This window comes from Pseudoalteromonas sp. S1650, assembly GCF_005887195.1.
In the GTDB taxonomy this organism is placed as follows: domain Bacteria; phylum Pseudomonadota; class Gammaproteobacteria; order Enterobacterales; family Alteromonadaceae; genus Pseudoalteromonas; species Pseudoalteromonas simplex.
The window spans coordinates 1-42,492 of sequence record NZ_PNDF01000009.1; the positions used below are offsets into that span (position 1 = coordinate 1).

The 42,492-nt window shown below is 38.0% G+C and carries 43 protein-coding genes and 3 pseudogenes; 31 read left to right on the forward strand and 15 right to left on the reverse strand.

Translation table 11 applies throughout. From position 1 onward, the window contains the following. From CWB80_RS22710 to CWB80_RS02120, 7 genes are all read left to right on the forward strand, one after another. Positions 1–241: hypothetical protein (locus tag CWB80_RS22710; RefSeq protein WP_212751490.1), on the forward strand; the 241-nt coding region annotated here is incomplete at its 5' end. 165 nt (positions 242–406) lie between these two features. Next, a complete protein-coding gene (locus CWB80_RS02095) occupies positions 407–781 on the forward strand; it encodes a hypothetical protein (protein WP_138602740.1) in 375 nt (124 codons plus the stop codon). A 1-nt stretch (position 782) separates the two neighbouring features. Then, positions 783–1,007 (forward strand): hypothetical protein, encoded by a 225-nt coding sequence (locus CWB80_RS02100; protein ID WP_138602738.1) that lies wholly within the window; start codon positions 783–785, stop codon positions 1,005–1,007. Then, entirely contained in the window at positions 1,004–1,189 is a 186-nt protein-coding gene (locus CWB80_RS02105) for a hypothetical protein (protein WP_138602736.1), read from the forward strand. The genes CWB80_RS02100 and CWB80_RS02105 overlap by 4 nt, the downstream gene beginning before the upstream one ends. A 154-nt stretch (positions 1,190–1,343) precedes the next feature. Next, the gene (locus tag CWB80_RS02110) at positions 1,344–1,826 is read left to right on the forward strand and encodes a hypothetical protein (protein WP_138602734.1); all 483 of its coding nucleotides are present in this window, start codon (positions 1,344–1,346) and stop codon (positions 1,824–1,826) included. A gap of 509 nt (positions 1,827–2,335) precedes the next feature. Next, positions 2,336–3,343: a tyrosine-type recombinase/integrase gene (locus CWB80_RS02115; protein ID WP_138602732.1), complete on the forward strand. Its 1,008-nt coding sequence runs from the start codon at positions 2,336–2,338 to the stop codon at positions 3,341–3,343. A 168-nt stretch (positions 3,344–3,511) separates the two neighbouring features. Continuing rightward, positions 3,512–3,964 carry a helix-turn-helix domain-containing protein gene (locus tag CWB80_RS02120; protein WP_138602730.1) on the forward strand — a complete coding sequence of 151 codons (453 nt, stop codon included), beginning with the start codon at positions 3,512–3,514 and terminating at the stop codon, positions 3,962–3,964. A gap of 47 nt (positions 3,965–4,011) precedes the next feature. Here the strand turns inward: CWB80_RS02120 and CWB80_RS02125 are convergent, their stop codons facing one another. Then, positions 4,012–4,599: a hypothetical protein gene (locus tag CWB80_RS02125; RefSeq protein ID WP_138602728.1), complete on the reverse strand. Its 588-nt coding sequence runs from the start codon at positions 4,597–4,599 to the stop codon at positions 4,012–4,014. A gap of 1 nt (position 4,600) precedes the next feature. After that, on the reverse strand, positions 4,601–4,939 hold the full coding sequence (locus CWB80_RS02130) for a hypothetical protein (RefSeq protein WP_063529888.1): 339 nt from the start codon (positions 4,937–4,939) through the stop codon (positions 4,601–4,603). A gap of 631 nt (positions 4,940–5,570) precedes the next feature. On the opposite strand from CWB80_RS02130, the gene CWB80_RS02135 reads away from it, so the two are divergent. Then, positions 5,571–5,885, forward strand: a complete 315-nt coding sequence (locus tag CWB80_RS02135; RefSeq protein ID WP_138558943.1) for a hypothetical protein — start codon at positions 5,571–5,573, stop codon at positions 5,883–5,885. 35 nt (positions 5,886–5,920) lie between these two features. Here the strand turns inward: CWB80_RS02135 and CWB80_RS02140 are convergent, their stop codons facing one another. Further along, a complete protein-coding gene (locus tag CWB80_RS02140) occupies positions 5,921–6,109 on the reverse strand; it encodes a hypothetical protein (RefSeq protein ID WP_138558944.1) in 189 nt (62 codons plus the stop codon). Between the two features lie 482 nt (positions 6,110–6,591). On the opposite strand from CWB80_RS02140, the gene CWB80_RS22860 reads away from it, so the two are divergent. From CWB80_RS22860 to CWB80_RS02160, 6 genes and pseudogenes are all read left to right on the forward strand, one after another. After that, positions 6,592–7,404: a response regulator gene (locus tag CWB80_RS22860; protein ID WP_249362492.1), complete on the forward strand. Its 813-nt coding sequence runs from the start codon at positions 6,592–6,594 to the stop codon at positions 7,402–7,404. 12 nt (positions 7,405–7,416) lie between these two features. Further along, a pseudogene (locus CWB80_RS23155) lies at positions 7,417–8,703 on the forward strand (putative bifunctional diguanylate cyclase/phosphodiesterase); the annotation flags it as partial. Further along, on the forward strand, positions 8,694–9,617 hold the full coding sequence (locus CWB80_RS02150; RefSeq protein ID WP_138602726.1) for a GGDEF domain-containing response regulator: 924 nt from the start codon (positions 8,694–8,696) through the stop codon (positions 9,615–9,617). The pseudogene CWB80_RS23155 and the gene CWB80_RS02150, both read left to right, overlap by 10 nt. An 83-nt stretch (positions 9,618–9,700) precedes the next feature. Next, positions 9,701–9,808 (forward strand): twin-arginine translocation signal domain-containing protein, encoded by a 108-nt coding sequence (locus CWB80_RS23210; protein WP_502704995.1) that lies wholly within the window; start codon positions 9,701–9,703, stop codon positions 9,806–9,808. 109 nt (positions 9,809–9,917) lie between these two features. Further along, positions 9,918–10,172, forward strand: a complete 255-nt coding sequence (locus tag CWB80_RS23215; protein ID WP_502704996.1) for a hypothetical protein — start codon at positions 9,918–9,920, stop codon at positions 10,170–10,172. Between the two features lie 595 nt (positions 10,173–10,767). Then, positions 10,768–11,631 carry a DNA replication terminus site-binding protein gene (locus CWB80_RS02160; RefSeq protein ID WP_138602724.1) on the forward strand — a complete coding sequence of 288 codons (864 nt, stop codon included), beginning with the start codon at positions 10,768–10,770 and terminating at the stop codon, positions 11,629–11,631. 210 nt (positions 11,632–11,841) lie between these two features. Here CWB80_RS02160 and CWB80_RS02165 read toward each other — a convergent pair whose 3' ends face one another. Continuing rightward, positions 11,842–12,831: an HD domain-containing phosphohydrolase gene (locus CWB80_RS02165; protein ID WP_138602722.1), complete on the reverse strand. Its 990-nt coding sequence runs from the start codon at positions 12,829–12,831 to the stop codon at positions 11,842–11,844. Between the two features lie 667 nt (positions 12,832–13,498). Here CWB80_RS02165 and CWB80_RS22455 point away from each other — a divergent pair. Beyond that, on the forward strand, positions 13,499–13,654 hold the full coding sequence (locus CWB80_RS22455; RefSeq protein WP_171041479.1) for a hypothetical protein: 156 nt from the start codon (positions 13,499–13,501) through the stop codon (positions 13,652–13,654). Between the two features lie 230 nt (positions 13,655–13,884). Here CWB80_RS22455 and CWB80_RS02175 read toward each other — a convergent pair whose 3' ends face one another. From CWB80_RS02175 to CWB80_RS02195, 5 genes are all read right to left on the reverse strand, one after another. Continuing rightward, a complete protein-coding gene (locus tag CWB80_RS02175; protein WP_055022328.1) occupies positions 13,885–14,187 on the reverse strand; it encodes a hypothetical protein in 303 nt (100 codons plus the stop codon). A 172-nt stretch (positions 14,188–14,359) separates the two neighbouring features. Beyond that, positions 14,360–15,718: a conjugal transfer protein TraH gene (locus CWB80_RS02180; RefSeq protein ID WP_138602720.1), complete on the reverse strand. Its 1,359-nt coding sequence runs from the start codon at positions 15,716–15,718 to the stop codon at positions 14,360–14,362. Then, positions 15,718–16,701, reverse strand: a complete 984-nt coding sequence (gene traF, locus CWB80_RS02185; protein ID WP_138602718.1) for a conjugal transfer protein TraF — start codon at positions 16,699–16,701, stop codon at positions 15,718–15,720. The genes CWB80_RS02180 and traF overlap by 1 nt, the downstream gene beginning before the upstream one ends. Positions 16,702–16,711: 10 nt before the next feature. Beyond that, positions 16,712–17,365 carry a hypothetical protein gene (locus tag CWB80_RS02190; protein WP_138602716.1) on the reverse strand — a complete coding sequence of 218 codons (654 nt, stop codon included), beginning with the start codon at positions 17,363–17,365 and terminating at the stop codon, positions 16,712–16,714. A gap of 2 nt (positions 17,366–17,367) precedes the next feature. Then, entirely contained in the window at positions 17,368–17,700 is a 333-nt protein-coding gene (locus CWB80_RS02195; RefSeq protein ID WP_036973899.1) for a hypothetical protein, read from the reverse strand. A 419-nt stretch (positions 17,701–18,119) separates the two neighbouring features. Here CWB80_RS02195 and CWB80_RS02200 point away from each other — a divergent pair, with 419 nt between their 5' ends. Both CWB80_RS02200 and CWB80_RS02205 read left to right on the forward strand, forming a co-directional pair. Beyond that, on the forward strand, positions 18,120–19,013 hold the full coding sequence (locus CWB80_RS02200) for a hypothetical protein (protein ID WP_138602714.1): 894 nt from the start codon (positions 18,120–18,122) through the stop codon (positions 19,011–19,013). A 57-nt stretch (positions 19,014–19,070) separates the two neighbouring features. Beyond that, positions 19,071–19,286, forward strand: a pseudogene (locus tag CWB80_RS02205) (tyrosine-type recombinase/integrase); the annotation flags it as partial. Positions 19,287–19,438: 152 nt separating this feature from the next. Here the strand turns inward: CWB80_RS02205 and CWB80_RS02210 are convergent. Beyond that, a complete protein-coding gene (locus tag CWB80_RS02210; RefSeq protein ID WP_212751227.1) occupies positions 19,439–20,746 on the reverse strand; it encodes a diguanylate cyclase in 1,308 nt (435 codons plus the stop codon). Between the two features lie 803 nt (positions 20,747–21,549). On the opposite strand from CWB80_RS02210, the gene CWB80_RS02220 reads away from it, so the two are divergent. From CWB80_RS02220 to CWB80_RS02230, 3 genes are read left to right on the forward strand one after another with little or no spacing between them, the layout of a single operon-like run. Next, a complete protein-coding gene (locus CWB80_RS02220; RefSeq protein ID WP_138602712.1) occupies positions 21,550–22,194 on the forward strand; it encodes a hypothetical protein in 645 nt (214 codons plus the stop codon). 33 nt (positions 22,195–22,227) lie between these two features. Then, positions 22,228–22,491 (forward strand): hypothetical protein, encoded by a 264-nt coding sequence (locus CWB80_RS02225; RefSeq protein ID WP_138602710.1) that lies wholly within the window; start codon positions 22,228–22,230, stop codon positions 22,489–22,491. Between the two features lie 30 nt (positions 22,492–22,521). After that, complete coding sequence (locus tag CWB80_RS02230; RefSeq protein WP_138602708.1) at positions 22,522–23,223, forward strand: DUF4011 domain-containing protein; 702 nt, start codon at positions 22,522–22,524, stop codon at positions 23,221–23,223. Between the two features lie 15 nt (positions 23,224–23,238). Here the strand turns inward: CWB80_RS02230 and CWB80_RS02235 are convergent, their stop codons facing one another. Next, entirely contained in the window at positions 23,239–24,270 is a 1,032-nt protein-coding gene (locus CWB80_RS02235; RefSeq protein WP_138602706.1) for an IS630 family transposase, read from the reverse strand. A 114-nt stretch (positions 24,271–24,384) separates the two neighbouring features. Here CWB80_RS02235 and CWB80_RS02240 point away from each other — a divergent pair, with 114 nt between their 5' ends. From CWB80_RS02240 to CWB80_RS02250, 3 genes are all read left to right on the forward strand, one after another. Beyond that, complete coding sequence (locus CWB80_RS02240; RefSeq protein WP_283235042.1) at positions 24,385–24,795, forward strand: tyrosine-type recombinase/integrase; 411 nt, start codon at positions 24,385–24,387, stop codon at positions 24,793–24,795. A gap of 96 nt (positions 24,796–24,891) precedes the next feature. Continuing rightward, the gene (locus tag CWB80_RS02245) at positions 24,892–26,442 is read left to right on the forward strand and encodes a methyl-accepting chemotaxis protein (protein WP_138602704.1); all 1,551 of its coding nucleotides are present in this window, start codon (positions 24,892–24,894) and stop codon (positions 26,440–26,442) included. Positions 26,443–26,534: 92 nt separating this feature from the next. Then, entirely contained in the window at positions 26,535–29,828 is a 3,294-nt protein-coding gene (locus tag CWB80_RS02250; RefSeq protein WP_138602702.1) for an EAL domain-containing protein, read from the forward strand. Between the two features lie 140 nt (positions 29,829–29,968). On the opposite strand, the pseudogene CWB80_RS02255 reads toward CWB80_RS02250, so the two are convergent. Then, a pseudogene (locus tag CWB80_RS02255) lies at positions 29,969–30,280 on the reverse strand (transposase); the annotation flags it as partial. Between the two features lie 6 nt (positions 30,281–30,286). On the opposite strand from CWB80_RS02255, the gene CWB80_RS22460 reads away from it, so the two are divergent. From CWB80_RS22460 to CWB80_RS02285, 7 genes are all read left to right on the forward strand, one after another. After that, positions 30,287–30,475 carry a hypothetical protein gene (locus CWB80_RS22460; protein ID WP_138601303.1) on the forward strand — a complete coding sequence of 63 codons (189 nt, stop codon included), beginning with the start codon at positions 30,287–30,289 and terminating at the stop codon, positions 30,473–30,475. Positions 30,476–31,160: 685 nt separating this feature from the next. Further along, positions 31,161–31,652, forward strand: a complete 492-nt coding sequence (mobI, locus tag CWB80_RS02260) for a conjugative transfer protein MobI(A/C) (protein WP_118845363.1) — start codon at positions 31,161–31,163, stop codon at positions 31,650–31,652. Then, positions 31,642–32,385: a hypothetical protein gene (locus CWB80_RS02265; RefSeq protein WP_138601300.1), complete on the forward strand. Its 744-nt coding sequence runs from the start codon at positions 31,642–31,644 to the stop codon at positions 32,383–32,385. The genes mobI and CWB80_RS02265 overlap by 11 nt, the downstream gene beginning before the upstream one ends. 42 nt (positions 32,386–32,427) lie before the next feature. Beyond that, the gene (mobH, locus tag CWB80_RS02270) at positions 32,428–34,671 is read left to right on the forward strand and encodes a MobH family relaxase (RefSeq protein ID WP_138601297.1); all 2,244 of its coding nucleotides are present in this window, start codon (positions 32,428–32,430) and stop codon (positions 34,669–34,671) included. Continuing rightward, the gene (locus tag CWB80_RS02275) at positions 34,655–36,676 is read left to right on the forward strand and encodes a type IV secretion system DNA-binding domain-containing protein (RefSeq protein WP_138601295.1); all 2,022 of its coding nucleotides are present in this window, start codon (positions 34,655–34,657) and stop codon (positions 36,674–36,676) included. The genes mobH and CWB80_RS02275 overlap by 17 nt, the downstream gene beginning before the upstream one ends. Beyond that, a complete protein-coding gene (locus CWB80_RS02280) occupies positions 36,673–37,260 on the forward strand; it encodes a hypothetical protein (protein ID WP_036973914.1) in 588 nt (195 codons plus the stop codon). The genes CWB80_RS02275 and CWB80_RS02280 overlap by 4 nt, the downstream gene beginning before the upstream one ends. Then, on the forward strand, positions 37,257–37,943 hold the full coding sequence (locus tag CWB80_RS02285) for an IncC plasmid conjugative DNA transfer DtrJ family protein (RefSeq protein WP_138601292.1): 687 nt from the start codon (positions 37,257–37,259) through the stop codon (positions 37,941–37,943). The genes CWB80_RS02280 and CWB80_RS02285 overlap by 4 nt, the downstream gene beginning before the upstream one ends. Before the next feature lie 204 nt (positions 37,944–38,147). Here the strand turns inward: CWB80_RS02285 and CWB80_RS02290 are convergent, their stop codons facing one another. The 3 genes from CWB80_RS02290 to CWB80_RS02300 form a co-directional block, all read right to left on the reverse strand. After that, a complete protein-coding gene (locus tag CWB80_RS02290; RefSeq protein WP_138558834.1) occupies positions 38,148–39,191 on the reverse strand; it encodes a GGDEF domain-containing protein in 1,044 nt (347 codons plus the stop codon). A 108-nt stretch (positions 39,192–39,299) separates the two neighbouring features. Then, positions 39,300–40,127 (reverse strand): mechanosensitive ion channel family protein, encoded by an 828-nt coding sequence (locus CWB80_RS02295; protein WP_055022483.1) that lies wholly within the window; start codon positions 40,125–40,127, stop codon positions 39,300–39,302. Positions 40,128–40,191: 64 nt separating this feature from the next. Further along, positions 40,192–41,163, reverse strand: a complete 972-nt coding sequence (locus CWB80_RS02300; protein ID WP_055022484.1) for a calcium/sodium antiporter — start codon at positions 41,161–41,163, stop codon at positions 40,192–40,194. A gap of 389 nt (positions 41,164–41,552) precedes the next feature. Here CWB80_RS02300 and CWB80_RS02305 point away from each other — a divergent pair, with 389 nt between their 5' ends. Next, positions 41,553–42,257 carry a hypothetical protein gene (locus tag CWB80_RS02305; RefSeq protein WP_055022485.1) on the forward strand — a complete coding sequence of 235 codons (705 nt, stop codon included), beginning with the start codon at positions 41,553–41,555 and terminating at the stop codon, positions 42,255–42,257. The last annotated feature ends 235 nt before the right edge of the window (positions 42,258–42,492 follow it).

A 42,492-nucleotide genomic window follows, 5' to 3' on the forward strand; every position in this document is an offset into this window, starting at 1 on the left:
AATATGTTATCAAAAGTATTCAGCGAGTTTAGTTTACTCATGTCCGGCTGGTGGCTCACTAAGTGGCACTAGCTGCGTTAGCTCCACATCTACCGCTGTAACTTACTCTTGCCCAACAGATTATATTTTATCAGGGGATCAGTGTAGTAAAACTGAAGAAGTTCCAAGTATCAATACTTGCCCTACAGGTTGGAACCTAGAAGGGGAGGAGTGCACCAAAACCGAATCAGTTTCACCATAACGCCTTTCGCCAAGTCCAATTTTAAAAATTGGACTTGGTTTAAAAACACTTCGACCAGAAACATTTTAAAAAATAGATTAAATTTAAAATTTGCTCTTTTTCCCGCCTTTTAATTAGAAACAAGCTGTAAATTATAAGTAGTTATTCGACCTTGGTATTTTACATATGTCATTGAAAGATATTAAAAATCAAATTCAAAAGGCTTTAAATGTATTTTTAATGCCTTATCCAGAGCTAATTAAAAATGGGGTTGGGACCAGTAAACAAGAAATGAATGACATTGGTTTTGCTATTTTCTCGGAGCTGAAATCGGCAATGGATATCATTTCTGAATTAGGAAAAACGCCAATCGTAGAGCCCATGAATTTAAACCAATTCACAATTCCTGCAGATGTATTTTTAAAAAATGAAGATGTAAGAAACGCAATTCTAAAAAACAATCCTGATTTCACTTTAGAATCTTTAGCTGAAATGAACGGCCTATTTATAAACCCAAAAACAGGTGATGTGTTTAAGAAACATGCTCAGCTAAGGATTTAATATGGAACTAAATTTGTCAAAAGGCTTTGCTGAAGCAGAGAAAAACTTAAAGTCTGCTCAATCATTATTGCTTGCTAAGTATGATGTCTCTTGGATATCCAACCCGGGAAAAATAGATTTAGATCGAATAACGTTAATAGATAAAGAAACTTTAACCGAAATTAATGACGCTCTTGAAATGATCGCTCAAGCCAAAGATGCTCATGAATTAGAGAGGGAATTATGAAAACTCAGTTCTTAATTTGGTTTTTAATTGGAGTAATTATATTTCTTTTGGACTTCATTAAATTTGATACAGAAAATATAAAATGGCTGTTCGCTGTAGTGGTTGGTGAATTTATAATTGCTTTTTTTTCTTATCAAGTAAAGTTGGCAGCTTTAAGTAATCCTTGTAAATCAGTTGCTTAAGTCCGATACTGGTTAGTATCGGACTAATCTTTCGATTCGAAAATTAATATGCTCTTACTAATACCCTCTTCTTATTTTCAATATTTTATTGCGAGAATACATAAAGCTAAGCAATACCAAATTCTCAAAAATATTGTTTTTGATTGGGATACCTTTGCATGAAGCTGCTCATTATTTTATAGACCGATTAACCCTAAGGAAAATTGTACACTGTAAGTTCATACCAAATTTTAATATGTCCCCACCTGCCTATGTTATATATAAGAACGGCTCTTCAATTGGTTCTAAAATTATTGATTTACTCATTGGCATGGCGCCTTTGTACTTGGGTGCAGTTGCAATATATTTTATAGGCCCTGAGCCAACTCAACCATACCCTTATGTTTCGTATTTTCTACGCTGGTTGGTGGTTTTAGCTATAGCTCAATGCATGCTTCCGTCATGGCAAGATATTAAGAATTCAATGCGTGGTATTTTAATATTTTCGATACCTTTTGCATTAACTTACGCCAATCTAAATCTTGAGCTAAGTATTTCAGATGACAACATAAGGGAATTTCAAATCGTATTGACGACTCTTGCAACCTACCAAATGATTGGAGTGGCATTTATGAAGTTTCGTATGATCAACGTATAAATTAAGGTTACAGAGTAAGCTGATATAAACTGACACATAAAAGGAAGTTCTATGGAATTTAATATTACTGAGATGAATCACATTGAGAAATTGGACACGGTAATTAGAAATAGCTATAGCCAAGAAATACAAAGTATCAAGTGCAGCAACACTTTGTGTTTTAACGACAACACGGCAATAGATTTGAAGTAAGTGGATTTCGTTGTAGTGGCAAGGAGCATTGTGGCGGAAATCAATATAGGGATTGCCCGCGCCATTTTGCCGTCGAACCATTAGATGAAGCTAAAAAGTAAAATGCAGTGTTTAATTTTATCTTTTGCCTGCTAAATTTAGGAAGCAAATCCCCCCTCTTCTACCAAGAATTTTTTAATTAATAGAGTACTAATTTCCCAAAAAATTATTTTATTCTCAATTTAACATAACTTATAAATTGCATAAATGGGCATTTACACAAGTTAAGTAAGGGTGTATAAATGTACAGTGCTTATGTTTTCGTATGAATTTAAATTATGAACAGCAGATTGGGAAAGATTGTCGATTTAAAACAGCCTCAATTACCGGCTACCAAGATTAAACAAAAATTAAATGAGATTTATGTAAATCCTAAATGTCCGATATTTAATTATGTTAACTCTTTGGCGGCGGATACATCCAAAGAGACCGTCACTCGATGTTTGCAAGCAATTGCAAAACATACCGGCTACACAGATTTTTATGAAATTAATTGGGCAGAAATTACTTCAACTGATTTGAATAGCCTTATCCATAACCTAAAGGACAAGGAACTATCACCAAAAACGATTTCATTATATGTATCCGTTGTAAAGGGTGTGTGTGAGCATGCCTATTTGTTAGGGCAGATTTCTAGATTGCAGCTAGATGGTATTCTAAAAGTGAAAGGAGAAACCGGCTCTAGAATTAAAAAACATCAGGTAATTTCTCGTTCTAGTTTCCAAGGGCTTTTGGAGAGAATAGCAAGCTCAAACCCAACTAATAGAAATAAAATGCTTAGAGATTTGGCGCTTTTTCATATTTTAATTGGTACCGGGTTAAGAAGAAGTGAGTTGGCCACAATAGATATTTCATCATTAGTCTTAGAGCTTAGTAACGAAGATAGAGTTACAGTAAATACTCAGTATTTGAAGATTATTGGTAAAGGTAATAAGGAAAGATATGTTGCGATCCACCCTGTTACAAAAATTGCTTTAGAAGACTGGTTGAACGTTCGAGGTATAAAGCCAGGTCCGTTATTTGTCAAAGTGCCACGTAGTGGAAACATTGATGTTGAAAATAGTAACCCTTTAACTGGCAGCGCTATTTATGAACTTTGTAAAAAATATAACACTGTTGCTCCCCATTCTCTAAGGCGATCATACGCGACTTGGCTCGATGAAAAAGGCGTTAAGATAAGCAGAATTAGTAAACTTCTTGGCCACTCTAAAGAAGTTACAACTGCCATGTATATTGTAGATGAAGATTCAAAGGCATTTGAGGATGTGTTGAATAATTTGTTTTAATCTCAAATATTTTGTTCTTGGTTGTCTGTATTGGCTGCAATTTACTGATATATAGGGTTTTATTACATAACAAGATGTGACAAGGAACAACATGATTTTATTTGTTCATTTTAAATTTATCTTTTTTTGTTAGAATATAAGTTAGTGATCTTATAAGAACAACCAAACATGGCTGATACATACTTTAAAAATCTAGATGATGACTCAAAGAAAAAATACGTCTCGCAAGTTTTAGAACGATGCAAACAGGTGTGGGGTGTTGATGAGCTACATGAAATTGAAGATGAGAATGGACGTCGAGCTTTAGGGCATAATGCGAGCACTATGAAAATGTGGTTGAGCCGCCCTTCTATGCCATGGGATTTTATTTTAACTACTGCGATTAAAAAAAATGTAAGCCTAGACTACCTTCTTCTGAACATAAATGAAAACTCAAGTCTAGAAGATGTTAGACCTGAAGAGCTTCTTGAAACAGTAAATAAAGTAGTTGCAAGTTCGTTAGAAGAAAGTGCTGATTACGGAATTATTGACCCTACTTTTGTTCCAACAATTATTAAGAAGATTAAAACGTCATTAGAAGGTGCTTTAACAATTAAAGCCAAACCCTCCAAATCAGCCTAGGCAAAATCAAATTAACAAGAAAATGGCCAGAAAGACCTTGGCCATTTTTAATCCGACTGGCGTAAAAGAAATTTTTCCGTAAAAAGAAGTTTTACTTTAGTAATAAAAGTTGGTGCTAGAAATGCACAAAGTAATATCAAGTCGTTTATATTTACAGTAATAGAGTAAAAAAAGCCTAAAAAAGGGTTAAGGGAATTTTGCGTAATATAATTTAACATCAAAATTAGGTGCAAGACTGAATTTATCAAAAAGATACACATTGTGATTACTGAACCATCTGAGTATCCTTTACCCTTTCTTATAAAAGGAAACAGTAAGGCAATGATAAGCGCTGTAATGCTATCAAAAAGAGAGAACATCAAATACATATTGACTATACCATCTATAAAACCACCCGCTTCTCTTAAGTACTCTAGAGCCATTAAGTAATCTGTTGATAAATAGGATATTGTAACGAATGTTACTAAACACATGTGTGAGAATGATGTTTTTTTGAAGTAGGCTTTAATGATAGTTAGGCAGAAAACCATAAAAAGTAAGCCTGAAAAGCTCATCAAGTATTTAAAAAAGAAGTCACTAGCTCCTGCAGTAAATAACTTGTTATAAGAAACTACAAATGCATTTATATGTTCCATATTAAGCTCTGCGTTTGTAGCTGGCTAAATTAACAACATTTTTGAGCTCTATCTTGGATGCATAGGCTGGGGTAATACTACTCTTTTGAGGAAAGCCTTCTATTCCAGCAAGTTCAGCTTTAATTTCTTGAATTCTACGGAAGACAGCAGAACGCTCATCATTAACTGGCAGTCCTTTCATGTAGACCTCCAGTTGAATCGACTCTTGAACCAACTTTCTGACGCGCTGCGCTATTGCAAGAGAACGAATAAATTCACGCTTTAAGAATACAGCTAAAGAAATCACCCAAAATATGAAGCAGAATAATAAGCTCATTAAGGCTATAGGCGAAGCTCCCATACAAACATCCAACTCTAACTACTACATCGAATTTAATAATAATGTACTGAGAGTTTACCAGCAATAGTCCTTTATTATTGCTTTTATATGACCAACTGTTATCTTTTGCCTGCGTATTTGAGGAGAAAAATTTACATCTGTTTAGATGAGAAGGAGTCATAGTGTGGCGAAAATAGTACTAAAAACGCCATTAGCTTCATTAAAGTTATAATTTCTGGCAGTCTTTTTTCAGCAAGCTTACACTTTCAAATCTATTTGGCTTAAAAAAGTGAAATTTTAATTAAAAATAAACTTAATATGTTCCATTGAAATTTATCATTGAGTGATGATAATTGGAGGTTCAAATGTTACTCATTAAAAAAAAGCAAAGCCCAGTACGGGGGTTATTTTACATTTCACTTTGTATTTCATTATCTATTGTAAGTTGCAGCTTGAATTCATACTTTCGATACGGTATGACTTTGCCGCTTGAATTTTACACTCCCTTAATTATTACTTTGATATTGATTCTATTGAGCTCAAAGCAAGGAACTGTCTGTTTCGGCCCAGTTAAATTATTTAATTCTGGAAAATAGCGCGATTTAAAGAGTGTGATAGCTTAGATTTAAATGCTCGATGCGGAAGACTTACAATGCAAAATAGTACAGCACTAATATCAATAATCTTAGCGTGCTTATCTAGCGAAGCTACAGCAATTATCCCTGGGGATAATACTGCATGTTATCCATTATCATATGATAGAACTGCAACCGAAAAACATATAAAAGTGGATCTGCTTACTACGTATGCGGCCTTAAACACTATAAGTGGAGAGGAAAAACTATTGAATGACACTTACTCAGCTGAACTTGAGAATATAAAAGTGGTATCTACTGAGTTTCAAAATTTTAAATTTTCTTACTCTGAGCGTGATGGCCAACTTTGTGGTTCAATAATAAAAAAGTGATTAAACTAAAATAAGACGGTAAAGATTAAAGAGTATTACGTTATAGAAATTGGTTTTAATGGTGCTGGAGGCCCAGAAGGTAATGTAGCTAAAAGCTTTAAATTAGATAAAGAATCTAGTTTTGTAAAAAATATTGGCTCAGATAAAACTCTTTCTTTAGCGCTTTTTAATACTACTCCCCCCTTTTTAAAAGTATCAAACTGTCTTTGCCACATTGTAGCCATTAATAATTCAATTACCCCATTTAAGGGCTTCGAGTCCACCCCTCGAAATCGACCTTCAGATGAAATGTCACCTATAAAATTATAACTGTATTACGAATTTAATAAAAAAGCAGATATGTGAGTAGAACAAAGTTTCATACTTAATTTTTAGCTTGAATCACACAGAGTACGCTGCCATTTATAAAACGTTATGCCCTAAAAGGAGTTAACCTAAATATTGTTTAGCTCTGTTTTGAGCGAAGACTTTGTGAAATCTGCTTCTTTCTTTAACTTCTTTAGCTCTAAGTTAGAAGTTGTTGAAGGTGAATGCGACTTTATTATTTTCTTATTCTCTGAATGTGCTGTTTTTCGGGCAAAGTAAATCAATCTCAAAAACTACTTAGAAAACAAAAAAAATATTTTAAGACTAATGAAAAAGTGTGTCGCAAACATACTGTTTTAGCGTTATTGTTAGTAGGTTCAAAGTATTGTAGGAAATCTAAATGGACAATTGCAGTGTTCTAATCATTGATGATGAAGAAATTAATACCTTACAGCTGGAGCATGCTTTAGAAGGAATTGGAGATATTTCAACTTCTAACAATAGCTCTGAAGCAATACTGCTTATTGAAAAAATTAAACCAGACATTTTGATTCTTGATTTAGAAATGCCTAAAGTCAGTGGTTTTGACATTTTAGAAGTGATACAGCAAAAGCCTACTTTGGCACAAACTAGAACTGTTGTTATTACGTCTCAAAGCGATCCTGCGATTGAAGAAAAAGCCTTATCTTTAGGCGCGATAGACTGTATTTCTAAACCGCTAAACCTCAGACTCTGTCGAATTCGTATTGAAAATCATATAAAAATCAGAACGCAAGAAAAGGTATTACAGCAAACACAAGAAGAACTATTTGCTGAAAAAGAGCAGTTGAGAATTACGATAGATTCGATTGCAGATGCAATTATTTCTACTGATAAAAACGCAAATATTGTGTACATGAACCCTGTAGCACAAAGGCTAACAGGGTGGTCACAAACTGCAGCAAAAGGTCGCCATATTGAAGAAGTCATGAAGTTATGCGACGCGACAACTAAAAAACCGTCCATTAATCCTTTATCTGTAGCTTTAAAAGAAAATAGACCTGTCGCCATGGCTTTAAATACGCAATTGATTAGTAAGCAAGGAATTGAACATCGAGTTGAAGATAGCGCAGCTCCAATTCTTGATAAAAACCATAATCAATGCGGCGCTGTTATGGTATTTCAAGATGTGAGCGAAGCCTTAGCTATGTCGATGCAGATGACATATCTATAACATCATGACCAATTAACATCATTACCAAATCGAGTATTACTTCACGATAGGCTCACGCAGGGGATTGCTAGGGCTGCTTTTAATGGCACTAAGTTAAGCTTGATGTTACTTGATCTAAATAAGTTTAAGTTTATTAATGATGCCTTAGGACATCATGTCGGTGATGAGATTATTGCACATATTGGTCACAGCTTGGACCGATTCGCATGTAACGATATTACAGTCGCACGTGTTGGGGGAGATGAATTTGCACTTGTTGTTTCTCACTCGGCTAATTATTTAAGTTTAGAGCCACTGGTTAATCAGGTTCTTAATGTTATTGGTAAGCCTTTCAGGTCAGGTGGTGAACAGCATGTTCTTTCAGCAAGTTTAGGTATAAGTGTGTACCCTGATGACGCTTCAAGTGTAGAAGAAATGCTTCGTCATGCATATTCTGCAATGTATAAAGCAAAAAACGAATCTGCAAACAGTTACTTCTATTTTAGTGATGATTTACAGGTTGAAATGAATAGGCGTCTTGAGGTTGGAAATAAACTTAGAAAAGCATTAGATGAAAATGATCTCGAAGTTCATTATCAACCTAAATATGATTTAAACACTGGCACACTAGTTGGTGTAGAAAGCTTAGTTCGTTTAAAAGATGGACAAGGTGGCTTTATTTCTCCTGTTCACTTTATTGAATATGCAGAAGAAACGGGGCTTATTTTTCGCTTAGGAGAACAAGTTCTTGAAAAGAGCTGTATTGCAGCGAAAACTTGGCTTGATAAAGGTCTACCTATTAAAGTAGCAGTAAATATATCTGCTAAACAATTCTCAGATACTAAACTTGTAAATACTGTCGCCGAAATTCTTGAAAGAACCCAATTACCAAGTCGTTATTTAGAGTTAGAAGTGACAGAGTCTGCGTTGATTGAAAACTTTGATTATACTGTAAGTCAATTAAAGCTTATCTCTGGCATGGGGGTCAGTATTTCTCTTGACGACTTTGGAACTGGATATTCCAGTCTTTCATACTTAAGATTGTTCCCAATAGATGTACTAAAAATAGATCAGTCTTTTGTACGCGATATGCTTAACGATGAGCAAGCTCTCAATATTGTAACGACTATAATTGAACTAGCTCATTCTTTAAAGTTCCAAATTGTGGCTGAAGGGATTGAAACTTTACAGCAAAAAGATCGATTGCAAGAGCTTGGCTGTCAAATAGGCCAAGGTTATTTATTTAGTAAGCCATTGAGCTTCGACAACGCTGATAAACTAATTCAAACCAGTAAAGCTGAAGGAATATTATGTCCTTAAATTTAAAACCATTATCACAATGTAAAGTATTCATTGTTGATGACGATGAGATGGTCAGGTTAAGTCTAGGTGTTATTTTAGAAGATCATTTTTCCGTGGATGCATACTCTTCTGGTCAGGCTGTTTTAGAAGCCTGTGAGGACTTACTTCCAGATTTGATTTTACTAGATATTAATTTACCGGATATAAGTGGTCTGGATATTTGTAGGCGACTTAAGGCTAAAGCTACATTCGAAAATATCCCAATAATTTTCATCACTTCGACTTACGATACAGAGTGTCAAAATGCATGCTGGGTAGCCGGAGCTACCGATTTTATTGGTAAACCCATCACAGCATCCACGTTGATACATCGTACAAAAAATCACTTAGAGAATAAGCTTCGATTAGAAAAACTAATAGAGCTTACCTATAAAGATCCATTGACCGGCTTATTTAATCGGCACTATTTAGACCTTGAAGTTGCTAATGTTTTTAAACAAACTTCAAGAGAGAAGAAACCGTTCAGTTTGCTAATGCTTGATCTAGATTTCTTTAAGTTATACAACGATCAATACGGGCACCCGCAAGGAGATGCTTGCCTGAAACTAATTGCTGATGTTATTGAGCGTTCTATTCAACGACCTCAAGATATAGCAATACGATATGGTGGCGAGGAGTTTCTTATCATACTGCCATACACTGACTTCGAAGGTGTTAAATTCATATGTGACCGTATATCAACTGAGCTTGAGACGATTAATATCCCGCATGTTAAGTCTATTTGGGGCCGCGCGACAGTCAGTATCGGTGGGGTTATCTATGAGCATCAAAATAAGGTGAGCTTTGATGAGCTAATTAATTGCGCAGATAAAGCGCTTTATGCGGCTAAAAGTGATGGGCGAAACTGTTTTAGGCTTAGTTTTTGTGATTGATTTAGGCTTTTCTTACTGCTTTTTGTAGAAACATCAGGAGCATAGCCTATACTTTGGAAATTGTTAACTTACCAAGAAATACAATGGAACATTCCCAAAAGCGTCGAGATTTTCTAAAAACACTCGGTGTTGGTGCTGCGGCATCAACACTTGCGTTTAAAGCCCCTTATGTTTTGCAAAAAACAAAGTAACCCTTCGTGTAATGGGAACACATGTTACGTTGCAAGAAGAGCTTAAACAAAGAGCAATGCGCGAACTAGGTATAAACATTGAGTTTTTACCTATGGTTAGTGCCGCAGTTTGCAAAAAGCAGCAGCAGACCCTAGTTCTTTTGATTTGTATGAGCAATGGTCTGACTCTGTTAATATTTTGTGGCACGCAGATGCCATTCAGAAAATCGAGGTTGATAGGCTCGTTTATTGGGATGAAATAAACCCACTTACCAAGACAGGCAAAATTGTACCGGATGCAAAGTTAGGTGCAGGCGATTCACCAAATAAGCTTCTTTATGTACAGCCGGATGGTTCGTTAGGAGCAACACAAACAAGGGAATAGTGAAGAAGTCCTTCAAATAGCGCATGCGTTAAAAGAGATGTGTGGTGAAATAAGCGCTAACAAATTAAGAGAGTTATTCTCTGATATTGAGGTGATAGCAGAGAAAGGTAATTTGGATATAGGCGCTCAACTAAACTCGAACAAATGGTTCCTAAGTTAGTAGAGGATGTTAAAAATAGTACAATTTCTAACAAGTAAACTCAGCTTAAGCCTTAGAGCGTCGAGTACTAATAAAAGCGTTACCACCTTATGAAATGATATAGAGCCGTCCTTCGCCTCTAACTAGCTTTTGCCCAAAAGTGTGTTTGAATGGGATCGATAAATCAGGATTCTCAAGACAGCCAGTATGAAACTTTATTCCTCTCCTACATCAGATAAACCCATATCTATACCATCATACTAATATCTTTAATCAATACTCACCCACCCTTAGTGCCATTGAATAGCCCCGATTGGTTGCGCCCTACTTTAAGAAGATAAAAATAAATAAAAGAAAAATTAAAATAAAGGACAAAAACGCAGATGCTGAGGTGTGTGCTTTATATACAATAAATGGTATGATGGTATAGAAAATAACCGCTTAAGTGAATTACCTATGTCTTTATATAATGATGTTGAGTTTGCATTTAACCAATTAGTTAGTGCGACTGAAGCACTTAACCAATTCCTTCATGAATGTGAGGTGGTTCATGCTGAATGCTATAAGTTACCAGCTTCAGCTGGTGACATGTCCGATACTAGTGGTTGGGAATTAGTAACCCCTGAAAAGCATACCGGCTTTACTGCATTAAGTATGGCCACAGGTTCTTTTGCCCGGTTTACGCCAGATTATAACCACTCACCTAAATACCCTTTTAGACTACCTGGCTTTATCCAATTGGCGCCAATTCATTATCAATCAGCTTCACAGCTGGTCGATGCATGTAATTTACAAAAAGTGATAATAAAAGAGCTCATCAACAGCAGCAAACTTAATCAAGGTCAAAAGCGAGAGCTAATACAGTCAGTTTGCCCTAACGCTATTACCTTACAAATATACAGGCTGATCAAAGTTGCTGGTGGCCCTGTTAAACGAGTTGGTTTCACTTGGTGTAACAAAAACAGTATGAGAACTATTAACAAAGATGAGTTTCTTACTTATTTAGCCGGCAGTAAAGATAACCCTCCTTCAGGCAAAACTAGATCTGAATGGGCGCCATGGGTTGAAAAAGAAATTGAATTAGTAAAATCAAAACCAGGCGAAATTATCAAGGTGAAAAGACCTTTGCCAATTACACCTAAGCTGAACGTCTCTTTCACTGATGACACTAACACGGTTATGTTTTATGGCCATGTACCTATCATTGTATTCGGTGATGAGCCTTGTAAGATCTCACCATTAAAGAGTTGTATCAGATCAACAAGTGAAGCTGAACATTACAATTATTTAATCAAAAGACTATATGTAATGAATGAATAAATTCTTATATTTATTATACACCTGTGAGAGAGTACTTTATCATACTAAAATGGCAGCGATCGCAATCGATACGCAGCCATTCCTAAATCGAAAATGCCCCATTGTAAGTTAACGTAAATACTCTACCACCAGATTCGAGCTAGGTGCGGATATCAATCTTACTTAACTTAAAACGTCTGTTATAACTTATTTCATTATTAAAACTGGTTACTAACTATTCTTAAACATAAGTTCACCAGAGTTAATTAATTCAATCGCCGCGTTTACAATAGTTATGTCAAATTTTGAACCACTGCCTTGTTTTAATATTTCAATTGCTTTGTCAATTCCCGGAGCAAAGCGGTATGGCCTATTGCTCGCCATTGAATCAAGCACGTCTGCAACAGCTACAACACGAGCTTCGAAAATTATATCATTTTCTTTTAACCCTTTCGGGTAGCCAGAGCCGTCTAAGCGTTCATGGTGCTGCTCTACTATTTCTTTAATTGGCCACTTAAAGTTTACATTATGAAAAAATTTACTGCCTGTTATTGGGTGTAGTTTAATTAAAGCGTATTCTTCTTCTAACAATGTAGTGGGTTTAGTTAATATTTCAGCAGGAGTGCTGATTTTTCCCACGTCATGTATTAAGCCACCAATAGATATCCCTTCTATTTGCTCAGCCGGTAAATTTAATTTTTTACCAATGGCTTCTGCTATATAAGCCACACTTCTTCCATGTCCAGCGGTATATGGGTCTCTAGCTTCTAGTGCAGCGATTAGCACATTTATCGTGTGCTTTAACGCATCGCTTTCTGCAATTCGTAACTCATGTTCATTAGTCACATCCAAAATGACACTATTCCAAGTTATAACCCCACCTTCACCTTTTCTAGGTGTTCCGTAACCACGCAACCATTTAGTATCGGTACTGTTATACGGCGTTATTCGCCACTCACATTCCCACTTCGACATATTATTAGCAGAATGTTGAATCGAACTCGTCATCTTTTTAATGTCTTCTGGGTGAATTAAGTCCCAGATAACCTGTGCGTTATTCAATACTTTTTCTGGAGGCACCCCCCAGATAGCTTCGCATGCATCACTAATATATTGAATATTATCATAGCCTTGTTCATCGACATTGTAAGTAAATACTGCCGCTGGCAAGTTGTGCGACAAGTCTTCCAAAATTTCATTGGTGTTTGATTTTAAATTCATATATGTATGCGCATTGGTTAAGAGTTAAATTTAAACTAACCTTCAGTTTTAAGGTATTACAACTAAAGCTTTTTTAATACACTATTATCCTAACAGGAAATATAGTGATTAATCGATAGGGTTCTCAATTGGTAGCTTCCAAAAATATTAAAATATTCCTAATAGAGCAAAATCCAGAAATGAATGGATTTTGCTTTCTATACTCCATGAGTTGCAGTCTAGTGACATCCATTTGTATAAAAGTGTTGATGTAGCTTGGAGTAAGCTAAAAGCAGACCGAGCCTGATTTAATAATATGTGATTGGTATCCAGATAAAAAGGATGCACTGAGTCTACTAAAAAAAGTACGTGCCAAAGACGATGGTAGCTATATTCAGTTTGTCATTGTATCAGGGATTCTTGAACATGAACTTGTTGAGCTTGCTGTTTCAATGGGGGTGGATGAGTATGTTGTAAAACCTTTTAATATAAAAATTTTGGAAGACAAAATTAATACTGCTATTTCGGGGAAACATCACGAAGAAAAAACACACCAGCCGAAGACGGTTGAAGAATTTGATAGTTTTAAAACAAAGTTGGCAGTATGCATTAAAAGTACGAATTTAGTTGATTTGGTTTAGATTTTGGTAACACCTTAAGTTACCGGTTTTCTGCAAGTAACGCGGTTATGGTTGAAGTTAGATTTATCTCTAAGGTAATTGCTAAATCACTAAAACAATTTGGCATTGTACGTAAGAAAAGTTTAACTCTAAGCCCATCTAAATTCTCTCAATCATCTAATGTACTGGCATTTATTGCAGGCTATATTGAAGGTGATGGATAGGTTAGAAAATATTACCAAAGAAATAATAAATGCTTTTGTATTGGCTTATGTAGTGGTTCAAAACAGTTCATCGAATGGGCTCATAATGAAATAAAGAGCCAGCTGGGAATTACTGGATCATTTAGCACCAAACAAAATACAGTATCATTAAAATATTCAAACTCGGCTAGCATTACCTTGTTAGAGCGCTTATATACTGTCTCTAACCAGAATAGTAAGATTACAAAAGCTTATTCAGAATTGGCATCTATAACTGGCCATGACAAACTTGAAATTTCATCGTGATTAAAATAAAGCTTTGTTCCATCACTTTTCAAAATGTAGCTTTCCAAGGATATTGGATCTGTTCTTAATGTACCTTTGATATGACATTCAACTGATGTACAGCCTCGTAAAACTAATGTTGTATTTGGGGTACCATCACTGAGAAGAGCAACAACCCTATTTGTGACGTAGGTATGCAAAAGATAAATTATACCTATAACAACTATCACCATATTCCAAAAGCTTCTAAGTTTCTTAAATTCCGCCATATTTCGCCTTCACTGTATTGATTTAACTCGCCTATTTTTCTAAGCGTACTTTTAATGGGTACCCTCTTTGCAATCTTCAATAAAAAGGCCTTAACAAACAAATTTTTCATATATTTGTTTGTTAAGGCGCTTTGACACAACAACTTAATCATACATGAACATTAATTTTAAATTACTTCATTGCCTGGGTAACCGCATATGGCGTAGCAACCAACTTCAAATCTTCACCTATTTTGTATCGCATTTTATCAAGATCATCATTGAGCTTATCCAGTGATTCGATATATGGTTTAGCAACAGCCCCTTTTAGTGATACACCTACAGATGAATTTGACTTGATGTTATGAAGCACTTCCTGAAGTACCGTTATTATTTGCTGAGCTACAGCTTCCTGAGCTGTTAATGATAATGTCTTTGCGGCCAACCGAGGACTTTTTAAAGCGCTAACTAACTCTGTAGCATTTAAATCTGCAATAGCTTGTAGTGCTATTTCATCTGCCGTCTGAGCTACATTCAGTCTTTTATCAATTTTGGCAACGAGCTTTTCTGCTATATCATCAAAAATGTACTTCAAGCCTCTGCTTGAGATAGTTTGTTCAATAGGGTTTAAACAATTTGGATCTGTGCTTTCACACTTCATTACTCTAATTGAGCCTGTATCAGACTCTTCGAAAATACCTCTTAATGAGACAGTTGCAGGTTTAGTTATTACATCAATCCCGGTATCGGTCGAGCTTGTGCTTCCAGACTTTCTAGAAATTGTTGTACCGGTTAACGACATGATCAGGTCTTTTAAGTTTGCTCCACCCAAACCTGAGATTGAGGAATGGGTATATGCACTGACATTTGCATTCACTAGAATATGATGAGCTGTATTAACTTCTACTTCGACACCATTTTTTTCTGCTTTAACAGCTGTATTATCTGTATCGCCTTTCGTAGCGTTTGCCTCACCTCTATCTGTTAACCAACCTGAAGCATCATTTGCGAGCCCTTCTAAAGCACCAAACTGCACTGAGCTCTTGAAAGTATCGACTGCATTTGTGCCGTCATCTAATTTCAGATCTCCCAAATATCCAACAGCCTTTTCGCAGCCATTAGCTGTCATTTGATTAAATTCATCAAGTTTTGTTTGAAGGTCTGACATTAACTTACTACATGAGGGACAAACTGAAGTTAAAGCCAAGTTAAAGGCGTATGATGGTACACCTTGTGCAATCGCCCTTCCCATTTGCACTAATTGGTCGGAGTTTATTAAACTAAAGCTTCCAGCAAAAAAGTCGATGCCACCACAGCCTCCAGATATTTTCGGAGGTTGAAAATTAACGACATTCGCTCTTATCCCTTTTACTCTGTAAGAAGCCCCACCAAAACTTATACCGTTTCTTGTTGGTGTACTGAATGAAGTAGCAGTTGTCGTTTGAAATGTTACAGCTTCAGTAAAGACATCTTCCATCACAGTTGAAGCATGAATTGATGGAGACAAAGCGCTAAGTGCAATTAGCACTCTTAATTTATTAATTTTAAACATTACTGAGCCTTTGATGTCGTTGAAAGGTTAATCTCATTAAGCCGTTTTCTGAGTAGGTCAGATAGAATTGAAGGGTTGTCTTCTAACTTTTGCTTTTCAACTACTAAAGGCTCCTTTGACACAAGAATATCTTTTACTTCTTGTGTTTTAACGAATTGCTCTTCACTAATGAGGTTCATCCGTTTTGCTGCATAGAGTGCTCTTTGAACAAGTTCACTACCTGATGCCATGCCATATTTAATTGTTTGAAAGTGCTGACCATCATTTGAGACAAGCATTGTTGTAGGGGTAATGTTCACTTGAAACTTTCGAGACAAAGTCATGTTAGGGTCGATCACATGCTTAACTCCCGGGAACTCTTTATCTAAAAGAATGCCATCCATTGAGATTGCTAACACATCAACCCCCATAATCTTAGCTAAGGACTCCATCGCAGGAAATTGTTGGTGACAATACGGGCAGTCAGAACGATAGAACATCCACAGCCCAGCTTTATCAAATAAAGAATTGAACACTTTGGCTTTATCTTTATTTGTTTTTACTTTATGAGCAAATAACGCATTACTTGAATTTGGTCGGCGGTTACTCTCAGAAAGTTGCTCTTCAAACATAAAGAATTCTTTTGTTTGATCGCTAAATGCATTCGCTTTGTCGATAGCTAAACGCTGTGCGTAATAATAGTTTGAAATGTTCTCTGTACTAGGATCATCAATAGCTGTATTGAGTAATTTAGGAAGGTTTTCTTTCAACCACGCTGAATTAATTTCAACCATTTCTGGTTGTTTCTTATCATTTGGCTGTGCAGAAGGAGGCTGCGCCTTTGGAACTTCTTGCTTTTCCTCATCTACAAGCTCAGGATCTTCGTAAAAGTGCCATCCTCTACTAGGTTTTTCTGTTCCAGAAAACGGTGAGCTTCTAGCAGACACAAAACCTGCATTCATGACTCCCAATGCTACAATGATTAAACTTAAATAGAATCTCATTCCTTTCAACCTACGAAATTTTAGCTACTTGCGTGTGTTGTACTCGAACTGATTGCTCTTGAACGAAATGATGAAGATTTACTTTTTTAAGTTTGATTGTTTTCACTGATTTAGGATTAACACCACAACGACACCAAGGACAAGAAGAAGTGAAACTTTGGGTTGTTCTTAAATAAAAGCGGCCACATGAGCATCTGTTGGGGTATAAGTCCTGCTTAGAAATTCCACAAAACAATGAATTCACTTGATTAATGTCAATTGGGTCGACCAAATCTTGGAAGCGCTTATTAAAGCTTATACAAACATTAACAAGCATATCTGCAAAAACATTGTCATTATCAAAATCAAAATTAGGGTACAGAACTTTAGCTTCATTAAATAGCAGATTCGCTATCAAAAAGCCTTCGCGGTTTGAATCAACCCATCCATAACCAACCGAATTTGCAATTTTCTTGAACTCAAATGGCTTAGAAGAAATAGTGTCTACTTCCCTTTTTATTTCTTTATAGCGTCCAATTTTGATATAAGGAAAGAGCTCTGCAACAAGAGCTGGCCTTGCATTAAGAGACATCAGCGTAACAATCAGTGAAATGTCTCTTGTTATATTATATGAAACACTTCTTCCATCCACTAAACCTATGAGTTCTGAACTAATTGCATTCATAATTAATTCCCCACCACAGCGATTGAAGTACTTGCAGCTAAGTTTTTAAGCTTGCCAAGTTTTGAATCATTATTCTCAGCACTTTTAATAGCATCTAGCATTTGTTTAATTCCATTCAAACCAAGCGATGCCGCGTTAATAACTGTTTTTTCTCTAGCTAGTCGTTGCAATGTCATTGTACTTGCATCACGTATAGCAACCACATCAGCTTCAGATTGAATACAGAAAAGGTGCGCAGCCAATTGAATATCTACAACTGCAGCTTGTTTCACTAGAAGCAAAGCACTAACTTGAATAGATATTGCTTCATCCAAAAATTGACTTCGATTTTCCATAACACAACCAATAAAAAGTTATTAACAATGAAGCTACATTTTAAACAGAAGGTCACTAAATTGGCAACTACACAAAGTATTTATTTCACAATAAAAATTTATAAAAAATTTAAACGTTTGATTATATTGTTATTTATTAATTTACAAAACAACACATTATGATACAGAAAAATAAACACAACCTCTATCACTAGCGCTTTATAATTAGATAATTAAGTTGAGTACTGTTATCAAAAATCAAAGTTGGCCATTAACAATCCAAATGTAATACTTAATTCAGGTATAACTTTTAGGTTTTTAAATGAAATCTCTGTTTCACATTGCAAATAAAATTAATGAAATGCTCACAGAATATGAGCTGGGTAACCTTCAAGAATTGAGGAAAAAGATTCATTCTTTATCACGAGTCCCCTCAAAGTATGTATTTGACCAAAGGGGGTAAAAAAGATTGGGGTGCTCATTTCGGAGGTCGAGCCGAGCTTCAATTTAATATCGGCTTTGAAAATAATTCGTTTCGATACGGAGTAGCATTCTCCCTTCGCCCTAGTAGAGATCATCCAAACCTTAATGCTCTAATAGAGAAAATTAATTTATTCAATGAATACATCAATGAATTCAGAACTGAGTTTTACGATTTAAGCATGTGGCACTTTGATGTTGAGCATGACGGCTCTAGAAGTGAAGACTTTCAGCCAACCATAATCAAGTCAGAATGGTGCAAAACTAATGCTTTTATTTTCCTAGGTGAAAAACAAAATCGTGAAAGAATTGATTATCAGCGAGTTTGTGATGTGTTAGATCGCTTACTACCTTTGTATCTTCACATAGAGATAGCATCAAATAGTGACAACCCTTCTACTCCCTCTTTTGTTTTCAAACCAGGTTGCAGAACAAAACTGTCATTTTCCAAAGCCTCCTATAAGAAAGATCAGCAAATAGATGTACGACTATTACACAATGATCTTCAACAGGCTTTGTATGATGAATTAGTGCAAGTCTATGGCAGGGATAACGTAGGCACTGAAAACGTTATAGGATGCGGAAGAGTTGATCTGACTCTCCAATTGGGTGATAAGTACAGGTTGTATGAAATCAAAACAGCATTTAGTGCTAAATCATGCATACGGCAAGCAATTGGGCAACTTCTAGAGTATGCGTACTTTTATAAAGCAGGTTTCGTAGAAAAGTTAATTGTTGCTGGTCCTGTAAAATGCACAAGCGTTGAACATTCCTATCTGAATGAACTGCAAAGCAAGTTTAATTTGCCGATCGAGTATTATCAAATCAAAGGCCCATGCTTTGACTTTGATTAGGTTATAATTTCATTTTACTTTCTTAAATTGTATTTATGTTGAAAAACCCCGAAGTAAATTATCAGGAGTTGGGCTGAGCAGTTAGGGCTTGATTCTGATCTATATGGAAGTCACTCAATGCGAAGAACCAAAGCGACATTGGTTTATGCTCGAACCAAAAATATAAGGGCCGTTCAGTTACTGCTTGGCCATACAAAAATTGATAACACCATTAGATATCTCGGAATTGAAATTGAAGATGCAATTAAGATATCCAGAGAGACGGATTGTTAATTTAATATAGCCAGTAACCCCAAGCTGCCTTTGCCCCTAAGTTTGCTAGCGTTGTTACTCAATAATTTTAGCTCAATGATTAAATCAATCAGTTTATATAATCCCTCAGCCCAAATTCAAACCTATATATAATTGATGTGCGATATTTCTTTTTAAATGAAAAACGCTATGTCTTTGTTCTTTGCAGATGATTTATTGAAGTACATGCTTTTATCTGCATTGGACAATACTTCATTGATAAGCTTTGGATTTGCCTTACTTTTAAAGGTGTAACTCCCGATACTTAATGAAATCCATATTTTTTGACTATTCCAGTGTAAAGGGCTGGACTCAAGGCAAAGATGCATCTTATGGATTACTTTATCCACATCCTCTTCATTTGATACTCGGTGTAAGATAACAACGAATTCGTCGCCTCCAACTCTTGAAATGAAATCAGATGAACGCAAGCAACGATTTAAGGATGAGGCTGTATGCTTCAAGACTTCATCACCAGCCTCATGCCCTAGGGAATCATTAATTTGTTTGAACTTATTTAAATCGATATTAAGAACAGTAAACTCAACGATTGAACCCTCTCTCGACATTAATTTAGTCATTTTTTGAAATAAGTAACGGCGATTAGGTAATTGAGTAAGCTCGTCATGTAATGACAAGTTTTGAGCACGTAAGTAGTTTTTGACTAACGCTATTAGAAGAAAATAGCCAATAGAAAAAGTTGCAATCCCAAAGGTCATGAAAATAATTTTAAATTTATATATGCTATCTATTTCACTAAAGTCTTTATATGAAGCAAATAAGGTCCAATTGTTATTTGGCAAGTATATGGGGTAGCTTATATCATAGTTCTCAACAGCAATATTGTTACCCTCAATAAGTCTATTACTCTCTCCATTTGAGTTGGTGGCAACTAGCGCAATGTTTGCGCCGATAACATCTTGTATTTTTGAAGCTTCTATTAGTTTGTCATAATTTATAACGACACTTAGGCCACCCCAGTAATTTTTGTTTTTAGGGGAGTCTGTAAATATTGGGTATCTTGCAATAAGAGCTCTTCCTCCTTGCACCAGTTCTAATGGCCCAGCTATGAAAACTTTTTGAGTATCTTTAGCTATCTGAACGGTTTCGTACTGATTTGGAACAGTTCTAAAGTCCAACCCAATCGCCTTTTCATTACCTTCTAAAGGATATGCATGAGATATGATGTCGTTGGGTGCTAGTCCGATATTTCTCACAAGCGCAGCTTTGGATAAAAATTGACTGGATATAGAGTTCCAATTTTTTGTTGCGAAATCAGGGTCTAATGACACCACCGACGCCAAGCTATCTGCAAGGTAAGTATCACGAAATATATTCGCTTCAATACTATATCTAACTAACGCTACTTCATGCTGAATTGTCTCTTTTACTTGTTGGATTTGTCTTTCGAGAAACTTATCCGTTACTAGATAGACGATCATATAACTAAAGACGCCATACATTATGGTTATTGTCCAAAACAACCAAGGGCTAAATTTATATTTATGTAACACAAGAACACTCACAACACCGCAATACAAGTTAATGGGTAACTTTCAGTAATCTCTATAGATATTAGACATAACATTATGTATTAACTAGGCTTTATCGGTAAAATGATGAAAATAAATCAAGAAGCTACGAGCTGATTGGCTATACCCATGAATCGTCTTGGCCTCATGCCCCAACTTCATTACAAAACAACCAACAGGAAACAGCACAACAAAGTGCTAATCAACAGTTTATCTCTGGCCTTTTGTATTGATGAGGAAACGATAGCAAAACAAACAAGGCAAACGCTGATATAGCTACTTAGCCATTACTACCTCAATAACGGTAATAGTATTCAACCCCGATCATGGACATACAAGCGTTTAAGGTTTAAAGATACTTTTACTAATCTGATGTTAGTGGTTTACCAGATGACGTGTAACTCACATTTGTCCAGAAACGAGCTAGAACGACCGTCTGTTTTAGCTCAAAGTGGAGCCTAATAGCGTATATTTTGAATAGTTTTGAGGCAGAAACTACGTATTTTCAAGTTATACCTTTTTCTGGAAGGGGCGTTGTATAGGCCACTTCTTTGCAAAACAATTTTAAGCCACTCAGCTCTGTAGGTTAACCAGAAACTTTTTGACATAGATTAAATGTATGCCGCCCGTTTCTTGTCCAATCATAATGTTCTAGTTACATTGGTTAAAACTACTATTGCTACTTAAGCAAGAACAAAGGGTTACAATTTCTCATGGAAGAAGTTAATAAGCAAAACCAAGGCACTATTAAATTAGAAGTAGATGTGATTTCTACTTTTTCACTAACTGCACAGCAAAATTCATATTCAGTTTTGCGTAATATCCAAATCATTGTACCGGAATGTTACGACAAACCAGTCCTACGTAATTTAAAGTTAAGATTGAATGCAATTGAAGGTTGGTTAGACTCCTCTGAGTGGCTTATTGATGAAGTGATTTCTGGACAGTCAGTTAAATTACCAGTCAAAGAACTTAAATTTCCTTTTGAAACACTTTTTGGCCTCACCGAAGAAGTTCTTCTAGGGCTTAAGTTTGAGCTACTGGATGATGAAAACCTTCTCCTGTGTAGTAGTGAGCATAAAGTGAGTATTCTCCCCGCCAATTTTTGGGGTGGAGAGAGTCGTCAGCCAGATTTACTAGCGGCTTTTGTAAAGCCAAATGATTTATACGTTGAGTCTTTAGTTAGAAAAGTCGCTTTACTTTTAGAAAGTAGTGGCCAAGGACGCTCAGTAGATGGGTATCAGTCGAACACTAGAGAAAAGCCATATTTGATGCTTGCTGCGCTTTGGAATGTTATTTTCCAAGAAAAGTTAGCATATGTCAGCCCTCCTCAATGCTTCGCAAAAACTGGCCAATGAATTCGTCTAGCAGCGGATATCAGCCAATCTAAAATGTCCGCTTGTTTAGATTCTTATGTCTTATTTGCAAGTTGTATAGAAGCTATGGGTCTAAACCCTTTGGTGACTACCACTAGTGGGCATGCTTTTGCTGGTGCTTGGTTAATTGATGAGAAGTTGCCAATTCTTTGTAATGATGATCCACAGGATATAAGAAAGCGCGTGGATAACCGAGATTTAGTCTTGTTTGAAACAACGCTCATAACAAATGCTTCTCCTGTTACATTTGAACAAGCAAAAGATCATGCCAGAAATTAACTTGACGAGGATAAAGAAGAAGAGTTTGTAATGGTTTTAGATATTGGCCAAGCACTAGCTCAGTCAATTAAACCGTTATCAACTATAGAAGAGGCTAAAGCTGAAGCTGAATCAGTATATGAAACTGTTGAATTTACTTTACCTGAAGTTCCTCTTTTACCTCCCGTTCGTGTTGAAGAACGTGTTGTCGAAGAAAGCCCTGAAACACGCATTGACTCATGGTGCCGAAAGCTTCTTGATTTAACTAAGAGAAATAAACTTTTAAATTTCAATAATAAGTCGGTATGTATACAGTTATATTGTCCTGATATAGCTAATATGAAAGGTATGTTGGCGGATGGGACAAAGTTTAAATTCTTATCAACTCAAGAAAGTCCATATTTTGATTCAGAACGAGACAGTGAGTTATTTCGTTTCCAAACCGGCTCGGAAATACATAAAGAGTATGCACTTAATCAGTTAAATAATAAAATTTTATTAGCTAATCAGCCTCCTAAAAAGGTAGAAAAAAATGCTATCGAGCTGTTTCGGAAAGCAAAAAATGATTTAGAAGAAAGTGGCTCAAATACACTTTTCTTAGCACTGGGTTTCCTTAAGTGGAAAGAGAACCCAGAGGATACCCGAAGCTTTAAAGCTCCATTAATTCTTATTCCGGTTAACCTCACTCGAAAAAGTGCTCGAGCTCCCATTTATGTTGAGCAATTACAAAGTGAGGAAGCAATCTTTAAATAACTGATCCTAATAGTGCTACATTTTGGCTGTTCCATAACCATTACCGGGAAATGGTGAAACCGTGTCCATAAAGTATCTGACTCGTTTCAGCAGTGACACCATGCTATGGCACTGGTGATTACGGGTCACCGTTTCATGCAACTTGTGCCAGAGCAGCTCTATCTCGTTTATCCAGGGTGAGTAAACCGGTTGGAAGATAAGGATGAACTTGGGGCTGTCTGCCAGCCAGCTTTGCACCAGCCGGCTCTTGTGGATCACGTAGTTATCCAGGATCAGCGTGATGTTACGAGCTCGCCGGTAGCGCCGCCGTAGCGTTTCCAGCAGCGAAATGAACAGGGCCGAGTTCTTTTTATAACCAGCAACGTAAGTGACCTGGCCCGTTGTCGCATGCAGGGCTCCGGCCAGGTAATACTTTTCGTTGATACCCGGTGTCACGACTTTCTTTTGCTGGCCTCGACGTGTCCAGCCCGCTCCCAGCTTGGGGTTCAGATCGATATCAACCTCGTCGGCGTAGAGCACGGGATTATCCTGACAGCAGTCGGCAAGTGCCTGTTTTAATTGCTTTACCTTGTTATCATAGTCTGGGTCTTTGATCCTCAATGTCTGTACAACGCGACGCCAGACAATCCCTTCATGCGGCAGCCAGCGGCGAAGCGTGGAGGCTGCCATGTTGAGGCCCAACAAGCGATTGACCTCGATGGCAAACAACTCAGTAGACCAGCGGCTGCGCTGGTAACCCAGGTCTTGCGCTGAAAACTGAATCAGCACCTGAAGCTCTCGAATAATATGTCGAATCGGCAAAGAAGGTGGTCGTCCCGGCCGCTGCGAACGTAACGCCTCAAGCCCGCCTTCGTGATACCAGTTGAGCCAACGGCCCAGTGTTGAGCGGGCAGCGCCGGTCAGCTGGTGAATTGTTTTGAGTGTGTAGCCTTCGTAACGCAGCAGAATGGCCATGACTCGACGGGCATACTGTTTGTCACGGGTGGTCTGAATAATCTTGTGCATTCGGCGCTGCTCTGGGCGAGGAAGAGATGGTAAGATCGGCATGAACTCAGTCCTTTGGGTGTCGTTTTTGGTTTTGTTTGGCGACTGATCAGATCGCACAAACTGGACTGAGTTCCCTCCCTCCAGTGATCTACTATTCGGAACAGCTATTTAAAAGTGTTAGATGTCATACGAGCTGGTGAAATTTTAACGAGAGCCAGTATTGTTCAGCAGAAAACTGGCACCCCAGTAATGTTTGAAATCATCGCTCACACCCGCCAGTCATTGCTCGAATGGATTACTCTCGCAAATTTAAAATATGATGATTATTTATTTCCTTCACGAAAACACGCTGTGCCTCATCTTGGCACCCGCGCTTATAAATGGGTGTCATCCATCGGTTTAGAAAGCAGTTTGTATGGCACTCACAGCATGCGCAGAACTAAGGTCTCTATTCTGTACAAGCGAGACAAAAACTTACGCGCCATTCAGCTGTTACTCGATCATAAGAAAATCGAAAGCACAGTGCATTATCTTGGTATCGATATGCAAGATGCGCTTGAGTCTGCTGAAAATCTCGACATATAGCTTGATATTATTAACATTATTATTTATAAAAAAATACTATACTTTTATACTCAGCTTATTAATAATTTTTTGTATAGATGATAAATAAGGCACTACATGCGCAAAAACTTGCCGGTTACTGACAGAGAGAAAACTTTCGGAAGTACAACTAAACTTATATCAGTGACTGATACTGAAGGGACTATTCTTGAGTGTAATGATGCCTTTGTTGAAGTGAGTGGATTTCAAAAGCACGAGCTGATTGGCCAGCCTCATAATATGGTCAGGCACCCTGATATGCCGCCAGAGGCGTACAAAAAAATGTGGCATTATTTGAAAGCGGGAAAGCCTTGGATGGGCTTGGTTAAAAACCGCTGTAAGAATGGCGATTACTACTGGGTTGATGCGTATGTAACGCCTGTAACACAGAGCGGCAGAGTAATAGGCTATGAATCAGTTCGCTCCAGCCCCTCAAGACAAGACGTGGAGCGGGCGACTAAACTTTATCGTGATATTAATGCAGGAAAAAGTAGTCGATCTACTTTACCCATATCGCTTGAGAATGCCTTCCTAGTATTATCGATAGCCCTGTGTGCGGGTTTATTCGGCTTCGGTTTCAAAGAACTTTCGGAGGGTATACTACTAATCTCAGTCATCATTTTTGCAATCTGGGTATCATTAAAAAAAAAGAAAACTCTTCATACGCTGAATGATATGCTTTGTCATTCATTTTCAGATGAACTGGCGGTTAAAAGCTATACTGATGATACTGGTGATATAGGAAAGCTCAAAGTTGCGATTTTAAGTCAGTTTGCGCATTTAGGAACAGTGATTACCCGTATCGAAAGTGCCGCGCTTGTTGTCGCCAAGGAATCGGAAAAAGGCGCAGAATTAACCGATAAAACCAGAAAAGACATTGACAGTCAGCAAGCAGAAACCATACAGGTGGCTACTGCGATGAATGAAATGTCGACTACTATTGCCGAAGTATCTAAGCATGTCAGTGATACTGCTAAGCAGGCAGATACTGCTAACCATCTTGCAGTAAAAGGCACTAAGGTGGCGAATGTTACCCGTGACTCTATTCAAAAGCTAAAACTAACGGTAGAGCAAATTGGTAGTTCTGTGTGCGGTGTGTCAGAGCAAACCTCACGTATCGCCAGTGCTGCGCAAATAATTGAACAGATTGCAGACCAAACCAACCTACTTGCCTTAAACGCCGCTATTGAGGCCGCTCGTGCGGGTGAGCAAGGTCGGGGTTTTGCCGTGGTTGCAGATGAAGTAAGAAGTCTTGCCCAGCGAACTCAAGAATCAACTAAAGAAATCTACGGTATTATCACCGAATTAACGCAACGCGCTGGTGATGCTGTGAGCGTCGCTGATGCTGGCGCGACAGATGCAGAAGATGGTCTTGCTCATGTGATTGAGAGTGGTAAAATGTTAAGTGGTATTTCCGACTCTGTTGGTCAAATTGCTTCTATGTCTACTCAAATGGCTGCCGCAGTTGAAGATCAAGCTCATGTTGCTGAGGACATAAACCGGCAGATAGTGAACATTTCAACGCTTGCCGATATGAGCACTGAAAGCTCCATGAAACTATCAGAAACCATTATTTATCTTAATAAAATAGCTGATGAACTACATGAGCTTGTTGTTCGGTTTAAATAGTAAATTCACAAGTACTATTAGAGTGTTTAAGAGTGTCTTTCTAAAGCACTATCGGTAATTTACGACTGAGTAAAACATTATAGGAGAGACTTTTGAGTGCACCTGATTATCCTGCTGATGAAGCCGTTCGTTTACTCGCATTAAAACGCACAGCGTTACTGGACTCGCCTGCCGAAGAGCGCTTTGATCGTATCACCCGACTTGCGACTTTCATTTTTAATGTCCAAACGAGCTTAATTTCGCTTGTCGATGGTAACAGGCAGTGGTTTAAATCTAAGGTAGGGCTTGATGCTTTTCAGACTGACCGTGATATCTCTTTTTGCGGGCATACAATATTGCACCCGGATATTTTTATCGTTTCCGACGCAACAAAGGATGACCGCTTCTCTGCTAACCCGCTTGTGACCGAGGAGCCGCATATACGTTTTTATGCAGGAGCGCCGGTTTGCGAGCCAGGTGGGCAACCTATTGGCACATTATGCCTTATAGATCCACAGCCTCGTGACTTGACGATAAGCGAAAAACGAGTATTACGTGAGTTAGCTGACATGGTTGAGCATGAGATTGCCAGACTAGATCAGGAAACGCTACAAAAACAAGTCTCTGCAGGCATGACAAGAATATCATCAATAATGGCAACGTTGCCAGATATGGTTTTTGTCATTGACCGAAACTTTCGTTTTTCAGTGTGTAACGACCACCCTGATTTGCTTAAGCCTCAACATGAAATTTTAGGGCAGAAAATCCTTGATGTATTGCCTAATGAGTTAGGTCATCAACTGATGGATAATGTTAAACAAGCTTTTGAGAACGACAATGTCATTCACCACAACTGCACCTTCAAAAAATTAAATAAATCCTTTGAAGCGCGATACAAGAAAATTGATGAAAATGAAGTTCTGATTATTATTCGCAATACTTCTGAGCAAACCGCTGCACACTCTGCCATCAGACGTCTTTCGGAAGTTGCCAAGCAAACAACGAATGGCGTAGTGATAACCGATATACGTGGTTTTGTTGTCTGGATAAATGAGGCGTTTACTAGCATCACTGGTTATAGCATCGAAGATATGCTGGGTAAAAAGCCAGGCGAACTATTGCAGGGAGCCGACACTGATCCTGCAACTATTGTTAGGATGAGAGCGGCCTTAGCTTTACAGCAGAGTTTCAATGTTGACGTACTCAATTACTCAAAAGAGCAGCAATCATATTGGGTGAGAATAGCCTGTAATCCATTGCTAAACGAAGAAGGCGAGCTTAGTGGCTTTATTGCAATTGAGACTGATATCACGAAAGAGAAGCGGGATGAAGAACTCATTCGCAATAGTGAGAATTTACTCAAAGCGGTGATTGATGCCAATACTATTGGGACATGGCGTCTTAATTTACAAAATGGCGAGTTAGTAATTAATGATAAATGGGCATCATTGTTGGGCTACGAACTTTCCGAACTGCTGCCAACTTGCAGAAACACCTGGGAGAGACTGACCCATCCCGATGATTTAGCCTATAGTGCTGTACAAATCGAAAAACACGCAGCCGGTCTTATTCCCATATACGAAGCCAATATTCGAATGAAACATAAAAACGGCGAGTGGGTTTGGATTAATACCAGGGGGCGAGTGTCAACAAGAACAAATGATGGTAATGCTGAGTGGCTACTGGGTACGCACTTTGATATTAATGACCAGATACAGGCCGAAAGCTCACTCAACGAAAAATCAAAGCAGATGGAAGCTGTTGTCGAGAGTTTACTTGATGGCATTATTACCATTGATAGCAAGGGTAAGGTACTTACATTTAATCAGGCTGCGAATGAAATTTTTGGTTATTCTGATGAAGAAATTATAGGCAGAAATATCAGTATGCTTATGGGCTCACCACATCGTGAACATCACGATAGTTACTTATCAAATTATATTAACCGGGGTATCAGTGACATTACCGGTCGTATTCGTGAACTTGATGCGTTGCACAAAAATGGTACAACATTTCCTATTGAGCTGGGTGTTGTTGAAGTAAAAATGGCTGGTGAAACTAATTTCATTGGAATTGTGCGGGACATTACTCAGCGTAAAAAGCGTGAGCAAGAAATACATCAGTTAGCATTTTATGACCCACTCACATTACTACCAAATCGTCGGTTGTTATTAGACCGATTACTGGCGGCAATGACACATTGTTCGCGCGCCGACAATTTTGCGGCTTTAATGTTTCTTGATTTAGATAACTTTAAGAATCTTAACGACATTGCTGGTCACAATAAAGGCGATTTATTGTTATGTCAGGTCGCTGAACGCTTGGTTAGTTCAGTTAGGCAGGGTGATACGGTGTCACGGTTAGGGGGAGACGAGTTTGTTGTCGTAGTATCAGACTTAAGTAATGATAAAGAAACGGCTGCTAGTCAGGCTGAATCACTTGCGCAAAAAATCATGGCTCACTTAGCACAGGAATATGACTTAGAGGGTTTAACTTACAATAGCTCCGCAAGCATCGGGGTAACAATGTTTAATAGCGCAAGCGTCTCAAAAGAGGATTTATTAAAACAAGCCGACATAGCAATGTATAAAGCTAAAGAGGCTGGTCGCAATGGCGTGCAGTTTTTTGATCCTAAGATGCAGGTTGCAGTTAACTCAAGAGTGACCCTGATCCACGACTTATATAACGCAATACAGCAAAGACAATTTACTCTTTTCTATCAAAAGCAGATTGACCAGCATGGGCGGGTTGTCGGTGTCGAAGCGCTGTTACGCTGGTTTCATCCAGAAAAAGGGATGATTTCACCGGCACAATTTATTCCTCTAACAGAAGAAACAGGCCTTATTGTGCCTATTGGGGATTGGATATTACAACAGGCGTGTGAGACTTTAGTCAATTGGGCTAAACAACCTGTTACGAATAATCTAAGCGTCGCGATTAATATTAGCGTAGTTCAATTTAGCAAAGATGACTTTGTTCAGAAAGTACTCAACTCATTGAAAAATTCAGGCGCTAATCCTCAACTGCTAAAGTTAGAAATAACAGAATCACTCTTGGCTAATAATATTCCAGATGTAAAAGCTAAGATGCGAGAATTGCAGCAATGCGGTGTTACGTTTTCTATTGATGATTTTGGTACTGGTTATTCATCTTTATCATATTTGAAACAGTTACCTATAAACCAGTTAAAAATAGATCAGAGTTTTGTTCGGGACATCATTAACAATAGTAATGACAAGGCTATTGCTCAGGCTATTATAACTTTAGCTAGTTCAATGGATCTGCAAGTAATCGCTGAAGGCGTCGAGACAGAGGATCAGCGAGCATTGTTAAAGAGCATGGACTGCAATACTTATCAGGGGTACCTTTTTGGAAAGCCATGCAGACTTGAAGAGCTAAAATTATAAGTGTGTTACATCAATGCAATTGTGTGACGATGATTAGCGTTTTACGCCCGCTTTTATGAATAATATAAGAAAGTAATTATTAACGTCTGCTTTCAGAGTACTGCTGATTTTTGGTATATAAATAGCTGTTCCTAATAGTGCTACATTTTGGCTATTCCATAACCATTACCGAGAAATGGTGAAACCGTGTACATAAAGTATCTGACTCGTTTCAGCAGTGACACCATGCTATGGCACTGGTGATTACGGGTCACCGTTTCGTGCAGCTTGTGCCAGAGCAGCTCTATCTTGTTTATCCAGGGTGAGTAAACCGGTTGGAAGATAAGGATGAACTTGGGGTTGTCTGCCAGCCAGCTTTGCACCAGCCGGCTCTTGTGGATCACGTAGTTATCCAGGATCAGCGTGATGTTACGGGCTCGCCGGTAGCGCCGCCTTAGAGTTTCCTGTTGTGCTTCAATGTGCTTGATGCAAGCAACCACTTTAAAGAAGAGTATAAGCCACGGTTAACCGAAATTGTTCAAGAAACATTGAAAGAAAGGCCCGGTATCACATTACATACTTTGGCATTGGAGATTGCTAACTTACATGGCTTAACACGCACTAGTAAAAAGCAAGTTGATTACATTTATGAGCTTTTAAAGCCATGAGCAGGAATTAAAGAGAATTCGGGTTTCTCGCCAACAGTTTGATTATCGCCAGAAGATACTTGCGAGTTAATACATTGGCGAGGTGCATCAAAGCCCTCAACTTTTAGATTTCAAGTAATTTAAGTTTGTTTGCTACATATATGATGCAAAATTTCGTTTTATTGCAGTAACCGTAAATGATATTTCTTTCCTTAACTATCCTCTTTAGAACCGTTTAAAACAAGGTGACTTAAAGCTCACAGGTATTCCGTTGCATAGATTATGATGCAACCATTCAACATTTACAGTCGGTTTGGCTACATGTTAAGCCTGCCGCAATAGCTCCCCAATTTATAAATACGGTTTTTCTGCGTAGTTATGATGCAGAAAAAAGTTAATTTAACCAATGTCATTCAATGACAAGTTTTTGCGTGTCTATGATGCAAAAAATAATCCCCCTTCACAGTGTTCCTTGGCAGTTCCGCAACGCAGAAAACTTTTATTTGCGTCTAAATAGAGCAAGCCTTTTTATTGCTCTAGATTTATTTCCCAGTTACACCCTTGAGGTTTAATTCACTTCAACTTCCTGTTCTCCACACTTAAAAACGTGCTTTGGCTAATTTTTTTGAATATACGTTTGAAAATTCGGCTTTAGCTATCTTTTCGCAAAGCATAATTAAGTCTCAATTAAAGTTCGGGGTTAAAGATGCTGTCTACAGAAATAGAAGTGCTGAAATTAGTTTTAGAGGCTATCGAGGATGCTGAAAAACCAATTGTAGAAAGTGCGCAAGATATTTGTGATCAACACAAAAAAAGGAGAGTTCTTTTAGATCAAATTCATGGTGAGTCGGGAGATTTTAAAAAATCGACATTGCAAGTAAAAGTTAGGCAGCGAAAAAACTCTGAAAAATTTTACATCACTTGGGTTTCTCATGAGTACTCACCTATCAAGAAAATTAATAGGCATTGGGGGAAAGAAATTCCACCAACAAAAAAAGGATATACCGAAAAACAACTGAGTAAAAATTGCGAGGATGGCCACGCAAAAATTAATTGGGAAACTGAAATGCAACTTGCTCCATTAAGGGAGTCACTTGAAGTTTTGCATTCATCCAGAGTTAGTTTGAAAAAGCAGATCTGCAAACTTTCTAAAACACTATTTACCGCTCCAGCTGAGGAAGAAAATCATGATCAATAATGACCAACTAATCCATAAAACATTTGTTACTAATATCCAGTTCAAATCACACACCATCCATAACTTTTGGAAAAACGAAGGTGACCGGACATTAAATATTTATGAACGCATTGGTTCATTATTAATGTTAACCACTACAGAAAATGAACTCTATTCGAAAGTAAGCGCTTGGGAGTCAGAGCTTGCTGATTGGTTTAACCAAGAAATCGAAAGTATACAAAAACAAAAAGAAGCATTTATGGAAAATGCCGGTTTAGAAGAATCACCAGAAGTTATGACACCAAGCTCTTATGAATCAAGCGTACCAGTTTGCTATCCAGTCACTTGGAAGTTACTAAATTTAATTCAAACTTTAGATAATGAAATCGCAGAATTAGAAAATCTTTGGTTAACAGGTTTTGTTACAGATTTAGGTCGTCATGAAAACAGCAATAGAGCGATTGGTCTATTACGAAAATTAGTAGCAAAAATTAGCAACGCTACATCACCTGGTAAAGACAGAAGTGGGGGTCGATTTAAATCCACCCAACTAATTTCGTTAATTCGAGGTGGCCTAGAGTTATATGTAGATGACAGCCTTATTTTAAAACAAAATGAAGAAATTAAAGCCAAAGCTTCAAATAAAAACACAGAAAAAAAGACTGACTCAAAATCCACTTCATTGGATAGCCCTTCTGCAGACTCTAAGAACGAAACCGAACAGCCAAGCAACTCAAAAGTTAACGCAGCTTAAAATGACTAGGCGGAAAACCGCCTAATTTTTCCAGAGAGAAATATGAAGCTTTTACTTATTCCTTTTACTATTTTAATTAAGCTTTTTTTTAAAATTCAGAAAAAGTATCTAATCGTTCAAAGTGAAAATGCCGTTCGCTTGATGAGAGATGACGCAAAGAAGTGCAATGTAGATCTTGATAGTTCGAATAGCCCAGAGTTAGTTAATCAGATCATTGATAATAATAAATATTTAATTGCTCAAACTCGCTACTGTTTTGGAAATTGCCATGATTGGGAAAAAGAGAACCTAACCTTTCAGGGTCTATTTATAGATACGATTAAAAACTACGCTAGATATTGTGGCAACCTTCCAGCTTCTGAGGGTTATCACCATGCTAAAGAGTTCGGCTTAATTGAACATAGTTTACAAGTAGCTGATTTGGCATTAAGGCAAGCAAAGTCTCAATTCCTCCCTCAAGAATTCCCTCTAGACATCGAGAGACAAAGAACAAAAAGATATCAGTACGCCGCATGGCTTTGCGGCTTAGTGCACGATGCAGGGAAGATGCAAACTGATATGGATATTTACGATAAAAGCAATCCAAATAATATCTGGATTCCAATTATAGAAGACCTTGTTAGTTGGAAGGAAAAAAACAAAATAACAAAAGTTGGCATTAGATGGAGAAAAGACAGAATCCATAAGGGGCATGAAGTTTCTCCACAACCCATATTTCAACAAATCCTCACTCCTGATGCAAAGAGGTACATAGGCACATGCCCTGGCAACTTACTTGAAGACATAAGCACCACCCTTGCAAACTATCAAGGTATAGATGGCTACTTACAAAGAGCGGTTCGCTCAGCTGACTATGTTTCAACTGCCAAAGACATTCAAACAACTTGGGACAACGACCTTGGCGCAAGGAAGTCAGCGTTACACGAAAAAATCCTCAAGCTAATGCAAGATAAAGCCAAAGTATGGCTAACAGAAGGTAAAGCTATTGCTATTGATAACGAGATATACCTTCGGTGGCCTGAATGCTTCAATGAGTTAGCAAAGGAAATGCATCAATCAGATCCAACCGTTCCTAACAACCCAAGTCTTTTGCGTGAAAAAATGATGGATAGGGGCATTCTTCGTAAGCAAGAAAAAACTGATTACGCGCTCTTTTTTGAAACTGTTACTAACCTGTCTGAGGGTATTGATTTGCTCATCAGTAAAAATCTTAAGGGCGGTATTGGCGTTATTCGTCTGGAGTGGCCTTTATTTTTGCTTAAAGGTGAAGTTATTCCACCAAACCGTTACGGCCTATTAAAACTCGACATGGGGCTAAACGCAGTCATCTACTCAAGTGAGGGTTACCGATACATAAGCGAAGAAAATGTTATTGCTCATGAGGCTGCGGCTCACTTAAAAGCTAATAGTGATTCTCTAGAAATGAAAGTTGAGCATTCGGCAACAAAGAGTCCGCAAAAAAACGGCAAGCCTAATACCAGTAAAGCCAAAGGAGAAGCTACTGCGGAAGAGCCCATTAAGCCTAACAATCCATCTGAAAAGGCAAAAGCAGCTCAAAAGGATAGCCCGAACAAAGATAAACCTAAAAAGGAAAAACCAAAGAACACTAATGGTGAGCTATTTGCTCCAACCAACCAACAAAGCGCAAAGGTACCGGAAAAGCAAAATAACGAAACAACACTTAAAAAAGCAGCCCCAAAACCTAAGAGTGGTATTAAGGTGACTTCAACGACCAAAGCCATTGAGTTCATAAAGACCTTAGAGCCGATTTTAATCGATGGTCAAAACTACTACCTTGTTGATGATAAATGGAAAGACAACCTTGACGACAATCTAGAAAACGAACTTGAAAAAGCGGGGCTTATCGAAAGAAAGCCACCAGCATTAATTCGTTACTTCATCATCAATAAGCGTAAATACGTTAAAGCGAAGTCGCTTAAACCAAGTCAAAACCAAAAAGCTGAAAAAAAGCCGAAATCAAATGAAAATCAGGATAGTTCAGATGTAACCGCAGCTGATAATACATCTCAGAAAGCAAAGTTAGATATTGAATCTCTGCTTGCTATTGGCTTAACCCTTAAGACTGCTGAATTATTATTTGGAAACATTATTCACGAAAAAGTTGAGTTAAGAGACGGCTTTTTAATTGCACCTATAAGAGATAAGAAAACTCTTGTTAATGCCGTCACAAACAGCAAAGCCAGCGAAACAAATATCTTGTCGAGTTCAATCGTACAAGATAAGAATGACATACATATTAAGGTGAAACATGACGCAGGAACGTAGTAACCCATTATTCCACGAAAATTTATACCGACCTGTATATGAATTAAATAAGGCTTACGTCTCTTTAGCCGCTGGTGTTGTAACCTTTACCTCAAGCGTTATTGAGAGTGAAGGCCATATCGGTATGGTGGGTTTTGGAATCACTACAATACTCACCGCTCAATGTGGACACTACACTCTAAAGGCAATTCCACTAGTCAAACGCCAGTGCAAAATCTTCTTCAACAAGATTGAATTCGAGGATATAAAAGCAATACGTCAAGAGCACATGGCTAAAGAGAATATCCTAAATCCAAACAACAAAAAGAAGGGAAAGAACAAGATATTCATTGGAAATGGATTTGAATGGGGCGTGGAGCATGCAAATCGCTCATATCAAATACAAGGATTATACTCTGACAAACAAGAAGTGAAGCTTCCACTATTTCTTAAACCATTCGTTAAAAAGTGGCGTAAAGAAACGTTAAAGCTTGGCGGTAAACCATGGATTGATGGTGTCGGGGATGCCGAAAGGCAATACGTAGATGCTGAAACGTTCTTTGGCCACTCTATGATTATGGGCAATGTTGGTACCGGTAAAACAACAATGTTCATTTTGCTAAGCCTCGCGATGATCCACAAAGGCTATACCGTCATTGTATTAGACCCAAAAAACGACTCATCGTGGCGCAAAGCCCTACAAGCGGAAATGGAACATTTTGGTAAGGGCGAGCACTTCCACTACTTTCACCCTTCTAAACCATCTACATCTTGCACAATAGATCCGATTAAAAACTGGAATAGACCGACTGAGATAGCTGAACGTATCGCATCCATTATGGTTGAGTCGGGTAAAGAAGATAGCTTCATTCGATTCAACTGGAACGTCATAAACTCAACAGTTAACGCGATGCTTTATGCGGGCATACAACCACAAATCAAATCGATTGCTCGTTATGTGACAACAGGCAAAACCGCCTTAACTCAAAAGTGCCTTGAAAGACACTACGCTAAATGCTTAGGGGAAGATTGGGAGACTCAACTTAGCGCCAAAATGAGCTCTTTCGGGAAAACTCGTTTAGAGCAAATGCTAAATTACTATCAACAAGTTATATCTCAACAACATCAATCACCAGAAGTGGATGGCATAATTCAGTTGCTTACGCACAACGCCGAGCATATGCAAAAGATGACAGCTAATTTACTTCCTATTTTTAGCGTCCTTACATCTACACCTATGGATGAGCTTATATCACCAGAAGAGGCGATAGCAGAAAGCTTAGATGCGCGTGATGAGGATACTAGATACGAAACAGCTGAAAGTGAAACTACAGATTACACATCAAATCACATTGAAGGTGTATCAAAGAAATCAGGGAAAATAAGAGAGAAAGACAGTCGTTATGTAGACACTTCAGACATCGTTGAAAATGGAGGACTACTTTACATGGCGCTTGACTCTCTCAGCGACACAAAGACAGCGGGTTATTTGAGCAAACTTGTTTTAGCTGACATTGCTGCTGTAGCAGGTTCACGATACAACTTCTCAGAAGGGAGAGGCCGTCGAGTAGCGGTGTTTGTGGATGAAGTACATGCAGCGATTGCTGGGAATGATGCTCTTTTGAATTTATTAGCCCAAGGTCGTGCAGCATTTATGCAAATGTTTATTGCAACCCAAACTAAAGCTGATATTGAAGCTAAAACAGACCCAGCTACTGCAAACCGTGTATTAGGTCTGTGCAACAACTTCTTCTCTATGAGAGCAAACGACACATCAACTCAAGAATATGCTTCCAGCCAATTTGGTGAAGTGCCAATAACCAGCCAGCAAATCACTTTAGGTCAAAGTTCAGGGAACACAAATGACATGACTGACTTTGGTTCTTCATACGCTGAGAGGCTTACACAACAAAACGACAAAGCATTTAACGAAAGCCTACTTGGTTCGCTGCCTATTTTACAATATGTAGCACGACTTGCTGACGGCAGAACAATCAAAGCTAAAGTACCGGTAATACAACGATGAGCAGAGAAAAAGTATATAAAATCCAAAGTAGATGCTACAAAAAAAGCAATGTGAATAATTCACTTTCAGAAGATAACAAGCACATATACTCGGTCATCTACAAGAAAGCACCTGCTGTGGAAGAAACACTTCGATATTTGTTAGATTTTATTGGGGATGAATTGAAGCATCCACAACAAGATGTAGATCTATTTAATCACATCATTAACAAAGCTGGTCAGCACTCTCTTGTACATAATTCACATCTGAGCCGAGCAGAGTTTTTTAAAGCCTTTCTCTTCACGGTTACAAGTGAACTTACAGCCGTACTCGATGTTATGGTCTACACTGGGGGCTCAGGCTCGTGTATTGCAGTATGGGGCCCTCTCTTAGAGACAATCAGCCAGTTTCTAATCACGCACAAGAACTCAGCAATACGCGCTAAACCAAACTTGATTGAAAAAGAGTTAAATCAAGAATCATTACTGATGATACAACACTTTCTACTGCGCAAGATTGTGAAGCGTTCACACCTGTTCTATTTCGGCGTTCCTAATTTTGATGAAAGTAAAACCCTTACATTTAAGGAGGCGTTTTCGTCATGATTTATGAGAATGACAGCGAAGACCTGTATAAGGATAAGTCTGGAGAGCAAAATAGAAAAAAAGAATACTCAAAGTTATTCATCTTTATTCTATTTGCGTTGGCAGCACAGGTTCTTGCTTTAAACCCCACCAGCTTTAACAAAATGCTAGAAAATGAAGTTAAAGCGAGCTACAAGGCCATCGGTGAAAAAAACTGGCTTAACCTTACTGATGCATCGCATAGGCACTACAACACAATCATTGTAAGGTCAGGATTTAAGCAGTATTTCTTGGACAAGGTAAATCGAGATACAGACGATAAAAACCCTTTAGCCAGGCTAACAGCAAAGCTTTTGCCTTTAGTTAAAAGAGTAACAAACAACATACAAACGCTTACATACCAAATCTTACACAGAGCAAACCTTTTAATGATTTGGCTTTATATTTTAGTGCCTTTCGCACTTGCTCAACTAGTTATTGGTGTTTATAGCTGGAGAATTAGGGCTTATACATTCGGTAACAAAACAAAGACTCGTATGTTAGTTATTAAGAAACTAACCAAAGGTATTTTAGTAGGTGTCATAGTATATTTCGCCCTACCTAACTTTTACCCTACAGCTGGGGCATACATACCTTTTATTGCTTTATTGTTTGCATCATTCCTAACATCTAGATACATAGCAACACTGCAAAAGCATATTTAGGACCCTCGGCAACGAGGCTATAAAAAACTGACGCTGTTTACGTGTAAGAGGAATGAGTAACTCACGAACACAAGCTTGTTTAGGTAGCGTGCTGCAAAAGCCGAATGTCAGATCTTGTCTGAATTAATACAGTTTAAAGTATTTGCCCCGAAATCTTCTTCTAAATCGTTTTTGAAAAGTGAGTTAGAAAAGATTTAAATGATATCAAAGTATGCACTCAATCCGGTTTCTGCCATTTTCCTTTGCACGATATAAAGCTGAATCAGCACGTTCAATTACTGTCAACGTATTATCATCAATACGACTGACCGTCACTCCACAGCTGACTGACAATCTTTTTTCGTGAAAATAAATACCATTTATATCTGTAATAATGGTCGTTGCAATCTCTTTTGTTTCATCTAAGGTTGCCCCTTCAATGATGATTACAAACTCTTCGCCACCCCAACGAGCACATAACGCTTTACTTGGAGATACTGACTTTAATTTATTTGAAACAATGACAAGCGCTTTATCGCCTTCCAAGTGACCATAGGTATCGTTTATTTCTTTAAAATAATCAATGTCTAGTAGTATGAAACCAAAATTCGAGCTTTTTAGTAAACTTGAAAGCGTTCTATCTAGTTTTTCTCGATTAAACAATCCAGTGAGTTTATCGGTTTCAGCGAGTTTTTTAATAAGCTGATTTTTCTCAGCCAACGTATCATAAGCAGCAAACCGAGTTTTTTCATAGAAACGAAATAAGACAATGTGAGCAATGGCAACTTCAATAATATTAAAAACAGAGCCAAGGCCAATTTTAAGAGGTTCCGGATTCTGTGAGTGTTCATAAACTATAAAAGCACACACTGCAAAAGCAAACGCACTAAGTAAACTTCCCCAATTTCGACCTACTAAATAAAATGAAAATGGAGGAATTAATGTTGCCCAAAATAATGAATAGGCCGCGCCGTTAATTGAGATAATAAATGTCAGTATTAAACTGTTAATCAATAACACCACAGCCCATGAAACCGCTTTAATTTTTGAGCTTTTAATGAACCAAACATATAGTAAAATAGACAAAGTTAGCCCAACCGCATCAAGCAAAGCGAGTTCATAGCTGTTGAATTTAAAGATATTGATAACAGTCAGTACAAAGAAGTACACAGTACATATCAATAAAGAATGGGCGATCAAACGGCTTCGCCAAAATAGCTCAGGACTATTGTGGTGTGCTGGAATGTTTTTATACCAATATTTGAGCATAGTAAATTCTGTTTTTAAATTATTACACGCGAGCTATGCTCTCAAGCAAAGGCCCAGTCCTGTCACTCTATCATAGAGAAACGTGCTAGGACTGAGCGAGGTTTTTCATTATTTTTTATCGCCGTTTATTATGTGCAAATCACGTTGAGGGAACGGAATAGTAATCCCTTTGCTCTCCACTTTATCTTTAATTTTACGCTGTGTTTGCCAATATATATCCCAGTAATGTGGTGTAGCGACCCAAGCACGAAGCTGCAAGTTCACAGAACTATCTGCTAATGTGTGGACTAAATACTGAGGGGCTGGCTCAATCAAAATTCGAGATTCTTCACTAACAAGCTCCCTTAATGCCGCAAGCCCATCTTCAATTGAATCACCATAAGAAATACCCACAGTTATATCCATGCGACGCTTTTCGTTTCTCGTAAAGTTTTTTATCGCATTTGCCCAAACCGTGCTATTTGGGATTGACACAAAAACACCATCGGCGGTTTCAAGGACAGTGGTAAATAGACCTAAATCTTTTACACTCCCTGTATAGCTTGACACTTCAACAAACTCTGCCTTTTTTAGAGGCTTTAAGAAAAGTAGCATGACCCCCGCAGCCACATTACTGAGCGTATCTTTTAGGGCTAGACCAATCGCTAAGCCTGCGGCACCGACGAGTGCGACAAGACTGGCCGTATTGACTCCAAATAAATCTAAAATAATCACAATTGCAATTAAATAAACCACATAGCCTGATAGCGTGGTAAGCAGCTTAGTAATGATTTCATCATGCTTGCTCAATCGGTAAACACCTTTATGTACAGCTCGTTTAAGTAGCTTTGAGCAAATACTAGCTCCTATTAAAATGAAAATAGTAAGCAATGTATTCTTGGCTATCGCTATGATTTGTAATTGGTGCTCAGAAAAAAAGTTTATGATGGTTTCCATCGGTGATTTTCCTTTAAATATAAATAATATACGCGTTTGTTTCTAAATGATTTGATAACGAAAGCTAGTTAATGATGCTGTTAACTAAGTAACCATTGTAAGCAATGTAAGAAGTAAGCAAGACACCACCTTCCCAACGGTTTACCCTGCCTTGTCGGCCAAAACCGTAAGCCATAACCAACAACATGACGGAAAGTACAAGCATCACACTCCAATCTCGGTAAAGTACGTCTGTAGAAATGTGAGGGATAGGCTCAATAATACCAGCGATACCAATTACAGCTAAGATGTTAAACATATTCGACCCCACAACATTGCCAATTGCGATGTCATGCTCTCCCTTTTTAGCGGCAATAATAGAAGCTGCAAGCTCTGGCAAAGATGTCCCTAATGCAACGATAGTTAAGCCGATAATAAGGTCACTGACACCGAGCGCAGTTGCAATTTCAACCGCTCCCCAAACAAGTATGCGAGAGCTAATAATGAGTAATGTTAAGCCCACGATGAGCCAGAAAATTGCTTTTCCTAAGGACATGGCGTGACTTTTAAGCTCAGTATCAAATTCTGTTTTAAGGGTATCACTCGGTGATTTCATACCTGAGTACACAGACCATGCTAAGAACAAGACTAATCCGCCCAGCAACAGACTTGCATCAATCACTGATAAAGCGCCGTCATACAGCAAATACCCCAAAAAAAGTACGACAACTAATAGTAAGGGAAGCTCATTTTTAACAATTTTAGACTGAACAGCGATAGGGGCAATGATGGCTGTTACACCAAGAATTAAGCTAATATTTACAATGTTGGACCCAAGTGCATTACCTAACGCTAAGTCAGGGTTTCCATCACTTGCAGCCATTGCTGATACAACCATTTCCGGAGCCGAAGTCCCAAAACCAACAATAACCATACCAATTAAAATTGAAGGCAAGCCAGCATGACCAGCTGTAGATGCCGCTCCTTCAACAAAGCGGTCTGCACTCCATACGAGTAAGATAAACCCCGCAATAATAGCTGTCATAGCTAAAACCATGACTGAGCCCCCTCTATAGCAATACCTGAAAGGCGTATGGCAGGTCTATTTACAAAATGAAGTGAGCTTTGGCAGTGACGTAGTTTCATTATTTACCCTTAGGGCAGACTGGAATAATAAGGCAATAAACCACCTCTGCCCGAAATGACCCATTGCCTTAAGTCTTGTCAAAACCTGAGACGGTTCGAAACTGCCACGAGCGATGTTGCTCGGAGACTGTTGACAGTTTCCTTGCTAAATGCAAGAGACTACTCCCCTAAGTTTTTAAAGAATAATCTATCCCTAATAATAATACAATTAGCTTGGCTGCCTTTTTTAAAAAACGATGAATGTAAAGAATCATCAGAATAGGCCGATATGAAATTACATCACTAAATCAGGGACGTATTATGAAGGTTAATTCTGGAAGTTTACCGCAACCACTTAATAATCAAAATGTGACTTTAGAGTCACCTATAAATGGCAAGGCTCTTTTAGAAACTGAGCTTAAAAAATTGGCGGATGACGTATATCATGAAAGCGCGCCTCCAGAGCTAAACCAAACGTATACCAAACCGCTGACGATGACATCGAGCCAGATAGACATAACTAAAACAGTTGATGACTATATGCATGAGCTAGCTGTTGCTACTGGTGAATTATATTTGCCGGGAGGTAGTCTGCCTAAGGCGGTAGAAAAAATGCTGTCTCCCTATGACTCACTTCTTTCAGATGTAAATCGGCAGAACCCTTCATTGGCCAATAAAAATTGGGGAATCGCTATAAACCAATCTGGTGCTTTAGAAGCGACAGGCACAATTACAGATTTTGAAAAAGAATTCTTAGAAGAAAGGCTAAATAATTCAGAGGAATTGGTAAGCACTATAGCTGATTTTAAATCTAATTTTTTAAAATATATTGTGCCTGAAAACCGAGGTTATGGAAGGTATGATGTTACGGCTGATAATTTTTCAGATGTCTTCGATTTTAGAGAAATGCTTGAAAGTTCAAGAAGCGATGCAGACTTTAAAAAGACATGGGAATATGAAACTAATTGGTTAAAGTTGACTGACAACATTTTGTCACAACTAAAAAGAAACGCCCAAAGCTTTTAAAGGTTTTTAAGTATTACAATGAACTCACAGAGAATGTTACAGATCCATCGGCCCTAAAAGCACTGCATCAATCTCAACAATTAACTATGTGAACTACTCGCGCCTAAAGGCATCGAGCTTCCAAGATAATAGCCTAAGCTACTAACCTTTCTTTTTTGACGCTTCGTTGGACACCGCTAGTCGAGCTTTTGACTCGGCTAGTCTAAGCTTTCTCTACACGGCAGCGTTATGCCTG

Excerpts from the sequence above, each read along its gene's own strand:
- CWB80_RS02095 (WP_138602740.1), top strand. The coding sequence starts at position 407 with ATGTCATTGAAAGATATTAAAAATCAAATTCAAAAGGCTTTAAATGTA.
- CWB80_RS02100 (WP_138602738.1), top strand. The coding sequence starts at position 783 with ATGGAACTAAATTTGTCAAAAGGCTTTGCTGAAGCAGAGAAAAACTTA.
- CWB80_RS02105 (WP_138602736.1), top strand. The coding sequence starts at position 1,004 with ATGAAAACTCAGTTCTTAATTTGGTTTTTAATTGGAGTAATTATATTT.
- CWB80_RS02115 (WP_138602732.1), top strand. The coding sequence starts at position 2,336 with ATGAACAGCAGATTGGGAAAGATTGTCGATTTAAAACAGCCTCAATTA.
- CWB80_RS02120 (WP_138602730.1), top strand. The coding sequence starts at position 3,512 with ATGGCTGATACATACTTTAAAAATCTAGATGATGACTCAAAGAAAAAA.
- CWB80_RS02125 (WP_138602728.1), bottom strand. The coding sequence starts at position 4,599 with ATGGAACATATAAATGCATTTGTAGTTTCTTATAACAAGTTATTTACT.
- CWB80_RS02130 (WP_063529888.1), bottom strand. The coding sequence starts at position 4,939 with ATGGGAGCTTCGCCTATAGCCTTAATGAGCTTATTATTCTGCTTCATA.
- CWB80_RS02135 (WP_138558943.1), top strand. The coding sequence starts at position 5,571 with ATGCAAAATAGTACAGCACTAATATCAATAATCTTAGCGTGCTTATCT.
- CWB80_RS02140 (WP_138558944.1), bottom strand. The coding sequence starts at position 6,109 with ATGGCTACAATGTGGCAAAGACAGTTTGATACTTTTAAAAAGGGGGGA.
- CWB80_RS22860 (WP_249362492.1), top strand. The coding sequence starts at position 6,592 with ATGGACAATTGCAGTGTTCTAATCATTGATGATGAAGAAATTAATACC.
- CWB80_RS02150 (WP_138602726.1), top strand. The coding sequence starts at position 8,694 with ATGTCCTTAAATTTAAAACCATTATCACAATGTAAAGTATTCATTGTT.
- CWB80_RS23210 (WP_502704995.1), top strand. The coding sequence starts at position 9,701 with ATGGAACATTCCCAAAAGCGTCGAGATTTTCTAAAAACACTCGGTGTT.
- CWB80_RS02160 (WP_138602724.1), top strand. The coding sequence starts at position 10,768 with ATGTCTTTATATAATGATGTTGAGTTTGCATTTAACCAATTAGTTAGT.
- CWB80_RS02165 (WP_138602722.1), bottom strand. The coding sequence starts at position 12,831 with ATGAATTTAAAATCAAACACCAATGAAATTTTGGAAGACTTGTCGCAC.
- CWB80_RS22455 (WP_171041479.1), top strand. The coding sequence starts at position 13,499 with ATGGTTGAAGTTAGATTTATCTCTAAGGTAATTGCTAAATCACTAAAA.
- CWB80_RS02175 (WP_055022328.1), bottom strand. The coding sequence starts at position 14,187 with ATGGCGGAATTTAAGAAACTTAGAAGCTTTTGGAATATGGTGATAGTT.
- CWB80_RS02180 (WP_138602720.1), bottom strand. The coding sequence starts at position 15,718 with ATGTTTAAAATTAATAAATTAAGAGTGCTAATTGCACTTAGCGCTTTG.
- traF (WP_138602718.1), bottom strand. The coding sequence starts at position 16,701 with ATGAGATTCTATTTAAGTTTAATCATTGTAGCATTGGGAGTCATGAAT.
- CWB80_RS02190 (WP_138602716.1), bottom strand. The coding sequence starts at position 17,365 with ATGAATGCAATTAGTTCAGAACTCATAGGTTTAGTGGATGGAAGAAGT.
- CWB80_RS02195 (WP_036973899.1), bottom strand. The coding sequence starts at position 17,700 with ATGGAAAATCGAAGTCAATTTTTGGATGAAGCAATATCTATTCAAGTT.
- CWB80_RS02200 (WP_138602714.1), top strand. The coding sequence starts at position 18,120 with ATGTATTTGACCAAAGGGGGTAAAAAAGATTGGGGTGCTCATTTCGGA.
- CWB80_RS02210 (WP_212751227.1), bottom strand. The coding sequence starts at position 20,746 with ATGATCGTCTATCTAGTAACGGATAAGTTTCTCGAAAGACAAATCCAA.
- CWB80_RS02220 (WP_138602712.1), top strand. The coding sequence starts at position 21,550 with ATGGAAGAAGTTAATAAGCAAAACCAAGGCACTATTAAATTAGAAGTA.
- CWB80_RS02225 (WP_138602710.1), top strand. The coding sequence starts at position 22,228 with ATGTCCGCTTGTTTAGATTCTTATGTCTTATTTGCAAGTTGTATAGAA.
- CWB80_RS02230 (WP_138602708.1), top strand. The coding sequence starts at position 22,522 with ATGGTTTTAGATATTGGCCAAGCACTAGCTCAGTCAATTAAACCGTTA.
- CWB80_RS02235 (WP_138602706.1), bottom strand. The coding sequence starts at position 24,270 with ATGCCGATCTTACCATCTCTTCCTCGCCCAGAGCAGCGCCGAATGCAC.
- CWB80_RS02245 (WP_138602704.1), top strand. The coding sequence starts at position 24,892 with ATGCGCAAAAACTTGCCGGTTACTGACAGAGAGAAAACTTTCGGAAGT.
- mobI (WP_118845363.1), top strand. The coding sequence starts at position 31,161 with ATGCTGTCTACAGAAATAGAAGTGCTGAAATTAGTTTTAGAGGCTATC.
- CWB80_RS02265 (WP_138601300.1), top strand. The coding sequence starts at position 31,642 with ATGATCAATAATGACCAACTAATCCATAAAACATTTGTTACTAATATC.
- mobH (WP_138601297.1), top strand. The coding sequence starts at position 32,428 with ATGAAGCTTTTACTTATTCCTTTTACTATTTTAATTAAGCTTTTTTTT.
- CWB80_RS02275 (WP_138601295.1), top strand. The coding sequence starts at position 34,655 with ATGACGCAGGAACGTAGTAACCCATTATTCCACGAAAATTTATACCGA.
- CWB80_RS02280 (WP_036973914.1), top strand. The coding sequence starts at position 36,673 with ATGAGCAGAGAAAAAGTATATAAAATCCAAAGTAGATGCTACAAAAAA.
- CWB80_RS02285 (WP_138601292.1), top strand. The coding sequence starts at position 37,257 with ATGATTTATGAGAATGACAGCGAAGACCTGTATAAGGATAAGTCTGGA.
- CWB80_RS02290 (WP_138558834.1), bottom strand. The coding sequence starts at position 39,191 with ATGCTCAAATATTGGTATAAAAACATTCCAGCACACCACAATAGTCCT.
- CWB80_RS02295 (WP_055022483.1), bottom strand. The coding sequence starts at position 40,127 with ATGGAAACCATCATAAACTTTTTTTCTGAGCACCAATTACAAATCATA.
- CWB80_RS02300 (WP_055022484.1), bottom strand. The coding sequence starts at position 41,163 with ATGGTTTTAGCTATGACAGCTATTATTGCGGGGTTTATCTTACTCGTA.
- CWB80_RS02305 (WP_055022485.1), top strand. The coding sequence starts at position 41,553 with ATGAAGGTTAATTCTGGAAGTTTACCGCAACCACTTAATAATCAAAAT.